Origin of the sequence: Peribacillus sp. FSL P2-0133 (assembly GCF_037975445.1) — a bacterium.
GTDB lineage: Bacteria > Bacillota > Bacilli > Bacillales > DSM-1321 > Peribacillus > Peribacillus simplex_E.
The window spans coordinates 571200-628870 of sequence record NZ_CP150254.1 but is presented as its reverse complement, the minus strand read 5'-3'; the positions used below and the strand labels follow the sequence as shown (position 1 = coordinate 628870).

General features: G+C 41.4%; 53 protein-coding genes, 1 pseudogene and 1 riboswitch (1 of these 55 only partly in view). Of the genes and pseudogenes, 23 read left to right on the top strand and 31 right to left on the bottom strand.

Going from position 1 to position 57671, the window contains the following annotated elements:
- Positions 1–751, bottom strand: partial view of a YihY/virulence factor BrkB family protein gene (locus MKY17_RS03055; protein ID WP_098370497.1) — the 5' portion only. It extends 89 nt beyond the left edge of the window; 751 of the gene's 840 nt are visible here — the first part of the coding sequence; the start codon lies at positions 749–751; its stop codon lies off the left edge, out of view.
- A gap of 16 nt (positions 752–767) precedes the next feature.
- On the bottom strand, positions 768–1160 hold the full coding sequence (locus MKY17_RS03050) for a YtxH domain-containing protein (protein ID WP_098370496.1): 393 nt from the start codon (positions 1158–1160) through the stop codon (positions 768–770).
- 231 nt (positions 1161–1391) lie between these two features.
- Here MKY17_RS03050 and MKY17_RS03045 point away from each other — a divergent pair, with 231 nt between their 5' ends.
- The 4 genes from MKY17_RS03045 to MKY17_RS03030 all read left to right on the top strand — a co-directional run bounded on the left by MKY17_RS03045 (position 1392) and on the right by MKY17_RS03030 (position 3736).
- Entirely contained in the window at positions 1392–1616 is a 225-nt protein-coding gene (locus MKY17_RS03045; RefSeq protein ID WP_098370495.1) for a DUF1128 domain-containing protein, read from the top strand.
- A gap of 97 nt (positions 1617–1713) precedes the next feature.
- The gene (gene glp, locus MKY17_RS03040; RefSeq protein ID WP_098370494.1) at positions 1714–2979 is read left to right on the top strand and encodes a gephyrin-like molybdotransferase Glp; all 1266 of its coding nucleotides are present in this window, start codon (positions 1714–1716) and stop codon (positions 2977–2979) included.
- Positions 2967–3482 (top strand): molybdopterin-guanine dinucleotide biosynthesis protein B, encoded by a 516-nt coding sequence (mobB, locus tag MKY17_RS03035; RefSeq protein ID WP_179891012.1) that lies wholly within the window; start codon positions 2967–2969, stop codon positions 3480–3482. The genes glp and mobB overlap by 13 nt, the downstream gene beginning before the upstream one ends.
- Positions 3483–3493: 11 nt before the next feature.
- Positions 3494–3736, top strand: coding sequence for a DUF2164 domain-containing protein (locus tag MKY17_RS03030; protein ID WP_179891011.1), 243 nt, complete (start codon positions 3494–3496; stop codon positions 3734–3736).
- Positions 3737–3777: 41 nt separating this feature from the next.
- Here MKY17_RS03030 and map read toward each other — a convergent pair whose 3' ends face one another.
- The 6 genes from map to MKY17_RS03000 all read right to left on the bottom strand — a co-directional run bounded on the left by map (position 3778) and on the right by MKY17_RS03000 (position 8674).
- Complete coding sequence (map, locus tag MKY17_RS03025; protein WP_098370491.1) at positions 3778–4524, bottom strand: type I methionyl aminopeptidase; 747 nt, start codon at positions 4522–4524, stop codon at positions 3778–3780.
- Between the two features lie 107 nt (positions 4525–4631).
- Positions 4632–5147, bottom strand: coding sequence for a type 1 glutamine amidotransferase domain-containing protein (locus tag MKY17_RS03020; RefSeq protein ID WP_098370490.1), 516 nt, complete (start codon positions 5145–5147; stop codon positions 4632–4634).
- A 200-nt stretch (positions 5148–5347) separates the two neighbouring features.
- A complete protein-coding gene (locus tag MKY17_RS03015) occupies positions 5348–5623 on the bottom strand; it encodes a late competence development ComFB family protein (protein ID WP_260398005.1) in 276 nt (91 codons plus the stop codon).
- Positions 5624–5668: 45 nt separating this feature from the next.
- Positions 5669–6424: a flagellar motor protein MotB gene (gene motB, locus MKY17_RS03010; RefSeq protein ID WP_098370489.1), complete on the bottom strand. Its 756-nt coding sequence runs from the start codon at positions 6422–6424 to the stop codon at positions 5669–5671.
- Positions 6417–7208, bottom strand: coding sequence for a flagellar motor stator protein MotA (gene motA, locus MKY17_RS03005; protein WP_098370488.1), 792 nt, complete (start codon positions 7206–7208; stop codon positions 6417–6419). The genes motB and motA overlap by 8 nt, the downstream gene beginning before the upstream one ends.
- Positions 7209–7576: 368 nt before the next feature.
- On the bottom strand, positions 7577–8674 hold the full coding sequence (locus tag MKY17_RS03000; RefSeq protein WP_179891010.1) for an AbrB family transcriptional regulator: 1098 nt from the start codon (positions 8672–8674) through the stop codon (positions 7577–7579).
- A 414-nt stretch (positions 8675–9088) separates the two neighbouring features.
- On the opposite strand from MKY17_RS03000, the gene mreBH reads away from it, so the two are divergent.
- Positions 9089–10096, top strand: a complete 1008-nt coding sequence (gene mreBH / locus MKY17_RS02995; RefSeq protein WP_098370486.1) for a rod-share determining protein MreBH — start codon at positions 9089–9091, stop codon at positions 10094–10096.
- Positions 10097–10598: 502 nt separating this feature from the next.
- Here mreBH and MKY17_RS02990 read toward each other — a convergent pair.
- Positions 10599–10973 (bottom strand): stage III sporulation protein AH, encoded by a 375-nt coding sequence (locus tag MKY17_RS02990; RefSeq protein ID WP_286176945.1) that lies wholly within the window; start codon positions 10971–10973, stop codon positions 10599–10601.
- A 638-nt stretch (positions 10974–11611) separates the two neighbouring features.
- On the opposite strand from MKY17_RS02990, the gene MKY17_RS02985 reads away from it, so the two are divergent.
- The 6 genes from MKY17_RS02985 to MKY17_RS02960 all read left to right on the top strand — a co-directional run bounded on the left by MKY17_RS02985 (position 11612) and on the right by MKY17_RS02960 (position 16898).
- Complete coding sequence (locus MKY17_RS02985) at positions 11612–12034, top strand: hypothetical protein (protein ID WP_098370484.1); 423 nt, start codon at positions 11612–11614, stop codon at positions 12032–12034.
- 79 nt (positions 12035–12113) lie between these two features.
- On the top strand, positions 12114–12686 hold the full coding sequence (locus MKY17_RS02980) for a VanZ family protein (RefSeq protein WP_098370483.1): 573 nt from the start codon (positions 12114–12116) through the stop codon (positions 12684–12686).
- A 557-nt stretch (positions 12687–13243) separates the two neighbouring features.
- Positions 13244–13807 (top strand): tyrosine-type recombinase/integrase, encoded by a 564-nt coding sequence (locus MKY17_RS02975; protein WP_098370482.1) that lies wholly within the window; start codon positions 13244–13246, stop codon positions 13805–13807.
- A 52-nt stretch (positions 13808–13859) separates the two neighbouring features.
- A complete protein-coding gene (locus tag MKY17_RS02970) occupies positions 13860–14357 on the top strand; it encodes a cation:proton antiporter regulatory subunit (protein ID WP_098370481.1) in 498 nt (165 codons plus the stop codon).
- Between the two features lie 6 nt (positions 14358–14363).
- The gene (locus MKY17_RS02965; RefSeq protein WP_098370480.1) at positions 14364–15590 is read left to right on the top strand and encodes a cation:proton antiporter; all 1227 of its coding nucleotides are present in this window, start codon (positions 14364–14366) and stop codon (positions 15588–15590) included.
- 441 nt (positions 15591–16031) lie between these two features.
- Entirely contained in the window at positions 16032–16898 is an 867-nt protein-coding gene (locus MKY17_RS02960; protein WP_098370479.1) for a YihY/virulence factor BrkB family protein, read from the top strand.
- A gap of 60 nt (positions 16899–16958) precedes the next feature.
- Here MKY17_RS02960 and MKY17_RS02955 read toward each other — a convergent pair whose 3' ends face one another.
- The 4 genes and pseudogenes from MKY17_RS02955 to ribE (MKY17_RS02940) all read right to left on the bottom strand — a co-directional run bounded on the left by MKY17_RS02955 (position 16959) and on the right by ribE (MKY17_RS02940) (position 20246).
- Positions 16959–18125, bottom strand: a complete 1167-nt coding sequence (locus tag MKY17_RS02955; protein WP_098370478.1) for an oligoribonuclease — start codon at positions 18123–18125, stop codon at positions 16959–16961.
- 275 nt (positions 18126–18400) lie between these two features.
- Positions 18401–18871: a 6,7-dimethyl-8-ribityllumazine synthase gene (gene ribE, locus MKY17_RS02950; protein WP_048685088.1), complete on the bottom strand. Its 471-nt coding sequence runs from the start codon at positions 18869–18871 to the stop codon at positions 18401–18403.
- A 79-nt stretch (positions 18872–18950) separates the two neighbouring features.
- Positions 18951–19589: pseudogene (gene ribB, locus MKY17_RS02945) on the bottom strand (3,4-dihydroxy-2-butanone-4-phosphate synthase); the annotation flags it as partial.
- A gap of 18 nt (positions 19590–19607) precedes the next feature.
- Positions 19608–20246 carry a riboflavin synthase gene (gene ribE / locus MKY17_RS02940; RefSeq protein WP_144527892.1) on the bottom strand — a complete coding sequence of 213 codons (639 nt, stop codon included), beginning with the start codon at positions 20244–20246 and terminating at the stop codon, positions 19608–19610.
- A 146-nt stretch (positions 20247–20392) separates the two neighbouring features.
- A riboswitch (FMN riboswitch) is annotated at positions 20393–20523 on the bottom strand.
- A 203-nt stretch (positions 20524–20726) separates the two neighbouring features.
- Here ribE (MKY17_RS02940) and MKY17_RS02935 point away from each other — a divergent pair.
- Complete coding sequence (locus MKY17_RS02935; protein ID WP_339201350.1) at positions 20727–21458, top strand: TspO/MBR family protein; 732 nt, start codon at positions 20727–20729, stop codon at positions 21456–21458.
- Between the two features lie 13 nt (positions 21459–21471).
- Here the strand turns inward: MKY17_RS02935 and megL are convergent, their stop codons facing one another.
- From megL to putP, 4 genes are all read right to left on the bottom strand, one after another.
- Positions 21472–22647 carry a methionine gamma-lyase gene (gene megL / locus MKY17_RS02930; RefSeq protein ID WP_098370474.1) on the bottom strand — a complete coding sequence of 392 codons (1176 nt, stop codon included), beginning with the start codon at positions 22645–22647 and terminating at the stop codon, positions 21472–21474.
- A 379-nt stretch (positions 22648–23026) separates the two neighbouring features.
- Positions 23027–24163 carry a DEAD/DEAH box helicase gene (locus MKY17_RS02925; protein ID WP_098370473.1) on the bottom strand — a complete coding sequence of 379 codons (1137 nt, stop codon included), beginning with the start codon at positions 24161–24163 and terminating at the stop codon, positions 23027–23029.
- A gap of 47 nt (positions 24164–24210) precedes the next feature.
- Positions 24211–25488 carry an ATP-binding protein gene (locus MKY17_RS02920; RefSeq protein ID WP_339201347.1) on the bottom strand — a complete coding sequence of 426 codons (1278 nt, stop codon included), beginning with the start codon at positions 25486–25488 and terminating at the stop codon, positions 24211–24213.
- Between the two features lie 164 nt (positions 25489–25652).
- Entirely contained in the window at positions 25653–27122 is a 1470-nt protein-coding gene (putP, locus tag MKY17_RS02915) for a sodium/proline symporter PutP (RefSeq protein WP_098370471.1), read from the bottom strand.
- Between the two features lie 156 nt (positions 27123–27278).
- On the opposite strand from putP, the gene MKY17_RS02910 reads away from it, so the two are divergent.
- Positions 27279–29327: a molybdopterin oxidoreductase family protein gene (locus MKY17_RS02910; RefSeq protein WP_339201345.1), complete on the top strand. Its 2049-nt coding sequence runs from the start codon at positions 27279–27281 to the stop codon at positions 29325–29327.
- A 226-nt stretch (positions 29328–29553) separates the two neighbouring features.
- Here the strand turns inward: MKY17_RS02910 and MKY17_RS02905 are convergent, their stop codons facing one another.
- The 3 genes from MKY17_RS02905 to MKY17_RS02895 form a co-directional block, all read right to left on the bottom strand.
- Positions 29554–31074 (bottom strand): aldehyde dehydrogenase family protein, encoded by a 1521-nt coding sequence (locus tag MKY17_RS02905; protein WP_098370469.1) that lies wholly within the window; start codon positions 31072–31074, stop codon positions 29554–29556.
- 249 nt (positions 31075–31323) lie between these two features.
- The gene (locus tag MKY17_RS02900; protein ID WP_260398003.1) at positions 31324–32763 is read right to left on the bottom strand and encodes an aldehyde dehydrogenase family protein; all 1440 of its coding nucleotides are present in this window, start codon (positions 32761–32763) and stop codon (positions 31324–31326) included.
- A 12-nt stretch (positions 32764–32775) separates the two neighbouring features.
- Entirely contained in the window at positions 32776–34101 is a 1326-nt protein-coding gene (locus tag MKY17_RS02895) for an aspartate aminotransferase family protein (protein WP_141992679.1), read from the bottom strand.
- Positions 34102–34467: 366 nt separating this feature from the next.
- On the opposite strand from MKY17_RS02895, the gene rpoN reads away from it, so the two are divergent.
- Positions 34468–35829, top strand: coding sequence for an RNA polymerase factor sigma-54 (gene rpoN / locus MKY17_RS02890; protein WP_339201341.1), 1362 nt, complete (start codon positions 34468–34470; stop codon positions 35827–35829).
- 182 nt (positions 35830–36011) lie between these two features.
- Here rpoN and bluB read toward each other — a convergent pair whose 3' ends face one another.
- Together bluB and MKY17_RS02880 are read right to left on the bottom strand one after the other, a co-directional pair.
- Positions 36012–36653, bottom strand: coding sequence for a 5,6-dimethylbenzimidazole synthase (bluB, locus tag MKY17_RS02885; protein ID WP_098370466.1), 642 nt, complete (start codon positions 36651–36653; stop codon positions 36012–36014).
- Positions 36654–36747: 94 nt separating this feature from the next.
- Positions 36748–37353 (bottom strand): NB-ARC domain-containing protein, encoded by a 606-nt coding sequence (locus MKY17_RS02880; RefSeq protein WP_098370465.1) that lies wholly within the window; start codon positions 37351–37353, stop codon positions 36748–36750.
- A 105-nt stretch (positions 37354–37458) separates the two neighbouring features.
- Here MKY17_RS02880 and MKY17_RS02875 point away from each other — a divergent pair, with 105 nt between their 5' ends.
- A complete protein-coding gene (locus tag MKY17_RS02875) occupies positions 37459–37599 on the top strand; it encodes a hypothetical protein (RefSeq protein ID WP_179891009.1) in 141 nt (46 codons plus the stop codon).
- Between the two features lie 41 nt (positions 37600–37640).
- Here the strand turns inward: MKY17_RS02875 and dacB are convergent, their stop codons facing one another.
- Positions 37641–39062 carry a D-alanyl-D-alanine carboxypeptidase/D-alanyl-D-alanine-endopeptidase gene (dacB, locus tag MKY17_RS02870; RefSeq protein WP_098370464.1) on the bottom strand — a complete coding sequence of 474 codons (1422 nt, stop codon included), beginning with the start codon at positions 39060–39062 and terminating at the stop codon, positions 37641–37643.
- Positions 39063–39375: 313 nt separating this feature from the next.
- On the opposite strand from dacB, the gene MKY17_RS02865 reads away from it, so the two are divergent.
- The 3 genes from MKY17_RS02865 (at position 39376) to MKY17_RS02855 (ending at position 41852) form a co-directional block, all read left to right on the top strand.
- Positions 39376–39870: a PH domain-containing protein gene (locus MKY17_RS02865; protein ID WP_098370463.1), complete on the top strand. Its 495-nt coding sequence runs from the start codon at positions 39376–39378 to the stop codon at positions 39868–39870.
- The gene (locus MKY17_RS02860) at positions 39870–41333 is read left to right on the top strand and encodes a PH domain-containing protein (protein WP_098370462.1); all 1464 of its coding nucleotides are present in this window, start codon (positions 39870–39872) and stop codon (positions 41331–41333) included. Before MKY17_RS02865 ends, MKY17_RS02860 begins: the two co-directional genes overlap by 1 nt.
- A 180-nt stretch (positions 41334–41513) precedes the next feature.
- The gene (locus MKY17_RS02855; protein WP_339201339.1) at positions 41514–41852 is read left to right on the top strand and encodes a methyl-accepting chemotaxis protein; all 339 of its coding nucleotides are present in this window, start codon (positions 41514–41516) and stop codon (positions 41850–41852) included.
- Positions 41853–41902: 50 nt separating this feature from the next.
- Here the strand turns inward: MKY17_RS02855 and MKY17_RS02850 are convergent, their stop codons facing one another.
- Positions 41903–42409, bottom strand: a complete 507-nt coding sequence (locus MKY17_RS02850; protein ID WP_098370460.1) for a general stress protein — start codon at positions 42407–42409, stop codon at positions 41903–41905.
- A gap of 163 nt (positions 42410–42572) precedes the next feature.
- Here MKY17_RS02850 and MKY17_RS02845 point away from each other — a divergent pair, with 163 nt between their 5' ends.
- From MKY17_RS02845 to MKY17_RS02825, 5 genes are all read left to right on the top strand, one after another.
- Entirely contained in the window at positions 42573–43637 is a 1065-nt protein-coding gene (locus MKY17_RS02845) for a M20/M25/M40 family metallo-hydrolase (RefSeq protein ID WP_098370459.1), read from the top strand.
- A 397-nt stretch (positions 43638–44034) separates the two neighbouring features.
- Complete coding sequence (locus MKY17_RS02840) at positions 44035–44595, top strand: 3D domain-containing protein (RefSeq protein ID WP_098370458.1); 561 nt, start codon at positions 44035–44037, stop codon at positions 44593–44595.
- 149 nt (positions 44596–44744) lie between these two features.
- On the top strand, positions 44745–45665 hold the full coding sequence (locus MKY17_RS02835; protein ID WP_339201337.1) for a 2-dehydropantoate 2-reductase: 921 nt from the start codon (positions 44745–44747) through the stop codon (positions 45663–45665).
- Between the two features lie 228 nt (positions 45666–45893).
- The gene (locus MKY17_RS02830) at positions 45894–47162 is read left to right on the top strand and encodes a dicarboxylate/amino acid:cation symporter (protein WP_144527881.1); all 1269 of its coding nucleotides are present in this window, start codon (positions 45894–45896) and stop codon (positions 47160–47162) included.
- Positions 47163–47372: 210 nt separating this feature from the next.
- Positions 47373–48791, top strand: a complete 1419-nt coding sequence (locus MKY17_RS02825; RefSeq protein WP_076370827.1) for an NAD-dependent succinate-semialdehyde dehydrogenase — start codon at positions 47373–47375, stop codon at positions 48789–48791.
- Between the two features lie 68 nt (positions 48792–48859).
- Here MKY17_RS02825 and MKY17_RS02820 read toward each other — a convergent pair whose 3' ends face one another.
- The 7 genes from MKY17_RS02820 to MKY17_RS02790 form a co-directional block, all read right to left on the bottom strand.
- Positions 48860–49966 carry an AI-2E family transporter gene (locus tag MKY17_RS02820; RefSeq protein ID WP_098370455.1) on the bottom strand — a complete coding sequence of 369 codons (1107 nt, stop codon included), beginning with the start codon at positions 49964–49966 and terminating at the stop codon, positions 48860–48862.
- Between the two features lie 317 nt (positions 49967–50283).
- Positions 50284–51810, bottom strand: a complete 1527-nt coding sequence (locus tag MKY17_RS02815) for an acetyl-CoA hydrolase/transferase family protein (RefSeq protein ID WP_098370454.1) — start codon at positions 51808–51810, stop codon at positions 50284–50286.
- Positions 51811–51941: 131 nt separating this feature from the next.
- Entirely contained in the window at positions 51942–52592 is a 651-nt protein-coding gene (locus MKY17_RS02810) for a LytTR family DNA-binding domain-containing protein (RefSeq protein ID WP_098370453.1), read from the bottom strand.
- Between the two features lie 581 nt (positions 52593–53173).
- Positions 53174–53536 carry a P-II family nitrogen regulator gene (locus MKY17_RS02805; protein WP_098370452.1) on the bottom strand — a complete coding sequence of 121 codons (363 nt, stop codon included), beginning with the start codon at positions 53534–53536 and terminating at the stop codon, positions 53174–53176.
- Between the two features lie 13 nt (positions 53537–53549).
- Entirely contained in the window at positions 53550–54764 is a 1215-nt protein-coding gene (locus tag MKY17_RS02800; protein ID WP_098370451.1) for an ammonium transporter, read from the bottom strand.
- A 306-nt stretch (positions 54765–55070) separates the two neighbouring features.
- Positions 55071–55274 carry a YbdD/YjiX family protein gene (locus MKY17_RS02795; RefSeq protein WP_098370450.1) on the bottom strand — a complete coding sequence of 68 codons (204 nt, stop codon included), beginning with the start codon at positions 55272–55274 and terminating at the stop codon, positions 55071–55073.
- 13 nt (positions 55275–55287) lie between these two features.
- Positions 55288–57342, bottom strand: coding sequence for a carbon starvation CstA family protein (locus MKY17_RS02790; protein ID WP_098370449.1), 2055 nt, complete (start codon positions 57340–57342; stop codon positions 55288–55290).
- Positions 57343–57671 lie beyond the last annotated feature (329 nt).

The following is a 57671-nucleotide window of genomic DNA, read 5'->3' as shown; positions in this document are numbered from 1 at the left end:
CCATTAATACGATTATCCCTCCAAGACTTCCATATGTTGCGGAATAATTTGCGAAGTTATCCACATAAAAAGAAAACAAAAAGGAAGCGAGACTCCATCCTGCCGTTGCAAAGATAGCACCAGGCATTACGGTTATGCATTTCAGCTTTATGTTGGGCGCAATCCAATAAAGGATGGTGAACACAATTAAAAATACAAGCGTACTGATCACCCAGCGAAGTTGGTTCCAAATCGTAAGAAACTCATCGGATTGTCCAATTTCGGCAAATAAAAACACTCCGATCTGTTTTCCGAATACCGGCAGCAATAAAACGACAATAAAAACAAAAATCATCGCTAAAGTAAGAAGAATCGACATTCCCCGGGAAATAAAGAAAGTTCGACTTTCTTTTACACCATATGCATGGTTAAATGCTTTAATGATTGCATTCATCCCATTCGAGGCCGACCATATCGTTCCAATGACACCAAACGACAATAAAGTCCCGTTCGCTTCCATCACTTCAGATAGGTTAGCCTCAATGATTTTCATCGAATCGTCAGGCGCATATGTACGGATGGTATTCAATATATCTTCTTGGGAAAATGGCAGATAGGCCAATAAAGTGAATAAAAAAATAAGTAACGGGAACAGGGAAAGTAAAAAGAAATAAGACAGCTGTGCGGCAAGCCCCGACACATCATCCACATGTAACCGTTTTATGAATGTCTTAAAGAATGAGCCTTTCAGCCATTCTTTTTTATTGGCCATACCTCCACCCCATTTTCTAATTTAAGGAAATCCGTTCATGGTGACTTGAAGTTGGCTCTTCTTCCTCTGCAGCAAAAACTTCCTTCGTCTCCATCACCACTTGGGCAACTTGCGAAGGAATGTCTTTCATTTCCTCCACCTTTTGGGAAATGAAGGATACATCATCGGAAATTTTTTCAACAGTGGAACGGACCTTAGATGATGTTTCACTTACTTGTTTAAGCACCCCATTGGGATTCTTCATGAATTCTTTCATATTACCCATGCAGCTTTTACTGTTTTCCAATACAGAATTACGCGTATCCTTATCAAAAAGGCTTATCGCTGCCCCAGCCAACGCCCCAATAAAGACCGATTGCATAAATTTGCTTTTCTTGGCACACTTATATTCTTCTCGAATGTTGCTCATATATTCTCCTCCTCTTCATATATTAGTGATGGATAATGGTAGCTACCTCCATTATACAATGTTTAAAAAAGTTTTTTCCTATCTTTTCCCAAACTCTCTCACTTTAAAACGCGGGAGATGACCAAGTGAATCGGGAATCAAGCTTCGTTTTCCACCCGAATATTCATTGACTTCTAGAGGTAATCATGCAAAGATGAAAATAATTTAGGAACGTATGAAAGGATGAGGGAAATGGATTTAACGCAAAACACAGCCGAAAGTGTCGAGTTTATGATCGAAGCAATCAAGGATAAATTAAAGGTGATGAACTTCGGTGCAATCAAATCGACCCATTTTGATATCGAGATGTACGAAGAACTGCACGATATTTATATAATGGTGATGAAGAAAACGAATTTCAGTGTCCGTGAAATGGAAGCTATCGCTGAAGAACTTGGAAGACTGCGTAATAAGTAACATTCAAATCCTCCCATACCGGTGAGGATTTTTTTCATTTTTTAAAAAATTCTGCTACATTGGATATAGAAATTGAAAACCGACAGGAGTTGTAAGCATGGTAGAAAGAAGAACGCCCATCAGTATTGCAGAAGCAGTGGAAAAAGTGATGAAGCATAAATTAACAGGACATATGGAACTGATCCCCCTCGAGGAAAGCCATGACCGTTTTTTGGCTCAAGATATTGTAGCTACAAATGATGTTCCGCATTTTGACCGCTCGCCATATGATGGATTCGCCCTTAGGTCCAAGGATACGGCCGAAGGTTCCATAAATAACCCTCTCGAGTTCGAAGTGATTGAAGAGTTGGCTGCGGGTATGGTATCAAATATTCCTGTTCAAAAAAATCAAGTGGCAAGGATCATGACTGGAGCTCAGATGCCAGCTGAGTGTGATGCCGTAATCATGCTCGAGCTTACGAAGGAATTCGAGAAGGACGGAAAGAAGTACATATCATTTAAACGCTCGCTTAAGGAAGGCGAAAACGTTTCTTTTCAAGGTGAGGATGCAAAGAAAGGCGATGTTCTTGTGAAAAAAGGAACAGCGATCAATCCAGGGATCATCGGCTTGCTCGCAACATTCGGTTATGCCGAAGTGCCAGTTGCCACTAAGCCTGTCGTCGGATTATTCGCTACCGGGTCTGAACTTCTTGATGTTAATGAACCGTTGCAGCCCGGCAAAATTCGCAACAGCAATTCACATGCCATCTCCGCCCAAATTCGGAGGGCCGGAGGAGAAGTCCGTTTCTACGGAAAGCTTAAGGACGAATTCGAATTAAGCTACGAGGCCATTTCAACTGCCTTGGAGGAAGTGGATCTGCTCATTACGACAGGAGGAGTTTCTGTCGGTGATTTTGATCTTCTCCCGGATATTTATCAAAAAATTGGCGCTGATGTCTTATTCAACAAAGTGGCCATGCGCCCCGGCAGCGTGACGACCGTAGCCGTATATAATAACAAATTTTTATTCGGTTTATCCGGCAATCCATCCGCCAGTTATGTCGGCTTTGAACTATTTGCAAGACCGATCATCCGCACCATGCTGTTTTCGGAACATCCGCATTTACGAAAAGAGACGGCACAATTGGCAGAAGACTTCTTAAAACCCAATCCATTCTCACGTCTGCTTCGGACCCGATTATTTTACGAATCCGGCCAGTTGAAGGTAATTCCTAGTGGTGTGGATAAATCCAATATTACAACAAGCTTGGCAGGTGCCAATTCACTGACCGTCTTACCTGGGGGGACCCGTGGTTTCCAAACTGGAGATTTTGTGGACATCCTGCTTCTCGATGACCAAGAAGGATGCAAATGGCCTTGGTGAAGCCCTTTATTTTCCAGGTTGTTGGCTACCAAAATAGAGGAAAAACGACCTTCATAACGAATATAATCAAACAGCTTCGCGAAGCAAAATTAGAGACAGCCGTTTTAAAACATCATGGACATGGCGGAAAACCAGATGTCACAGGCACGAAGGATTCCAATAAACACTTTCATGCCGGGGCGGCCGCCTCACTTGTTGAAGGAGATGGCACAATCGAGCTGCTCGGCAATTTCAAGGGGAAAGCCCCTATCACTGAACTAATTCAATTACTGTATCTATTTCTCCCTAATGTGATTTTAATTGAAGGTTATAAGCAAGAGGACTTTCCTAAGGTCATTTTAATCAAAGAAGAAAGTGACCTCCTGTTATTGGAACGGCTTACTAATGTCAAAGCAGCTGTGGCTTGGCCCGAATGTCTGGAACGAACAAGGAATCATGCTTCAGTACCCGTCTTCCCATTGGATTCGGATCAATTCATTACATGGTTTTTAGAACAAATATGAAGGAGGGCACAATGTTCATACAATTTCCCATTGAAAAGCGCCGCAAGATGATCGAAAGTATCCAAGAATATGTGTATCAGGAACAAGGCAAGGAAATCGGTGAAATCGCTGCTGAAAATCATTTGCAGTTCATTTTCGAAAATATTGCTCCCTTTATTTATAATGAAGGTATCAAAGATGCTAAAAAAGTCATTGAGGACAGATTAGGAAATATTGAAGAAGATTTGTATTCATTGGAACGTCCAATTGATTAAAATGAAAAAACAGCATCATAATCGATGCTGTTTTTTTATGTTCATTGTTCGGTCAGAATAAGCGGACCGTTTTTCGTAATGGCAATCGTATGCTCATATTGTGCCGAGTATTTCCCATCTGCAGTGGATGCCGTCCATCCATTCGGATCCCGGCTTGCTTTATATGTACCTACGTTTACCATTGGCTCGATGGTGAATACCATGCCTTCCTTAAGACGCGGACCTTTATTCGGCAGTCCATAATGCGGAACCTGCGGCTCTTCATGAATGACATTTCCTATCCCGTGTCCGATGAAATCACGAACGACAGAGAATCCTTCCGCTTCGACATATGTTTGTATGGCATGACCTATATCTCCAATCCGATTGCCTTCCACACATACTTCAATCGCCTTATATAAAGATTCCTTCGTCACATTCACTAAATGTTCGGTTTCCTTTGAAACCTTACCGACCGTATACGTCCAAGCAGAGTCAGCAAGGGCCCCGTTATAATTAACGACCATATCAATCGTTACGATATCTCCGTTTTTCAAAGGGGTCTTACGAGGGAAACCATGACAAATTTCTTCATTTATGCTGGCACATGTCGCATACTCATACCCTTTGTAACCCTTTTGTTCCGGCTTCGCACCATGTTTTTTTAAGAATCCTTCAACAAATTCTTCTATTTCCCATGTTGTCACCCCAGGAACAATCAATTTTGCAATCTCCCTATGACAAGCTGCCAAAATTTTACCCGATTCATGCATCGCTTGAATTTCACGCGCAGATTTTAATACGATCAATCGTGACACTTCCTTTTTAATTCGTCTCTCCTTTTATTTTACTGCAAAGATTGAAGTATATGAATCCTTTTAAAATGAAAAATCCCGGCAGCTGCCGGGATTTTTCATTATTTCAATAGATTGAGCGATTCCCGGTTAAATGCCGGAAGGTCTTCAGGTGTCCTGCTGGTTACAAGCTGGTTGCCGCAAACCACAACCTCTTTGTCCAAATAGGTGGCACCAGCATACTCCATATCGACTTTAATGGATGTATATCCTGTTGCGTGGCGTCCTTCAAGTGTTTTGGCCGTAATCAGCAACTGCGGTCCATGACAGATCGCAAATACTGGTTTTTTATCATCCATGAACGATTTGGCGAAAGATACGAAGCGTTCGTCAGCACGCAGTTGATCAGGGGAAAACCCACCGGGGATGAATAATGCATCGAAATTTTCTGGTTTCACTGAGTCGATGCTTTCATCAATCTCGACTTCTACCTCCCCTTGTTTCCCTTTAACAGTTTTCCCTTTTACCATTTCAATCCTCGTTACCGTATGGCCGGCTTCTTCGAATGCTTTTGCCGGTTCACTATACTCCGAGTCCTCAAACATATTCGTTACAACACATGCAATATTTTTACCCATAATCATTCATCTCCTCAATTTTTGATCGAATGAACCAACTTTGTACTTTATTTATGTTCCCTTTGCCACCATAAATAAACACATAATTAATGGTTGTCCCTTTTGTTTATGAGTAATGTACCGCTATATTTCCTAAATCCCTTCGGAGGTCGCTGTCCGCCTTTTTTAATATCGGAAAAAAGATAATGGCAGCCATTTGATCAATGTTTAGGATACTGGCCAACAACGTGTATCGCATTGATGATTCTTTTATTGATCCATTCCCTATTTTCTTCTGTATTCAAATTTCCAAATATCCTTTTCCGCCCTTCTTCCGTGGTTACATAGTAATTAGGCAGGTTATTCAATGATAATGTGATGATGTCATTCTTACATTTTCTGCACGAACAAAATGTTTGATATTCCATACCTGACATTAATACCTGCACCCATGTCACAACGATTTCTTCCATCACATTTGTATATTCTCTTTCCATATATTCTCCTTCAAAAAGAAAAACCCGTCCATTCCTGACAGGTTTTCACTCATTCATCGCTGTCCGTGGAACAATTAGGATTTCAACTCTCCGGTTTTTCGCTCTTCCTTTTTTCGTTTCATTAGAAGCAACCGGCTTGAATTCCCCATACCCTTTAGCACTGAACATTTCGGGATCCAACTCTTTATTTTCTAGGAGAAGTTTCATAAAATTCACGGATCGCATCACGCTCAGATCCCAGTTGGATTCATATTGGTAATTTTTAATGGGAATATTATCGGTATGTCCGCTTACGATAATGTTTCTGGGTAAGTCCATGACCAGTAAATCCGAGATTTCCTTAGCGATTTTTCGGTTTTCACGCCTCACCTCAGCCACCCCCGATTCGAACAGCACGTTTTCCCTAATTGAAATCAACATCCCTTCATCCGTAAGGTTCGTTCCCAATTTATCCGTTAAATCATTTTTTTGGATGTAGGCATTTACACGCTCCTGAACTTCCATAAGATCTTCTTGTTCGTTTTTCCCTAGCTTCTCAAGATCTTCTGCACCTGTTCTTTGTTCTGGTGACGTCGGCTCATTGCTGGGGGAATCACTTGGGAAATCCATAAAACCCGTTCCGCTTGTAAAAACCTGGTTAAATACATTGGACAATTGCTGGAACCTTACTGAATCAACCGAACTTGAAGCGAACAAGACGATAAAAAGCGCAAGAAGCAATGTTAAGATATCGGCGTAGGGAACCAGCCATGATTCATCGATATGCTCTTCATGCCTTTGTTTCTTTTTGCGCCTAGCCATCTTCTCTCACATCGCCTTCTAACCACTTCTTACGATCTCCAGCAGGCAAATAGGATGTTAATTTCTGTTCAATCGTTCTTGGAGCTTCCCCTTCGATGATCGATAAAATACCTTCTATCATCATTTCTTTGATTCGGACTTCCTGCTGCGATTTCCGTTTGAGCTTATTGGCGAATGGATGCCATAATACATACCCCGTGTAAATCCCCATCAAGGTTGCGACGAATGCGGCAGATATGGCATGTCCCAATGCCTCCGTGTCAGCCATATTCCCCAATGCAGCAATCAGCCCGATTACCGCACCCAATACGCCTAGCGTCGGTGCGTATGTACCGGCTTGACTGAAAATCGCTGCCGCGCTTAAATGACGTTCTTCCATCGCGTCTATTTCCTCCGCTAAAATATCACGAATATAATCGGCACTCTGGCCTTCTACTGCAAGATTCAAGCCATTTTTCAAAAAGGTATTATCCACTTGATCCGAAATGCTTTCCAATGCCAATAAGCCTTCTTTCCTGGCAATGACCGCCCATTCCGAAAAGGTTTTTATTAAATCTTCAGGCTTTGTCAATTTTTGTTCATAGAATAAAACCTTGAATATTTTTGGTAGTCTTTTTAATTCCGACAAAGGGAAAGCCGTTACGACAGCAGCTATCGTCCCTACAATAATGATCAAAATAGCCGCCGGGTTAATCAACGCCGTTACACTTACGCCTTTCAACACCATTCCGACCAAGATGGCCACAATACCGAGAACTACGCCCAAAACTGATGTTATATCCATAATACTCACCCATTCATTTAAAGTCTCGTCTCCTCCTTATATCGGATGAAGTTCAAAAAAAGTGAGGATTATTTTACTATTCGATTTCATTTTTCATTAAATTCTCACAAAACCTACCAACTTCGGCGCCTACATGAGCTTATTCAACAGCACATTTCAATGGTTCGGGTACAATATTCTTTCGAGAATTGAATTTCAAGCCTGTTCCGTTCGTACTTTTCTCATAACGTCTGGAATATGCGCTTTTACTCGTGAGTTTTGACGGTTTACTCGTAAGTTTTCTGCTTTTACTCGTGAGTTCCGCATAACGTCTGACATTTGTTCTTTTCACTCTTCAGTTTTTCCGAAAAGAAAAAGGACAAAGCCTGTCAGCTTTGTCCCTGTTCTTGTTTTCCCTTGCTTCTTCCAACCAGCCATTTTATGATGGGTGACAGGAAAAATAAAATGAATAGGATCCTGAATAAATGAAAACTTGTGACAACGGATAAATCCACATGCACAGACATGGCTGTTACGGCCATTTCGGCGACGCCGCCTGGCGCCATGCTCAAAAATAATTCGTTCGGCTGCAAAGATAGGATCGGGGCAAACTGAACGGAAAGATAATAGCAAAATCCAATCAATAGGACATTACTGACGAATACAGCCCCAAACATCTTTCTGAAAAGTCGGGGATTATCAACCTTCAGTGTGTAGCCTAAATGTGCGCCGATCAACAATTGCGACAAGTTCAACCAAAAATCAGGAATCTGCGGGGCACCTGGTCCTGCTAAATTGAATAGTGCTGCAGCCATGAGAGGTCCTAGCAAAAAAGGCAGCGGAAAATTCACTTTCCTTGTGATGAAGATGAATAATAGCAAGGTTAACAACATCATGATGGCTAATTTCCCATCATAATCAAATAAGAAAAACGGCCGCTCCGAAATGGCCATTACCGTACCTGATCCAACTGACATTACATGAGTCACGATCCAAGGAACAATGGAAATCACAAGGATGACCCGCAGTGTTTGCATGAAACCTACAACCGTTTCATCACTATCCTTCATTTCCTCACTTAAGACCACCATCTGGGAAAGCCCTCCCGGAAAACTGCCAAGCATGGATGTGCCCAAGGATAAGTTCATTCGTTTCCCGACAAACCAGCCAGTCAAAACTGTAAATAAAATGATTGCGATTGTCGTAAAAAGCATAACAGGCAAATATTCAATCATCTCATTTAACGATTGTTTCGTGAATGAACTGCCCAGTTGTAATCCTAGAATGACCAATCCAGTACTTCTAAAGGTTTTAGACCAAAACAAGTACTTCCTTAACTTCACTTTCGCGATCATCACGACGAATAATGGTCCAAGCATCCATGGCAAGTATATTCCAAGGCTATCAAACGCATAACCACCCAGGAAGGCTAGAAAAGCTGTAAAGATGACTCTAAAACTCTTACTCTCGATTAAATTTGCACTCACAAAATTACCTTCTTTATCTAAGCTGATTTTCTTCTATATCTTAACATAAAACAAGCTGATTCAAAGCTGCCATCCACGCTTGCTTTCGACTGAAGCGAGGGGCGCAGTGTGAAATATACTAAAAACGCACATATGAGGGGTCAATATTTTGCAGCATTCAGCTTACGTTTTACAATAGGCAGAATGTTATCGCCATTAGCCATTCCGATGTCAGTGGATTGGTTACAATTGGACATTTGCCGTTATCCGCGCGCTTGCCATCGCCAGTGCACTTTTATATTTCATCATGTTTTCTTTCTATGAAAAGAAACGGCATGGCAATTCCACAATTTACTAGATTTCCCACCCCCACAAACTCGCAATAAAAGGTAGAATGAGTATATAGGGGTCAAACTCTTATGGAGGGGTGACTAAATGTTATCAAATACAGAAATAGGCATTGACTTAGGGACTGCAAATACGCTAGTTTACAGTAAAAATAAAGGAATCGTATTTAATGAGCCATCTGTGGTGGCCATTGATATAGAGACTAATAAAGTATTGGCAGTCGGTGTGGATGCAAAAAACATGATCGGGAAAACACCCGGAAATATCGTGGCAATCCGTCCGCTTAAGGATGGTGTCATTGCGGATTTTAATGTAACCGCGCAAATGCTTCGGGAAATCATGAAAAAAGCAAGTAAGGCCCTAGGTTTATCGATTCGCAAACCTAGCGTAGTGGTCTGTACACCATCAGGTTCCACATCAGTTGAGAGAAGGGCCATTCAGGATGCAGTCAAAAGCTGCGGAGCGAAACAGGTCCACCTTATCGAGGAACCAGTAGCAGCAGCAATAGGTGCGGGCCTGCCTGTCGAAGAGCCCGTTGCCAATGTCATCGTTGATATCGGCGGCGGAACGACTGAGGTCGCAATCATCTCTTATGGCGGCGTCGTTTCTTGCAATTCAATCAGAATTGGCGGAGATCAATTGGATGAAGATATCAGCCAATATGTTAGAAAAAAACATAATGTGCTGATTGGGGAAAGAACAGCCGAGGAAATAAAAAAAGAAATCGGCTACGCACTCGTTAAACATTCCGTGATCAGCATGGAAGTCAGGGGTCGCGATCTTGTAACGGGTCTTCCAAAGCCGATTACAATATCGTCCACTGACGTCCAGGAAGCCATTCAGGAATCGCTTCTTCATATACTGGAAGCAATCAGGGCCACTTTGGAAGATTGTCCTCCTGAATTGAGCGGGGATATCGTCGATCAAGGTGTCATCTTATCCGGCGGGGGTGCACTTCTCAACGGGATACAAGAATGGCTGACGAATGAAATTGTCGTCCCAGTCCAACTTGCAGATAACCCGCTTGAATCAGTTGCCATCGGAACCGGGCTTTCACTTGAGGTCATTCACAAACTACAAAAAGCCGTGTACTAAAAATAAGGGGCTGTCTTTGAACTGCACCCCAATTGTTAGACAACATCTAACAATTGGAGGTGCAGTTTTTTTACTAAATATACGATAGACGAAAAATCAAATGCAGTTTTAGAGTAATTGTGAAGGAAAAAAATATAAATTCATTGCTCAAGAAAGACATGTAGGTTTATCCCCTCTGAAAAGATGGTTGCTATCTGAAACATGGAATGGAAGGACTTGTTTCATCCTATACAAAATTACACTTGATGCGAGCACCTTGGTTACATGATACGCCTATCCCCATAGCGCCGTCCTCCAGCAACCTTTTTTGCGTATCTAATACAAAGAAAAAAGACCTCAACATTTAAGTTGAGACCCTTTCATGCTTTGTAAAGGTATATAGGATTCACCCTTATTTTATTATCAAGGAAACCTCCCATTTGTTAATCTTCCAATTCTTGAATTCTTAAGCCTTCAATATCCTTAATCCTAGAAGCTTCGGTATCATTATCAGGATAAATAATCATTGTTTTTCATGCGAAGAAGTAGCCAACCAAACCTTTCCTTGTTTAAAAAATGACAAATCTTCAGGTAAACTTGGCATTCCCCACTGATAAATCGATTTTGTAATCAATTTTATAATTTTCTTTGCATTCTCGTCAGCGTGAAAATAATAAACATTTGCTGTCTGATTATCACCAAGAGTGGTACTAGCCCATGTTGACTCGCATCTCATTTCTATTAATGATACTTTTAACTTATTTATAATTTCTTCTAACCCTCGTATCGAACCCATATTGTTTCTAACAACTAGATGAAATTCATCACACACATCAAAGCATAAAACAAGCAGTTCTAAATATACTCGATTTTTTGGATTTCTTTCAATGCTTAACATCTTATCCCTCCCTTCGTTATCAATTACTTTTACATCGTATACTTCTACTAAAGGATTAATTCCTTGCACCGTTCTTCATTTTCCTTTGCGGCAATGATGCTTGCAATTGAAGTTCCATGACCATATAAATCTTTTGTATAATTTTTTTATTAATTACGTCATATTTAGCAACAATTTGTCCATTTAATGCAGGTTGCTGATCATTAATAACGCTGTCTAAAATTGCGACTTTTTTTAGGCTTATCATAAATACTGATATTAGACACATAGTTTTTTTAACTCATCTTCATTAAATTTCACCTTAATTTCTTTACTACTAGAATCGCATGCTGATAAAAAAACATTGTGATTATGTAAAAGATTGTTTTTTCATGGTTATACCTCAACTCGATAAACTTGATTTATCTGCGTTACAACCACTTCCTTTAATACGTCTGTTGTTCATTAACTTACAATCTTTATTCACCATGAATTTTAAAATAAAATTAATTATTCAAACATCAGTTTACTATTGTTCTTTTCTGAAACAGAACATTTCAAAATTGAGACGTAAATTGTGGATATTTACGATACTATATTCCTTGTTAACAAATAGGTAATATGTGGTCACATATAAAAACACGGAAAGGGTGTAATTATTGAAAACTAAATTATTTTCAGTTTCAGTGATATGTATATTATCAATTATAATAGCAATGCCCTCTTTTGCTTTTGCAGCAACTAACGCTTATAGCTTTACAATGAATCTTCGAATAGTTGATGGAAGTAAAAACGGTCAATATTTTAATTTAAATAAAGGAACTGCAAAATTAAGTGGTACACATTATCAATATAGCTCTGACCCTAGCCCTGTAGGTCCTAACCCCATAACTTATCAATTATGGAATAAGACCTCAGGTAACAGTTTTGGTACAATAAAAGCTACACCTAATAAAAATGGTACTTCTTCTAGTCTGTCAGGTAGCTATTCTGGTCTAGGTGGGGGTACTAAGTATTATTTGCAAATTTTTAGAGTTGATGACGGTAGAAATATAAAAGGTTCAGGAAAAATATCAAATTAAAACAACTGGAAAGAGCTTATAATTCTTTATAAGTTCTTTCTTTATTAATATAATATTTTTACGATAGGGGGTCTCTAAAATGGTTTATCATTTCAGCGATTGGATTCTTTACAGTTTTATAATTTTATATATCATTTTGGCACTAATACTAAAATTAAGTTTCAAAAAAAGTTATACCTATCTTTTATTCTATACAATTATGTATGTTTATTTATGTAATGTTATAAACCTCACTCAATTTCCCATTTATGTAGATGATGATCAAAGAGAAGCATTTGGGGGACAAAACGTTTGGAAAGAAATGAATTTAATCCCATTTAAATATGAATTTACTAAATTGAGCTTTTTTAATATTTTAATGACTGTCCCACTAGGTTTTGGATTACCCTTCTTATTTAGAGCCTCATTTAAGAAAATTTTAATAGCTGGTGTATTAACTGGAATAATTCTCGAATCTGGTCAACTACTAACAGCTTTATATGCAGGATATACTTTTAGATTTGTTGATATTGATGATGTAATCTTCAATATATCAGGGACATTATTAGGATATTTCATTCTATTTAAATTATTTAAATTAACGTTTAATATCCTTGTGAGAAAGTGGAATATAAAGTTTAATTCCATAGTTAAACATATCAATAATACATAACGATTTATCCTGTGAATAAACGCCATTTCAAATCGTTATCCGACTACACAGACACGGGTATGATGAAGCATCATCAGCGGGTCTATTTGGCATGCAAGGAGCAACAGCCACTTTCGCAGTCAACCTCAAACGAATTCTCACGAAAATAAAAGCAGAAAAGTAATTAAATATGAAAGAAATAGATCACTTCCTGTTCATTATCGTACAGGAAGTGATCTATTTTTGTTGAAAAAACAATAACTAATTCAAAAACGTTAGTTTTTCAACAGCCTCGCTGAAAGCCGAGGGGGATCCCGGACCGCCTCTGGAAAGCTTAGTGCCTCTCGTTACAACCCACGCCCACATTGTACAAGCCATAAAAAAATGTAGACAAACCCCTTTTTGCTTTAAAAGAAACTGATATATTTTCACTTGATTGTGTAGAGAATAAGAAAAAGCTTTTTTTGGTTCAACAGTACTTTGCTTTTTGGAGAAGCCTTAATAGGACTTAACTCATGCAATGTTACATAACTTGTGTTATAATGTAATTATGTTACATTGGCAAGAGGAGAAGATCTATGGAATATGTAGAAGCCTTTAAGGATATCAATCAAATCAGCAAAATAAAAACATACTTACGCGCTCACTCCAGTCGGGATTATTTATTGTTTGTACTCGGCATCAATACAGGTATGAAGATAAATGAAATGCTTGAAATCACCGTGGCCAGCGTTCTGGATGAAACGGGCAAAATCAAGGAGTTCTATGAACAACGGACGGAAAATGACGAAGTCAATCAAATTTATTTGAACCTGAAAGTCCGTACCGCGTTACAAGAATACCTTAAAGGCTCTAAGGTTATCGAAGGTCAATTTTTATTTCTTTCCCCTAAGACAAAAAAGCCGATAACACGTCAACAGGCGCACCGAATCATCCATGATGCTGTCGAAGGTGCAGGGCTGACAGGCAAATTCGGAGCAAGTTCGATGCGTAAAACTTTTGGCTACCATGCCTATAAACAAGGAGTTTCACTGGCCTTGATACAGAAGCATTACCATCATTCCAGTCCATCGGAGACATTAAAATACATCGGCATATCCAAGGAGAAGAAATTCAATACGAATATTGACGTTAACTTATAAACATCCTGCTATCTTCTATTAACTCTAACCAACATTTTAAGGAGGAATTCCAGTGAGAATTAGAGAAAGTGAACTTCCTGGTATTGGCCAAAAATTCGAAATCATAACGAGAAATGATGAAAAGTTAGTAATCGTCATTCACGATGACGGCCGTCGGGAATTATACCATTTTGATAATGAACATGAGGACGTCATATCGAGCATCACCCTTAACGATCAGGAATCCCGGCAAATGGCTTCCATCATAGGCGGCATGGTTTATAAACCACAAGCACTTGAAACAATTGAAATGTCATTGGGTGACTTGGTGATTGAATGGTTCAAAGTCGAACCAGGTTCAAAGGCCATCAATCAAACGATCGGTTCGATTGATATCAGGAGCAATTATAACGTGACCGTTATCGCCCATTCTAAAAAAGGAAAAAAACAATTGAGTAATCCTGGTCCTGACTCCATCATCGAAACAGGCGACACTCTTGTGATATCCGGTGAAAGAAAAGATATCCGTAACCTGACAAGAGAATTATTGACTGACGAAAGGAGTGACTAAGCTCATATGGACCATTTAGTCTTTGAAGTGGGTACTGCCCTACTTCTAGTGGCATTAGCCGCTCTCGTTGCAGGTAAATTCAAAATATCAAATGTTCCACTATTAATTATCATCGGGATGCTCGTTGGCCCCCATGCCCCGCACTTCGGATTAATTGACCTGCGTTTCATTGAAAGTGATGAAATAATAGCATTCCTCGGTCGTGTCGGTATTTTATTCCTTCTGTTTTACCTTGGGCTTGAATTTTCCGTGAAAAAGCTCATGAAGTCCGGGAAAAATATCGTGACAGGCGGAACCTATTACATTTTAATCAACGTGGGAATGGCCTTGCTGTACGGTTTCCTGCTCGGTCTTCCCTTAAAAGAGGTTCTGATTTTAACCGGGATCATAAGTTTTTCTTCAAGTGCCATTGTGGCAAAGGTACTTGTGGATCTTAAAAGGACCGGTAACAATGAAACGGAGCTAATCCTTGGCATCATCATGTTTGAAGATATCTTCCTCGCCGTTTATTTATCAGTCGTATCCGGATTGGTATTAAGCTCTTCTGGTTCCGTTTGGGGAACATTACTTTCTACATTTATCGCGATAGGGTATATGCTGATATTTTTCGTTATCGCCCGGAAAGCATCTGGGGTCCTTAACAAATTATTCAATATAACCTCCGATGAGATTTTTATCATCGTCGTTTTCGCATTACTATTCTTCATTGCCGGTTTCTCGGAAACGATTCATGTTGCGGAAGCCATCGGTGCATTACTGCTCGGCCTAGTCTTTTCTGAAACGGAACATAGCGACAGGATCGAAAAACTTGTCATTCCCTTTAGAGACTTCTTCGGGGCCATATTCTTCTTCAGCTTTGGCTTGAGTATCGATCCGACGACCCTTGGGGGAGCTGTCTGGATGGTTCTTGGAGCAGTCATCATCACCATAATCGGTAACTTTGCAGCTGGTATGATTGCCGGACGCAAATCCGGTTTATCTCACAGAGCTTCCGCAAACATCGGTTTAACGATCGTTTCACGCGGCGAATTCTCCATCATTTTAGCCAACTTAGGCATTGCAGGCGGTTTAATGCCTATACTAACCCCGTTTGCGGCACTTTATGTTTTAACCTTAGCGATTCTTGGGCCGATCCTTACAAAAGAATCCAAACACATCTATAATATCCTAAATAAAGTATTCAAATGGACCCCTCCAAAGGTTCAAAAGGAACAGGGAAAAGAAGTGCAATAGAGAAAAAAGGCCAGACATTGCTGTCTGGCCTTTTTTCTGTTTACCTTCCATAACTTGCTACCATAATTATTATTATACTTGTTATAAAGAAGGCATAAAATCATACCTAGTAGTAGTGTTTGGCCGTATTATTCATAGGCTTGAAGCATCAACAGCACCTATTTACAGTTAATCGCAGAACCTTCCAAAAGGTATCGGAATAAATAGGCTAAGGTTGATCATCCTTGGCTTGCCATTTCTTCACCTTTCCATCATTCCGATTTTGCACTTTGCTGGAGCATTTAAAATTGATTTGCCTCTCCTCAAATTTGTTTTGGTTATTATCACAAGCTTCTACATGCGCGCGGATTACTTTCAATTTCTTTTCTTTTGAGGATTAACTTACGTGAACAGAGGGAAAAGAAGAGATAACCTAAGTAACTATTCAGGAGTGATGCCCAGATGAATAAGTCGATAAAATTTTCAAAGAAACTGATTAAAGAAATAAAGGAAGATCGTGTAACCGGACTGGCAGCAGAACAAGCTTATTACTATTTACTGGCACTATTCCCTTTGCTCATTTTACTTCTGTCCATATTACCTTATCTGAACATCGATATTCAGACAGCCCTTAACACGATAAAAACCTTCATGCCTGCGGAAACGATGGAAGTCGTCGAGAAAAATATCATCAACATATTATCTGAACGGAACGGCGGCTTACTGACTTTTGGTTTCCTTGGAACCATTTGGTCGGCTTCCAACGGAATGAATGCGTTCATCCATTCCATGAATATTGCCTATGATGTAGAAGAAACAAGGAATTTCATCAAAGCCCGCATCATTTCCATTGTATTGACATTAAGCCTTGTTGTTGCATTCATCGTCATGTTGGGTCTCCCCGTCTTCGGAAAGGTCATCATCGATTTATTACAGCAAGTCATTCCGATCCCTGAAGAAATGCAAATATTATTCAGCTTATTACGGTGGGTTATCGCGGTTGTGGTCATCTCACTTGTCCTGGCCTTTTTATATCGCTTTGCACCGAATAAAAGTTTTCCCATTAAACATGTCATCCCTGGGGCAGTGACCTCAACTGTACTTTGGCTGGGAATATCACTTGGATTTTCATTCTATGTCAGTAACTTTGCCAACTACTCTTCCACTTACGGCAGTTTAGGAGGCGTGATCATCTTGATGCTTTGGTTGTATTTGAGTGGTCTGATTTTTGTGATCGGCGGAGAAATCAATGCAATTCTACATCGCCAAAATATCATTCCGAAAAAACAGTCCCGCACGATCGTTCATCCTGTCCCGCTTAAAAGGTAAATCATGAATGACAATGGAAGATTGAAAAGCGGCTGTCCCATTTGGACAGCCGCTTTTAATTCATCCCTTATTGATAAACTCTTCATATCTTTCATCATGGGCCAGCCATGCAGCGTATTTCCGCTTCATGTATTTTTCCGCTTCCGCAAATGTATCGAATGTTTTTTTCTGTTGTTTTCCGTTGATTTCAACAATCCATTCCTCTTCTTCATCTTCATAGATGAATATGTCCTGTTTGTCTCTCGTTGAATATAAGCAACCCTCTGGGGAATCCTTTACATTCAATTGATTCTTATGTGCGTCTCGTTTAAGGGGCTCGGCATGGAAGGTCTTTTCGACATATTGGCTATATGCCTTTTCGGACATGGTGCAACCGGCGGCTTTTTGGTGACCGCCCCCATCGTACTTGCCGGCAACCTCAGAAACATCTATATCATCGTGGATTGTCCGGAAGCTGATTCTTTTACTTCCTACCATCAGGATGGCTATATAATCCAGATGCGAGAACTCTTTCGACAGTTCATTACCCAATTCCGAGTGGTATGACTCTGCATGGACCACACCAGCTGTATGGGGACCGACAGTAGCCTGATAGACTTCTCTTTTTTTCCTGTTTATGTACCGATCTACTCGACTCTCTTCAACATTCAGAAGGGTTTGCTCCACTTCGTCAAAAGTAAAACTTTCAGCCGTGGACAGCTTATTTGCGATCTTCATTTCGAATTCCTCTATCGGAATCATGAAAAACAGGTCATTCAATCGTTTTGCCGTTGTATTTTTATTGACTTCCCATTCCCAAGTATCGTATTGACGAACCAATTCAACGAATTCAGCAACAATGCTTGAAGGTTCCAGCAATTTATTTTCAACTGCATACTGATAGAATAATGATGTCGCTGCCGTCTGTTTACCATCTTCCTGTTCGACAGTTACAGATGCCCAATCATGTTCGTTTAAATGCAGTGCTGACTTATGATGATCAATCAGCAGTGCCTTGCCTCCATCTTCCACAAACTGAGTAATCATTTTTTCGTTATCTTCATCAACCGATAGATCAGTAACGATCAATGTATCTTCAATCTTAGCTTGCTCAAGAAATGCTCCTACATTCTGATTAAGGCGGCCAATTGAATTATAACTAACCACTACTTCTTCTCCGAATGCCAGCTTAGCTACAATGCCGCAGCCGACTCCATCTAAATCATTATGTGTAAAGAGATGGTACACACAAACCCCTCCTAATAACTAATAAAATTACTTTTCCCTAAAGTCATGAATTTCAATTGCAATCTTTACAATTGTAGCATAATCATATCCGCATATTTTATCATGCTTCCATTACGTGATGCTTTTGTTCGTTTTTTTTTTTTGAAATTCCCTAATTATTCTTTATTTCTCAAGATTTATACCTTAAAACACATTACTTCGAAATCGAGGTATTTCCAATCTGACAATTAAAAAAGCCGCAGGAATGTTATTCCCTGCGGCTTCCTTATGTGAAATCACTGTTCTATTAATTTTCCAAGGTTGGCCATTTCAATGGCACTAACCGCAGCTTCATAGCCTTTGTTACCCGATTTTGTTCCTGCACGTTCAATGGCTTGTTCAATATTCTCAGTTGTCAGCAAACCGAAGATAACCGGTACACCTGTTTCCAATGAAACGGAAGCCATGCCTTTAGCTGCTTCATTGCAGACATAATCATAATGTGAAGTGGCACCCCTGATTACCGTTCCAAGACCGATTACAGCATCATATTTACCTGTATTCACAAGTTTCTTAGCAATTAACGGAAGTTCAAAAGCACCCGGGACCCACGCGATGTCAACATCATTCTCATCAACGCCATGACGCTTAAGGCCATCCAATGCCCCTCCTAAAAGCTTGCTTGTGATAAACTCATTAAATCTTCCTACCACGATTCCGACTTTCAATCCTGATCCGATCAATTGTGCTTCAATAGTTTTCCCCATGTCCAATTCCTCCTAATTTTAAAAAACAATATCATTTTTTTCACGTTAAGATTTAATTCCTAATAATCCTTCAAGCTTTCGGGATGTTCAGTTCAAGTTCCTGTTTCCCAATTGAATCATTTTGTTCAAGATACCGAATCAAATCGGCTATCGTAATGAATTTCAGGTTAAATTTATCAGCGATGACTTCTAAATCGGATACGCGGGCCATCGATCCATCTTCATTCATGATCTCACAAATGACACCCGCTGGAGCGGCACCGCATAACTTCGCCAAATCCACCGATGCCTCCGTATGTCCTGCCCTCCTTAATACGCCGCCTTCTTTAGCGACTATCGGAAAAGTGTGACCAGGCCTTTGGAAATCTTCAGCGACAGAATCATCATTAAGAAGTTCAAGGATGGTCAAGGACCGTTCAAAAGCACTGATTCCTGTAGAGGTGCTTTTATGATCGACACTTACCGTAAAAGCAGTGCCATGATGATCGGTATTTTCACCTACCATAGGATGCAGTTTCAATTTCGCTGCCAGTTCTTCAGTGATGGTTGTACAAATCAAACCACGTCCATGAGTCGCCATGAAATTAATCGCTTCCGGTGTCGCCTTTTCGGCCAACACTACAAAATCCCCTTCATTTTCACGGTCTTCATCATCGGATACGATTACTACCTTGCCAGCCTTCAAATCTTCTATTGCTTCTTCTATTGTATGGAACATCATTACACCGCCCTTTTATTAGAATCCATGCTCTGCCAAAAACTCTAAATTCAGTCCTGGTTTTGGATTGCCATTTTTCATTTGATGTATTATATATTTCCCTATCATGTCGTTTTCGATGTTAACGATATCGCCAGCCGCTTTTTGTCCCAATATGGTGTCCTGATGAGTCAATGGAATCAATGATACAGTCAAAAGGTTCCTTTCGATCCCAAATATCGTCAAGCTCGTTCCATCAATGGCCACGGAACCTTTTGGAATACAGAAGGTACTAAGCCCTTCTTCCAATTGGATTACATAATATACGGCATTTTCTTTCCGTTCTTTTTTTATGATCGTTCCGGTTCCGTCGATATGACCTGAAACAAAATGACCGCCAAACCTTCCCTGTGCACTCATTGCTCGTTCGAGATTAACAGGTGATCCCAATTTTAACGTCCGGATCGTGGAAGCTTTGACCGTTTCCGGCATCACGTCGACCGTAAACAAACTTTTCGTGAAGGATGTTACCGTTAAGCAGACCCCGTTGACTGAAATACTATCCCCCAGATGCACATCTTCAAGGATTTTTTCAGAACGAATCGATAACTCCATACTGCTTTTTCCTTTTTTCAAGGAATGTACGGTACCGATATCCTCAATGATTCCCGTAAACATGTTTTTCCCCCTTTTATAAAATATAAAAAACCCCTTAGGATGACCTAAGGAGTTAGCAGGAGAAATGAGTGAAAAAAATTGTATACCTAAAAAGCCTAATAATTTCATTTTCGAAAAATTAGGCATACGTATACACTTGGGTTCCACACGTCCTTCTCCCATCCAGACTGTACTGTCGGCTTTGGAATCTCACCAAATCCTGCCTTTATCAGGCTCGCGGGCTTAGAATTTCTTCATCACCGCCGGTTGGGATTTTCACCCGACCCCGAAGGACTAAAATAATATGAATCTTTGAATATTTTATCACCATAAAGTGAAGATGTAAAATTTCTAACCTTAAATGGTTCAATTGTTACAGGAACTTCCTCTCTTTATGGAAAAATCCCCCCCAAGTACCCCCGATGTGCTTCGAAAAGGTTAGCCAGGCTAAATATGTGGAATAAGGTTAGAAGGATCACAAATCATACAAGGAGGAAGCCCATGATTATTTCCATCATTAACTTGATTTTCTACCTGTTCGTCGTCACGATGAATTTTTTAGCCAATTTCCTGCCATTGAACGGCCAAACATCGGGAGAGATTTCCGATAAACTGGATGTCCTTTTCACTCCTGCCGGTTATGTATTTTCCATATGGGGCTTGATCTATTTCTTGCTTGCCATCTCGGTATTCAGGCAGTTTTTAAGTAAACATCAAAACAGCCCTGCTTATAAGGCATCCTTCCCTTGGTTCGCTTTAAGCTGTGTCCTGAATGGCGCTTGGCTTTTGGCTTGGCACTATGAACGCTTTTTGTTATCCGTATTCATTATCATTGCTCTTTTGGCTACTTTAATGGTCATTTATACCAGAATGAAAAAAGTGGAGCATGCTGCTTTCGACCTATTTCCGTTTTCCGTTTATACAGGCTGGGTAAGTGTTGCAGCCATAGCTGACATTTCTTATTACCTCACCTATATCAAATGGGACGGTTTTGGGGTTTCCCGTATAACCTGGACGATCGTCCTGCTGATTGCAGCAACAGCCTTGGCCTTTGTCTTTGCAGGTAAAAACCGGGATTGGTGCTATCCTCTCGTATTCGTTTGGGCATTCATAGGCATCGGGATACGAAATAGCGACGCCTATCCGATAATCACAGACATTTCTTATATCCTGGCTGCCATCACTTTTATCGTATCCATCACCATCTTCATTAATAATAGGAGGAACAAATGAGGGATATGTTACCCTAAAATGCTTGCTTAAGATCTTGCCAGATATCCCCCCAAGCCTCAAGGCCAACTGAGAGACGGACCAGCTGGTCACTGATGCCCATTTGTTCCCGTGAATCTTCAGGAACGGCAGAGTGCGTCATGGTAGCGGGATGCTGGATCAATGTTTCGGCATCACCTAGACTTACGGCAATTTTGATAAGTTTCAATTTATTGAGGAATTCCTGTGCATCCTGTTTTGTGCCATGCAGTTCGAAAGAGATAAGGCCGCCGCCATGTTTCATTTGTTTTTGCATTATATAATGATCCGGTGAAGCTTCATCACCTGGATAATATACTTTTTTCACCTTTGGATGTTTCTTAAGTTCTTGAAAGATTGCCATTGCATTGGCCGAATGACGGTCCATCCTGACAGGCAAGGTCTTTAGCCCCCGTAATAGTAACCAGGCATCGAATGGTGAAATGATTCCACCGATATCCTTCTGTGTAGTCCCGGCTACCTGATTCATGAATTCCTTCTTACCGACGACAAGGCCTGCAACGACATCACCATGCCCGCAAAGATATTTCGTAGCGCTATGAAGGACGATATCACAGCCATATTCAAGCGGTCTCTGTAGGTAGGGAGTCGAAAACGTATTATCGACTACGACCGTCACATTATATTCCTTCGCAACTCTCACCACCATCTGTAAGTCAATCATTTTCATCGTCGGATTGATCGGGGTTTCTACATATATACAGGTCGTTTCCGGCCGGATCATTTTCCTTACTTGTTCTTCTGAATCCATTTCACAAAAATCATGTGTGATGCGGTATTTATTTTTCATTAGCTGCAGAAGGCCAAATGTACAACCATATAGCCCCTGTGAGCACAGGATGTGGTCATCTGTTTTTGTTAACGCAAAAAGCACTGCTGAAACGGCAGCCATGCCTGAACCGAAAGCAAGGCCAGCTTCCCCGCCTTCCAAAGCGGCAATCTTTTCTTCAAGCACTTGTACCGTTGGATTTCCTAGGCGAGAATAAATGTATCCTTCTTCCATACCGGCAAAACGCCTTTCCCCTTGCTCGGCATTTTCGAAAGTGAATGTTGAGGTTTGGAATAAGGGTGTTGCCAAGCTTCCTAAATGCTTCTTCGAGTCATATCCTTCATGGATGACTGCCGTTTCAAACTGTTTATACTTTCCTGTCATACCGTCTCCTCCTAACCTATGTCTATTGCTATCATATGTCAAAAAACCACATAAAGGAAGCGTTTTCATTCATGATTATCCCCCATTAATGAACTCCTGAATTTAGTATAATTTCACAATCGAATATTTATAGTATCAAATGCTATGAGGGGATATTATCCTGAGCTTTATTGGATCATTTCAGCCCTTTTGCCGAGGCACCCATCGTTAAATTTGATTCAGCAAAAACAATCACTTTTCTACTGGGAATCCCACCATATTCAGAAAGTGGAAAAGCATGTATTGGGAATTCTGTACAATGAGCAACTTTTTAATTTTTAATCTTAACGGGCATTGGCAAAAAAAAAAGACAGCCGCCATGGCCGTCCCTTTTTTCGTATCATTCATCGACTACGATGTTTCCACCATAGAAGGTTACTCTCGTTAATGGAATCTCCAGTTCACGACCCATTTTTTTCAACTCTCGCTCTTCTCTTTCCGTTACGATCGAAATGACAGTGCCATCTGCACCTGCTCGCCCAGTTCTCCCAGATCTATGGATATATTGTTCGATGTTGTCAGCCATATCAATATGAACGACCGCAGTAAGACCTTTAATATCAAGCCCCCTTGCCGCTACATCCGTTGCTATCAGCATTGGGGATTTTCCGGAACGAAGCTTACGCAACGCTTTCTCCCTGTCGACTTTATTGGATTCACCGTGAAGCACGCCCATTTCAATACCCTTATAACTCAGCTTTTCATGCAAGACGCTCAGCTCTGCTATATCATTCAGAAAGGCAAGGGCCTTCACATCTTTAATTCTTGTTATTTTCTCGAGGATCTTGGACTTTTCCCGTCTCTCAACAACAAAGTAAAGATGGTCCACCTTTGATTCCATTTTTTCATGCTTATCGACCTTGATCATTTCGGGTTCATTCATGAATCCCCGGGCGGCTTTTTCCGTTTCCTCCGGCAAGGTCGCTGAAAACACCATGATTTGCCGGTCTTTTAGCGTTGTTTTGATAATATTATTGATCGTTCCCATATGCTCTGGAGTGATCAATTGGTCACCTTCATCAAGTACTATCGTCTTAACTTCATGCATCTTTAATTTCTTTTGGGCAATCAATTCGTAAATACGCCCCGGTGTTCCAGCAATCACCTGGGGACGCTTCTTCAGTTTGTCCAACTGCCTTTTCACATTAGCACCGCCGATGAATGCTGCACCCGTAATGCCGCTTCCCTCTGACCAAATGCGAATCTCTTCATTGATTTGCATGACCAGTTCTCGTGATGATGCCAAAATCAAAGCTTGGGGCGATTTCTTTTCAGGATCTATCTTTTCTAGTAATGGCAATAAATATGCTAATGTTTTTCCCGTACCAGTCGGTGATTCAGCCATGATGTCTTTTCCCTCGACAATCACCGGAATCGCTTTCGTTTGAATCGGGGTAAGTTGTCCGAATCCGGACTTCTTCCAGACCTCTTGTATATATGGTTTTCTATCGTTCACTAATTCAGGTAATTCGCTCATATCGTTCTCCTTTAAAATATAACTTTTCCTATCTTTCATAGTACCATTTATTCTTGTCCAGTAGCCAACGGAATACGAATTGTAACCGTCGTCCCTTTGTTTAACTCACTTTCAAAATGCATTTCCCCGTGAAGTCGATGAACGATTTTCCGGCAAATTGCTAGCCCGATCCCTGTACCCTTTTCCTTCGTCGAATAAAAAGGCTCACCAATCCGTTCAAGGCGCTCGGGCACCATACCCATGCCATTATCACTCACGCTGACTACAGCTTGTCCATCGCTGGTTTGCAGCGATATATCAATTTTCCCATTATCCTCAATCGCTTCAATGCTGTTCTTGACGATATTGATTATCAACTGTTTAATTTCAATTGGATCAGCCATAATATAAATCGGTTCGGCGGTTTTAACCCTGAACCCCATTTCGATATTATTCAAATTCGTTTCTGCTTTCATCAACGTGAATACCTGTTGTAAACTGTCGGCAAGATCGATCCTGCGGAATGCTACATCCTGTTTCTTCCCAAGAATCAAAAGTTCACTTGAGATAATATTAATCCGGTCAATTTCCTTCAACATAATATCAGAATGCAGTGGGTTTACCTCCTGCGTCATATCCATTAACTGTACGAATCCTTTTAACGATGTCAGCGGATTCCTTATCTCATGTGCTACCGCTGCAGCCAGATGTCCGATTACAGATAGCTTTTCAGACATGATCATCAATTCCTCTTCGCGCCGCAATTCAGTAATATCCCTAACGATTGCATATACTCCCAGCATTTCCGCGTGAACGATGATCGGTAAAAAGGTTACACGGATTATCCGTTCTTCATCACTGCCATTCTGAATGGTCGTTTCGAATTTTACAGCCTCCCCTTGAAGGGACTGTTTAAAGAATACAGATACTTTATCACTTTCATTCCAGTTAAGGAGATGATTCGCATTCTTGCCTTTCAAATTGTCACTGTTATGACCTAATAGTTTTTCAGCTTCAGGGTTTATCGAAACGACATTTCCTTCGAGATCCAGCTCAAGCACACAATCTGGGTTATGCTTGAACAGTGACCGATACTGTTCATCCTTCAGAATGAATTCCTGTTGGGACCTCAACATTTTCCCCGTCCAATACCTGATTATGAAGTATAGGAAAAGCCCGGTTATGAAAATGAACATCCACCCTTTGGAATGTTGGAACATTGCATATATCTGAACATCTGCCCTTGCCTGTGTCATAGAGATGTAATCCGTAACGAAAATCCATAAGACCCCAATGATTATATATATAAAAGCCACTTTACATGCAATTTTATGAGATTGGTTCATATTTTTTCCTTTGTATTGTTTTTTGGTTTATTATTCCCAAATCACTCAAAAAAAGCCCTCATGTTTTCAACATAAGGACTCTATCGGTATTGTACCATATATATTGCATTCATTGTTTTATATCGCTAAAAAAACCAGCAGCATTTTAACTGGACTTTCAATGATCAAGAGAGGTTTTTAATGGCTTGATTGAATTCTTCTTCTATATCTTTTGTAGGCTTGGCCGATAATAAGCTGAAAACGACTACCGCTATTGAACCAGCGATGAAACCAGGTATGATTTCGTATACTTCAGCGAACTTATCGATCATATCCCAGACGATCACGGTTGCCGTTCCGACAATCATTCCCGCCAGTGCTCCCCATTTCGTCATCCGTTTCCAGTACAGGCTTAACAGAATGACAGGACCGAAGGCCGCTCCAAAGCCAGCCCATGCATAACCCACCAATTTAAGGATCGTACCGCTTGGATTAAAAGCCAACAATAGGGCAATGGCAGATATCGCCAATACACCAAACCGGCCTACCAGAACTAATTCCTTATCAGATGCATTCGGCCGAATGAACTGCTTATAGAAATCATCGGTCAAAGCACTTGCCGAAACTAAAAGCTGTGATGCAATCGTACTCATTACCGCTGCTAAAATAGCAGCCAACAAGAAGCCTGTAATTAAAGAAGGAAACAGTTCTTTAGATAAAATGATGAAGACGGACTCAGCATTTTTTTCCCCTAAAGGACTGTTTGTCAGGTTAAAATAAGCTATCCCCACCAATCCAGTGAACATCGCTCCAACGATAGCAAAAATCATCCAGCCCATACCGATCCGGCGTGCACTTTTCAATTCTTTAACAGATGAAACCGCCATGAATCGAACGATAATATGAGGCTGCCCGAAATAACCAAGCCCCCATGCCAGAAGAGATATGATTCCAATGGTTGATGTTCCTTCAAAGACATGCAATAAATTCGGGTTGATCGATCTTATTTCATTGAAGGTAGGATCCCAGCCACCAATATTTACAATCGTGACAACTGGCACTAGAATTAAGGCAATGAACATGATTGTACCTTGTACGAAGTCGGTCCAGCTAACAGCTAGGAATCCGCCAAATAATGTATAAAGAATAACAACACTCGCCGTCAGCCAGATGCCCCACCGATAATCCAAATTGAAAGCGGAGCGGAAAAGCTCACCGCCTGCTACCATGCCTGAAGATGTGTAAAAGGTGAAGAAAATTAAAATGACCGATGCTGATACCACTTTTAAGACCCTGGAGCCATCTTTAAACCGATTCCCCAAAAAATCGGGAATAGTAATCGAATTGCCGGCCACTTCCGTGTAAGTCCGAAGTCTTGGTGCCACGAATAACCAGTTTAAATAAGACCCTGCACAAAGGCCGACGACAATCCAGCCAGCACTTAACCCGCTTATGTACATAGCACCGGGAAGACCCATCAACAGCCAGCCGCTCATATCGGAAGCTCCTGCACTCAATGCAGTCACAGCCGGGCCCAAGTTCCGGCCGCCAAGCATGTAATCGGTTAAGTTGGCCGTTTTCCGATAGGCAAAATAACCAATTAACAGCATGCCTGCCATGTATATTCCAATTGATATTATAATTCCATAATCCAAAAATGAATCCTCCTATTTATAGGTTAATTTTCATCTTGTAAGCTTATCAGAAAAAAAAACATATGTTAAGAAGTTCTTGCACCTTTCAACGATTTCACTTTCAATATAATTAAGAAAATTCTTTTTATTAGATTAAATTATTAGGAGGAATACGCCATGCAATCCTATATCAATCAGCCAGATGGAGTCTTTCCCTCTGTTTGCTCTCTTGACTGTCCTGATCAATGCGGTTTACTGCTGCACAAAAAAGACGGGAAAATCATTAAAGTTCAAGGAGACCCTGATCATCCAGTAACAAAAGGGAATATTTGCAACAAAGTCCGAAACATGACCGCTCGCCTATATGACCCCAATCGCTTAAAACAGCCATTAAAGCGCATCGGTCCGAAAGGAGAAGGGAATTTTGCTCCAATCAGCTGGGAAGAGGCCATTGATACAATCACTTCCAAATGGAAAGACCTGATTGAAATGCACGGATCGGAAAGCATACTCCCCTACAGCTTTTACGGAAACATGGGCAACCTCAGCGCTGAAGGGATGGATCGCCGTTTTTTCCATAAACTCGGTGCAAGCATGCTCGAGCGTTCCATTTGTAATGCGGCAGGCTCAGTCGGATACAGCTATACAATGGGTGGTTCATTCGGCATCGATCCAGAAGAAACGATTCATACAAAGCTTTTCATCATGTGGGGCATTAACGCTGTGAGCACAAATATGCACCAAGTAACTCTTGCCCAGCAAGCCCGAAAAAACGGGGCCAAAGTAGTTGTCATTGACGTACATAAAAACCAAACCGGCAAGTGGGCAGATTGGTTCATTCCGATTCTGCCTGGCACCGATAGTGCGCTTGCCCTCGGATTAATGCATATACTATATGCCGAGAATCTAGTCGACCAGCCCTTTTTGGATGAATACACAGTTGGTGCTGCCGAATTGCGCGAACACGTCCGCCAATATGACCCTGCGACCGTCTCCGTGATCACTGGCGTTCCAATTGATGACTTATATGAATTAGCCAGGATGTACGGCACCACAAGTCCATCATTCGTTCGGATAGGCAATGGCCTGCAGCACCATGACAATGGAGGCATGGCGGTACGTACCATCGCCTGCCTGCCTGCACTTACCGGCCAATGGATGACCGAGGGGGGCGGAGCCATCAAAGGGAATTCTGGATATCTGACTTTTAATACAAATGCCTTAAGACGTCCTGATTTATTGCATAATAAAGCTACCCGGACCATTAATATGAACCAAATCGGTCAAGCTCTCCTGGAAAAGGAAAACCCGATTCGCTCCATGTTTGTATACGGCTCCAACCCAGCACTTGTCGCTCCGAATGCAAATAAGGTGCAGGAAGGCCTAATGCGGGAAGATCTATTCACAGTTGTACATGATCTATTCTTAACCGAAACGGCCATGTTTGCCGACCTCGTCCTTCCTGCCACATCATCTTATGAAACGGAGGATTTTTATAATTCATACTGGCATAATTACGTGCAAATACAAAAACCTGTAGTCGAAAAATATGGCGAGTCGAAATCGAATGTTGAATTGTTCAAACTGTTAGCTGCTGGAATGGGATTTGAGGAACAAGCATTTAGAGATTCTGAGGAAGATATGATACGTCAGGCGCTGGATTTTCCCGATAACCCGCATTTAGAAGGCATCACCTATGACTCCCTTTCAAGGAATCAATTTGTCAAAGCCAAGATGCAGCCGATGTTCCCAGGAAAACTCCCGACACCAAGTGGTAAAATCGAACTTTATTCCGAACGGATGAAGCAGGATGGATACGAGCCTTTGCCAACATATAAGCCAATCATAAAAGATAGCGACCTGCCATTTTTATTCATTCCGGCACCTAATCACAATTTCTTGAATTCAACCTTTTCAAATAATGCCAAACATATCTCCATGGAAAAGGAACCGAAACTGCACATGAATGCCGCTGATGCCAAAACAATGGGGATATCCTCCGGAGATATGGTTAAAATCTGGAACGATCGCGGTGAATGTTTGCTTACCGCTGCTCCCGGTGAAAATGTGTTACCCGGCGTTCTTGTCAGCCAAGGCTTGTGGCAGAATACACCTGAAACAAAACAACACATCAATTCCCTTACCCCAGATCGCCTCGCAGATATGGGTAATGGCGCCGTTTTCTTTTCAGGACGGGTTGATCTTGAAAGAGTCCAGCAAAAGTAAATCAATGTTTAGCAATCTTTGAATATATCTCCGGTTTCGGCATTTTATCTGCACTTTCCGGAGTTATATCTGCGATTCCGGCATTTTATCTGCGATTTTTGAAATATATCTACGATTCCGGCATTTTATCTGCGATTTTTGAAATATATCTACGATTTCCGGCATTTTATCTGCGATTTCACAAATAAAGGCTGTTCCACAAGGAACAGCCTTTTCGTCAAGCTATTTACTCTTCATCAAACCAGCCTGTTGGCTGGATATCCAAGTTGTTATTGATTTGCTTCACTTCAGTGTAAGCTTCGTAACCGAAAGTTCCCAGTTCGCGTCCATTTCCACTTTGCTTGAACCCTCCCCAAGGAGCTTCGTTATAAGTCGGATGATATGAGTTTATCCACGTGATGCCTGCACGCACTTTTTTTATGACACGGTACGCTTTTGCGATATCATTCGTGAACACCGCTCCCGCTAAACCATATTTCGTATCATTGGCCAGTCGAAGTGCTTCCGCTTCATCCTTGAACTTTTGAACGACAAGCACCGGTCCAAAAATTTCTTCCTGCACAATCCGCATGTCCGGTGTCGTATCAACAAAAATAGTAGGTTCGACAAAGTAACCTTTATCCAAGCCTTCTTCTTTTATTCGATTTCCACCGACGATTATTTTGGCACCTTCTTCTTTTCCGATTTGGATATACGATAATATTTTGTTCATATGGGCTTCTGAAACAATAGGACCCATCTGGCTGCTTTCATCAGAACCTGAACCTACTTTGATCTTTTTCGCCTTCGCAGTAAGACTTGCAATGAACTGATCGTAAATGGACTCTTCCAACAGTAAACGAGAACCTGCTGAACACACTTGTCCTTGATTACAGAAAATCCCGTATAGAGCATAATCAACGGCAGTCTCAAAGTCAGAGTCGGCAAATACGATATTAGGCGATTTCCCGCCGAGCTCCAATGTCACCTTCTTTAGGTTACCGAGTGAAGCCTCCATGATTTTACGCCCTGTTTCCGTCCCTCCTGTAAAGGCCACTTTATCGATTTCCTCATGTTCGGCAATGGCTTGTCCAACAACCGGCCCCGCTCCTAACACAAGGTTTGCGACACCTTTTGGCAATCCGACTTCATCCATGATTTCGAATAGTTTGACCGCTGTCACAGGGGTGATCTCAGATGGTTTGAACACAACGGAATTTCCTGCTGCAAGCGCCGGGGCGAGTTTCCATGCTGACATCATTAGCGGAAAATTCCATGGAACGATCTGCCCGCATACACCGATTGGTTCCCTTACGACCATCGCTTGCTGACCGTCAGGAACTTCAAAAGTTTGACCTGTCGGTTTTGTAGCCAATCCTGCATAATATCTAAAACAGGCTGCTGAATCCGCTATATCATAACGAGCCTCACGTAATGGTTTCCCATTATCCAATGTTTCCAACGTAGCTAATTCTTCAGCTTTTTCTTCTATTTTGTCGGCTATTTTGAATAAAATGCGAGCTCTTTCCACTGCAGGAGTTCCCCACCAACCACCTTCATAGAAAGCATATTTTGCTGCCTCGACCGCTGCATCCACATCTTCCTGTGTTCCTTCCGCAGCTTTGGCAATAACTTCCCCGGTGGCCGGATTCAATACATCCCTCTTCTCTCCTGAAGTCGAATTCACCCATTCCCCATTGATGAACATCTTTAAGTCCAGTGCTCCCGTTCCCTCTTTTTTCGTGTTATTTTGCAAAGTTTCCTGCATGTAAATTCCTCCTCGGTTTTAAGTTATCTACCTATATATAAGATATGAGCAAGATTCATGCCAGTTTGAAATAATAGGTAAAACACGTTTTTTTACCCTTTCCTGTCTCATTTAAATTCAACCGTGAATTACCTATTCATTTTTGCATAACATTTGGCCAATCCTTCATCTCAACCTCTTTCAAGATTCACAGAAAAATAAACCTGCAGCTCAAAAAAAGAGATGAGCAGCTGCTCATCTCTTTTTTGATTAATTTCGGTTAATAATGACCAGTTTCATTTCCGTCATTTCTTCAATGGCATATTTTAACCCTTCGCGGCCAGTCCCGCTTTTTTTGACTCCGCCATACGGCATGTTGTCGACACGATAAGTTGGGATATCATTAATGATAACACCGCCGACTTCTAATTTTTCTGCGGCAGAAAGAGCCAGATTGATATTTTCTGTGTAAATCCCGGCCTGCAATCCGAATTCGGAATCGTTGACCAAGTCAATCGCTTCCTCAACAGAAGAAACCTTATTGATCAAAACAATGGGAGCGAAGACTTCCTGACAAGATACCTTAAGCATTGCATCCACTTCCAGCAACACAGTCGGATGCAGGATATTCCCTTCAGATTTACCTCCTGCTGCAACGATCGCACCGTGTTGTTTAGCTTCCCCGATCCAATCCAGGCTTCGTTGTACATCACCAGCACTGATTAATGCCGAAAGGTCCACAGACGGGTCCAAAGAATCTCCTAGTTTCAAGCCATTCGTTGCTTCTATGAATTTTTTGACGAACTCATCATATACCTCTTCATGAACATATGCGCGCTGTAAGGAAATACAGACCTGCCCTTGAAAAGCGAATGCTGCCGATACACAGCGTTGGATGATTTTATCGATATTGATCCCTTTATCAACGATGACAGCCGCATTCGAACCTAGTTCAAGACTCACTTTCTTTAATCCTGCCTTATTACGGATCCCGATTCCGACAGCCGGACTTCCAGTAAATGAAATGCTCTTCACCCGTGAATCGGTGACTAATTTATCACCAATAACCGAACCGCTTCCGGTAACTAAATTAAACGCACCTGCCGGCAATTCAGTTTCGGCTAATAGTTCAGCAAGAAATAGTGAAGATAGCGGTGTTTGGCTCGCAGGTTTCAGGACAAGTGTATTTCCGGCAGCAATGGCCGGGCCTACTTTATGAGCAACCAGGTTCATCGGAAAATTAAAAGGGGTAATTGCACCCACAACGCCTAGAGGTTCACGGACTGTGTATCCTATCCTTCCTTCTCCGTCAGCTGTAGCATCCATCGTCAATGTTTCCCCATGAATCCTTTTTGCTTCCTCTGCTGCAAATTTATATGTGGCAATCGTCCGGGATACTTCAACCATTGCCGTTTTGATTGGTTTCGCTGCCTCTTTAGCAATAATTTCAGCTGCCTCATCTTTGCGGCTCTCCAAAAGGCTCGCAAGCTTTTCAAGTATTGCAGCGCGTTTATGACTAGGTAAAGCTGCCATTGTTTTTCTAGCTTGATAGGCTGATTCTATTGCCAACTCTACATCTTCAAGGCTTGCCGAAGGAATCTCCGCTAGAACTTCCCCGCTATAAGGAGACTTTAGTGTCGTGAACTTTTCAGCTTCTTGCCATTTACCATTAATGAATAATTTCTTTTTCAGCGTTTCCGTCATGACCATCACTTTCACCTCTTATAAAATTTCTTTTTCGACAGCAGTAAATGTCTCATCAAGGATTTCAATTATTCTTTCGACTTCCGATTTAGTAATGATTAGAGGCGGTGCGAATACGAGTGTATCTTGGTCAAACGTAACAGACCGGCAAATCAAACCATTCTTCGCCGCTTCAGCAACCAGTCTTGGAGCAAGCTGTGTCTCAAAGCCTTCGCCTGTTTGTTTGTCCTTTACGATGGAGATGCCTCCAATTAATCCAAGTGCCCTGACATCACCAACAATCGGGTGTTTGCTTTGAAGCTTCTTAAAGCCGGCAAGCAACTCTTCACCACGCTTTTTCGAGTTTTCTATCAAGTTTTCGCGTTCAATTATTTCAATATTTTTCAAAGCAACCGCACATGCCATAGGATGGCCACTGTATGTGTAGCCGTGTAAAAGCGTGCCTTTTGAAAGGGCAATGAAATCCTGATGCATCTTATCATTCAGGACGACCCCGCCTAACTGTGCATATCCGCTCGTCACACCTTTTGCGAAGCACATCATATCAGGTACAACACCAAAGTGTTCAATCCCAAAATAAGTCCCTGTTCTTCCGAAACCTGTAATGACTTCATCCGTCACCATTAAAATGCCGTATTCATTACAAATCTCCCTTACTTCCTTAAAATAGCCTTCAGGAGGAAGGTTCACGCCACCAGCCCCTTGAATCGGTTCAGCAATAAATGCCGCAATCGTTTCCGGTCCTTCCTGTTCTATAACCTTACGCAACTCCTCAATGGAGGAACCGTCCACATGGTAAAAATCCGGTGCAATTGAATTCGTGAAGTCTCGGAACGGCTTCAGGCCAGTCGCACTTGTAGCTCCCATTGCCACTCCATGATAGGATTTCGAGCGGGAAATGATTTTTTGACGATTAGGCTGACCTTTCAATAGCCAGTAATGACGAGCAAGTTTGATGGCCGTATCATTCGACTCCGATCCACCTGAAGTGAAGAAAACTGCATTCAGATCCCCAGGAGCGATGGAAGCGATTTTGGCCGCCAACCGGATTGCCGGCTCATTGCTGAAAGTGGCGAAACTTGAGGTGAAAGCTAGCTTCGTCATTTGTTCCTTCGCGACTTCAGCCATCTCTTCTTGTCCATGTCCAATATTCACATTCCAAAGTGAAGCCATGCCATCAATGACAGTCCTGCCCGTGACATCCGTAAGATATATTCCCTTCCCTTCCTTAAAGATGAAACTTGGACCATCTGCCTGCTGTTGCTCGATTGCCGTAGTCGGATGAATAAAATGCTTTTTATCCAAATCGATTAATTCCTGAATACCCGTCGTTTCTTTGATCATGTAAAAAACACCCTTCTCTTGTAGTGGATTTTTTCAAGCTAGTTTATTTTTTTATTTATATATTTAGATATAGCAAGATGCATGCCAAATTATATGAGCCTTATATTAAAGGCATTCAGGTTAAAATGATTCATATATAAATCATTAGGAGTTTGTGTTGATTCGAATATAAATCGTTCGATTCATATTCGAATCACCCAACACCCATTCATTAGAATAACTTCGTCCCCCTCTTTATTTACTAATTGATGTTACAAAACCTGACACACTATGTTGAATTTTCGGAAGATTTGTATTATTATCATGTTAATATTTTTTAGCCCTCTTGAGCCGCCATGTTAATCTAAACGAAAGAAGTTGATATATATGCAGGTAGGATTTGAACTATACCAAAAACAAACTATGAAATTGTCATTAACCCCTGAATTACAGCAATCGATCAAGATCCTTCAATATTCGACCCATGAACTAATAGGTTTCCTAAACCGACAGGCTTACGAAAATCCCGTTCTCGAAATAAGCTTTAAAGACCCCCTCGCATCACTTTCTGAATCTAGCATTCGTACACCTAAAATAAATTCTCTGAAACGGTCCTCTAAAAGTAAAAGTTTCAACGGAGACAATGATTACAATCCAATCAACAATTATTCAATCAACACAGAAACATTGGAAATCCATTTACTGGAACAAGTGAGTTTACTAAGTTCATTGAAAGCAATTGAAAGGAGGATTCTCCAATTTTTAATTGGGAACTTAAATGAATATGGATTTCTTGAATTGGATACCAATTGGACTGCCTCGCATTTTTCCATGTCCGTCGAAGAAATAGAAAAAATGATTCAAGTTTTGCAATCCCTTGACCCGATTGGAGTCGGGGCTAAAGATCTGGCCGATTGCTTACTCATTCAGCTGCGTGAGCATGAGGATCGCAATGAATTGGCGGTTAAGATCGTTAAAAAGCACTTAACGGACTTAGCAGAAAAACGCTACAGGAAAATTGCCGCCCTATACAAAGCGACCATTCAGGAAGTACAAGAAGCGTCGGATTTCGTCCGTACGTTAAACCCGCGTCCCGTCAGTCACTTTTCCAATGATTTGACTCATTACATCATTCCGGACGTTTACGTGGAAAAAGAAAAAGAAGATTTTCTGATAACGGTCAATGATAGCTGCACACCTAAACTTTCCATCAGTCCTTTCTACAAGGACCACATCGCTCTGAATCCTGTCAATCCAGCTAAAGATTATATAAAAGGGCACATAAATGATGCCCAATTACTTTTAAAAGGAATCGAACAAAGGCAAATGACACTTTACAAAGTGGCAGCGACAATCGTGGACGAGCAGCAAGAGTTTTTCATGAAGGGAATCACGGGGTTAAAACCTATGACACTGAAAGACATTTCGGAAAAACTTCAGGTTCATGAATCAACAATCAGCAGGGCGACGAGCAATAAATATATCCAGACACCGCATGGCCTCTTTAAACTTAGGAACTTCTTTACTAGAGGGGTAAACCGCGCGAATAGCCAAGCAACCGAATCAACGACCACCATCAAAGAAAAAATAAAGGTCTTGATTGCCGATGAAGATAAGATAAAGCCTTTTTCAGATCAGAAACTTTGTCAAATATTCGAAAATGAAGGGATGAAGATCTCCCGCCGTACTATTGCAAAATACCGTGAAGATCTCGGTATACCGGGATCTTCAAAACGGCGTAGATTTTAAATTCAAACCAAATTTTGTGTCCATATTACGGAATGTTGTATTTTGAAAGACTCTTACAAAGGATGCATCTATCGTAAGGGTCTTCTATTTTTTCACTGCTTCATTTCATTTTTTATGTAAAAAAATCAATTCCTTTCAACAAAAAACCCCTGAAACAGGGGCTAGAATCATAATATATAGTTTTATTTATTACCCCATTTATCTTTGAAAATAAGTTCATCCATCGGCCTTCTTTTTTCCCAATTAGCAAGTTCAAGAATGGGTTTATCCGGATATTGATCCGTATAGCCAATCGACAGGAGTGCGACGGGTTCTATATGCGGCGGAATCTCCAAAATATCACGAATATCATTTTTCTTATAAAAGCTTACCCATCCCATTGCCAATCCTTCCGCACAGGCAGCCAGCCACATATTTTGAATCGCGCAGGCTGTGGATAGGATATCCGTTTCCGGAATGGAGTTCCTCCCTAAAACATGGGAGCCGCCCCGTGTCGGATCGCATGTAACACAAATGGTGTAAGGTGCTTCTTTTAACCCTTCCACTTTCAAGCTAAGAAACTTATTTTCTTTATCTCCTTCATAATGAATAGCGAGTGCCCTTCTTTCTTTATCCGCTGCCCATGCCAAACTGTTCTTGGTTTCCTGAGATGAAATCACGATGAAACTCCAAGGTTGCATGAACCCTACAGACGGCGCATGATGTGCAGCATCCAAAATTCTGCGGAGTATATCCTTTGAAATGGGCTTAGGCAAAAAACTCCTGATATCCCTTCGGTTATAAATGGCTTTATATACGGCAGCTTGTTCTTCATTAGTAAACATAGTTTCCCCCCAAGTTTCCGGCTTTATCTAAACATACATACAATTTTATAGGTAAACCCTTACAATTAAAAGCGAGTTCCAGAAATCCAAGGATTCAGCTCGTTCCGTCCACAACAAGATTCGCTCTTTCTTTAGGCCTTTGCGCACCCACATAGAGATCTTCATGCACCATCCAATTATCCTCCCACATTTGCCGCGCTTCTTCACCATCCCGCTCAAGCCCCCGTTTCAAACGCTGATCGCGGGTACATTCCACCCAAATCGTAAAATCATGGTACCCTGCCAATTCTTTACGGATGGAATATGTTCCTTCTATAATAACAAGGCCTCCAGCAGGAACATCATGCCATTCGGCCATAGTGTCCGTTTCCCAATCATACCTTTGATACCTTGCATCTCGCCTATTCGTAAGCGGTTTAAGAATTTGATTTAACACCCGTTCCCAATCATAATCCGCACCAACCTGCTTTTGGGATGGAGGCAGTTGGCCCCTATCCGATGATGGCAAATAAAAATCATCCATATGAACAACCGCGCTACCCGGACACTCAGCTTGGATACGGGAAGCGAGTGTACTTTTTCCAGATCCGCCCCGGCCGTCTATGGCCAATATATATGGAGATCGTTTTTTGGAAATTTCGTGAATTTCAGCTATAAGACTGCTAATCGTATACTGTCCATCAAGTGTTGGAAAATTCATGAGCATTCCTCCTATACTACTTATTTCTATTCATCCTCCCTGAAATTCCTTCCTTGAGAGGATAAAATGAAAAAAACTAGAAGAAGGTGCTGGCAATGTTATTGAATGACCATCGAATTGAGTACGCCATTCCGATTTGCGATCGAAATCGACATCGAGTCAGCAAATAAAATGGCTCATCGGCTGCATTCTGCCAATTCGGATTTGCCGAAGAAAATGAATTGGCAGATGCCGATCTGTTTCTAGCAGATTTCCCTGAACTTCAAACTTTGTTTTCCAAATGAATACTAAAGGTCACCCCCCAACCGGTTTTCCTTTTCTGCGAGCATCACGGCTATCTTATCCTGGATTGCCGTAATTCCTTTATCTTCTACAAAATTATTCAAGATGATCGAAAATATGACTTTTTCCCCTCTTTTGGTCGTAACATAACCTGATAAGGAGCTCGTTCCTGAAATCGTCCCTGTTTTAGCGCGAACATTCCCGGCTGCATATGTCCCTTTCATCCTCTTTCTTAGCGTACCTCCCACCATCCGATTTTCGTTGCCTGCAATCGGCAAAGCATTCAAGTAAGCAGGAAACCACGTTTTTTCCTGTACGGCATACAGCAGCTTCGTTATTTCATTCGCTGGAATCATATTGACTTGGGAAATTCCAGATCCATCACGCATCATGATCGTTTGCATATCGAGACCCATACTCTTCAGCTGATTTCGAGCAACCTTCAAACCATCCTTCCAGCTTCCCTCCCCTTCTGCCTCTTTGCCCATTTCCTTCACCAAAACCTCGGCATGGCTGTTATTGCTCAGTTTCATGAAAGGAATAAGCAGTTGTGAAAGCGGCATGGACTTATGAGTGGCAATCATGTCCGCTCCTACTGGCGTTTTCCCTTTTTTCCTTTTTCCCAACACTTTAATTCCATGTTTATTCATTGAGTTTTCAAATAGGCTCAGGGCATATTCTGTGGGATCTTTCACCGAGATCCACTCTTTGGTCACCCCGGCATGCTCCGGAATGGTTCCCGTCACCGTAATGACTTGTGTGCCATGAGACCGTTCGACTTCAATTTTCTTATTGCCGTCTTCCGATTCAGTTTTCGTTTTGTTGATGACCTTCACATAATCCGTTTCCGGCTTCAGCTTCACCGTTGCCTTTTTACCAGCCTTTTTCCCAGGGGATATCTCCACAATGATGGTACCGGTATCGTAGTCTTCATTCGGGGAAGCCGTTAAAGCTGAAACGGCCGCCCCGTAATATTCCTGTTCATCGCTCCAAACTAAATCTTGGGAATAGCGAACATCGTCATACCAAGAATCATCGCCTATAAGATCCCCATGAACCACCTTAACTTGTTTGTGCTTCAGTGAGGCTGCCAGCTCATCGAAATCCTTTTCCAATAATGTTGGATCTCCTTTTCCTTTCAGGTACACATTGCCCTGCAGAACATGGCCAACTTGTACTCCTTTTATGTATAGTTCCGTTTGAAAAGCATGATCTTCCCCTAAAGTTTCCAGCGCAGCTGCTGCAGTCAATAGCTTAAGGTTCGAAGCAGGACGCAATCTCGTTTGCGACCCCCGTTCATAAATCATTTCCCCCGTTTCAGCTGAACGGATGGAAATTCCCGTTAATGCGCCAGACAATCCCGGCGATTCATCCAATATTTGTTGAATTTCCTGCCCTAGGTTTCCATCATCATTCGCAGCTTGCATCGATTCTCCATTAAAAAAACAAATCAAAAACAGGAAGAATATAAAACTCAACTTCCTTTTGTATGTCAAACCTATCACTCCCACTCTAAAAGCTCACCACTTCTATCTTGTCCAATTTACAGTCATATAAAAAGAAAAGATCCACTAGAAGTCCTTATATATACATACTCAGGAAACTGGAGGATTATTCGGCCGCCACTCCACGGAATCGATAGGAACCCCGACTTCATGATTTCTTGGCACAAAAGGATAATAGGAAACTTTCTTGTCGGTTAATCCGTATAAGTATAAAGACATAGTAAGGAGTGAATATATGTATTCAAAGATACAGCCACCAACCAAGAAAATTTCCAAAGAATCAGTGAAGGTTTGGCGGATTACTGAAGCCATTACCAATCTCATTATCCTCGCCGTCCTTGGCATCCTATTATTTGTTGATGATTATTTCACTTGGAAAGAATGGATTGGATGGATTTTAAACGGACTTATCGTATTATCTTTTTTTCATGCAATCTGGTCCATCTTCATTGAACCGATCTTATTGCAAAAGTATTGGCGTTACGACGTGAACGAAGAATTCATTCAAACAAAACATGGAGCCTGGAGTGAAACGCATGAACTCATTCCGATGACGAAGGTCCAATCCGTCGAATTGAACCAAGGACCGTTTTTGCGAAAATATAACCTTTATTCCCTTAGCATCGGAACAATGGGGGACTCTCATGACATACCTGCCATCCCCGAGAAAGAAGCATATGAATTACGAGATAAAATTGCCCATTTCGCAAAAATTAAGGAAGTGGATTAATGATGGAAGAACATGCAAAACGATTACACCCTTTCAAAATCCCTTTCGAGTTTTGGAAATTGCTGAAAGGAAATGCGTTTTTCATCATCATGCTTTATGTCCTGAATTTCGGTTCTGAAAAGACGTATATGAAGGTACTCCAAATCGGTTTTCTAGTTTATCTGATTTGGAAAGTCATTTCCATCATCCTAAAATGGTATACGTATAAATACCAAATCAAAGAAGGAACCATATATATTACTTCAGGGCTTATCTCGAAATCGTATCGAACGGTCCCGCTTCATAAGGTACAGAATGTTCAGCAACGCACGACGTTATTTCATAAAATTTTCAGTTTAACCTCTTTAACATTCGAAACGGGGATGACTGGTGATCAGGGTACCGTACCTTTTGAGGTGATTTCCCGAAGAGAGGCCGAACGGCTTGAGGGGGAATATGCTTCAAAACAGGAAATTCCGGTTATCGAAGTGGATATTCCCGAAGAACGAATAGCAGAACCAACCCATGGAAAAACGATCCATTTCACACCAACCAAACAAGATGTGCTGAAAGCTTCCTTTACATCACTCAGCTTCCTGGCTCTTATCCCAATATTGGCTACGTTATATAATACACTCGATGATTTTATCAATTTGGAGAATGCCGAAGGGTTTCTTGCCAAGTTATTGGATACGTGGTGGATCATAACCATCGTTCTTGCAGGCCTCATATGTGTCGCCGTTGCCTTCGGAATCGTTTCCACATTCGTCAAATATGGAAAATATGAAATTTCATCCGATCACGAGCGTATATATATAAAGAAAGGTGTACTGGATGAATCCGCTTTTTCCATTCAGAAAGAAAAAGTACAAGCTGTAGAAATCACCCAATCAATCATTAAAAGATTGCTAGGCTTGGCAGAAGTGCAACTGGTAAGTGCAGGAAATACGGGCGATGAAGAGCTGGAAACGAATACACTCTATCCTTTTTTATCGATTGAACGGGCATATGGGATGGTAGAAGAGATTTTACCCGCTTACAAAGTGGAACGGTCAATGAAGCCGCTATCGAAACAGGCCTTCAAAATCCGAATGCTGCGGCCCAGCTTTTTCTGGATTCTCACAACATTGGCGATCTATTATTTCAAACCCTCCCTATGGTATATCTCGCTGATTTTACTCGTCCTCATTTATTCATTGAGAATAATGGATTACAAAAATAGCCGTTACTTGTTAAATGATGAGTTCATTCAGTTCAAATCCGGAAGTTTGGAAACATCACTATTCATTACCAAAAGAAGCAAGGTCATTCAAATTGAGGTGGAACGTTCGAAGTTGCAAAAGCTTTTCGGTCTTGCCACAATTGAAACGATCAACCGTTCCAAGCCTGTACACCATACAAAGCTCCAAGATGTAACCGTTGAATATGCAGACGAGTTTTACACATGGTATATGGGCAGGACAAAAAATATCCAAGTCGAATAGCAATCAATGAATGAAAGAGTTGACCATGGCAGTCAGCTCTTTTTTTATCCTCTATATCCCCCACTCATGTCAAAATTAATATTGGGAATTTTCTAACTTGAAACTTTTAAAAAGACAAAGCAGACCGAAATATCTTAGAGAACCTAAATTATTTTGAGGAATATAAGGATAATTGTCTAAATGAAAAGACTGATAGACTGGTATTTTAATTCGCTAAAAAAACAAATTTTGATTCCTTTTTTAGCTTTGATCATGATTGCATCCATTATCGCGAACACATTCAGCAATTTCGACGAAATAAAAAAGATGATGAACGATATGGTAAACGAGGTCACACTAATGGAGAGCAATGCAGAAAGATTAAATTCGATCAGTCAGGAAACTGCGGCAGGAACTGAAGAAGTATCAGCCTCCGTAGAACAAACGAGTGCTTCCATGGAACAATTAAATGCCCTGGCTAGCGAATTGGATGCCCTATCTCAGGAAATGCACAAAGAAATAAAGAAATTCACATTCTAATCAAAAAAAGGGACGGGTCCTAAGGGATCCGTCCTTTTTTACCTTACGATTTATAGAGTTCTTCTACTGTTCGTTAGCGTTTCATCGGTTTCAGTTATTCCTGAGTAAGAAGAACTGGTTTTTCTCGCATCCGAATCGACTAGCACAAGCAGCTTGCCACTCTTTACATCCGCTTCATAACGATTAGCTTCGTCTTCAGGTATGCCCATACCGATTAATGTACCGGCCAATCCTCCTGTACCAGCACCTACTGCCGCTCCGGCTAATGTTGCAGCAAGCGGTCCAGCTGCCAGTACCGGTCCGATTCCCGGAATAGCCAGCGCACCCACACCAGCTAATAATCCGGCAGCACCGCCCAAAATACCTCCGGTCGCCGCACCAGCTGCGAGCCCCTCTTCAACTTTTGTACCCGTTTCTTCATTAACTGTATTTAATTCTTCTTTATCTTTAGCTACCACCGAAATATCTTCACGATCATACCCTTGGGCCTGTAATGATTCAACAGCCTTTATGGCTTCTTCTCCAGTTTCATATACACCAATTATACGTTTATCCATATCTATCATCCTCCTTAAAGAATGTAAATTGTCGCTCCCCCTTTACATACCCCAGGGGATGAAAAGGCTAAACGTTATTTAACAGGAAAATATTTTTGAGTTAACCCTTACTTAGAAAGGGTATATATAATAATAGTATGCACATTTTTAGGGGGTTTTCTTTTTGCTCATCGATTTACTTAAAGATTTAGTATCTATTGACAGTTCAGCGAAAGAAGGAGCTAACCAAGCAGTTGATTACTGTGCGGACTGGCTTAAAAAACAAGGGCTTACCGTGAATGTGATCGTAAATAACGGTTATAAAATGCTTGTTAGCGAGATTGGCAGCGGAGATAAAACCGTAATTTGGAATGGCCATGTCGATGTTGTCAGCGGAACGCCGGATCAATTTTTCCCTGAGGTTCATGAGGGAAACTTATATGGACGCGGGACAGCCGATATGAAAGCGGGAGTTGCAGGGATGATGTGTGCATTTACCGAACTGAAAGATAAGGACTTAGGTTTAAAAATCCAGCTACAGATCGTATCGGATGAAGAGATTGGCGGGTTGAACTGTTCCGGATATTTAGCGAAACATGGTTATAGAGGGGACTTTGTAATCTGTGCTGAACCTACGCAATTGGGAATCGGACTCCAGGCAAAGGGTGCCCTTCGTCTCGATATTGAAGTATCCGGCAAATCCGCCCATGGAAGCCGTCCATGGGAAGGCGTGAATGCAATTGAAAAGGCCTATGATCTCTATCAAAAAATAAAGGAACTTCCTTTCACCCGGGATCATACTCCCCTTTACTCTTCCCCATCACTTAACCTAGCAAAAATAAAAGGCGGGGATGTTTATAATAAGGTACCGGATGCCTGTTTGCTAAGTCTTGATATACGCTATCTTCCTACGCAAACAATGGAAGATATCATTGCTCAGATCGAAAGTGTGACAGGAAATAATGTCCACCTTAATATGTATAGTAAACCTGTAAAAACCGAAGAGTCAGACCCATTCATCACTCTGCTCCGCCCGATTATCGAAAGGAACACAAAGCAGGGCGCTGTCATTTTTGGGCAGCACGGCTCCGCAGATACCGTGTTTTTTGCGGCATATGATATCCCAGCCATTGAATTCGGTCCAAAAGGTGAGAACTGGCATGGAGATAGGGAATGCGTCAACCTTGAATCAGTAGCAGTCTATCAAAAAATGCTAGTCGATTTCGCTTCTGAATTTGTTTTAAATTAATCCAAATCATGAAAAAAGCCGGCATCACATAGATGCGGGCTTTTTTCATGCTCCGAATATCCTTTCCTACTAAAATAAAAGGCACTCAATTGTTCATTATTGCGTTGTTTTTTTACAAAATATACAGGACTTTTAATTCAGGGAATGCATATCCATATTTTACCTCATTAAACAAGATACGCCATAACACCAACACTATTTACCAAAAATACGCTTATACTGACATAAAAAATAATATATTTACAATTAATAGATAAGTCCTTTTGTCCTAGTTTATATTACATTTATTTATCAAGGGAAACCTTTTTGTAACACAATTACTATTCCAGCGAAACATTGTTGTCATAAATACCTGTTATTCTAAGTCTACGATTTAAAACAAAGGAGACTATTCATTTTGAAAAAAATACTACTTCCACTATTCACTGCTTTCTTTTTGGTATTTAGTTTTTCCGGAGTTTCATCGGCTGCTACTACTACATACAAAGTTAAAAGCGGCGACACACTATGGGGTATCGCCAATAAACATAATATAACAGTCAATCAACTCAAAAGTTGGAACAACCTGAAAAAAGATAACATCCATCCAAAACAAGTTTTAAAGGTCAAGAAAACATCGACTTCTGCTAAACCTAAAGCTACAGCTAAAACATCATCATCCAAGAAATATAAAACGATCACCGTGAAGGCAACAGCTTACACTGCGAACTGCAAAGGTTGCAGCGGTATTACAGCATCAGGTCTTAACTTAAAGAAAAACCCTAACGCAAAAGCCATCTCAGTCGACCCTAAGGTCATTCCACTAGGAACAAAAGTTCATGTAGAAGGATACGGGGATGCCATTGCTGCAGATAAAGGCGGCGCAATCAAAGGGAATAAAATTGACGTCTTCTACTCTTCTCACTCCAAAGCTATCAATTGGGGCAGAAAAACCGTTAAAGTAAAAATTTATAAATAATGATAAGCGCCAGTCTGAAACCTAATTCAGGCTGGTCTTTTGTTTTTCCCATTCTTACAAACACCTAAACAACCAGATTACCTTCAAACGGAATTATTTACTGAAATTTCAGTCAATGTTATGATTAGTACATCTTAATCAAAAGAGAGGTGTGCACATTGAATATTGTCATTATAGGGGCCGGGGCACTCGGCTCCTACTTTGGAGGCAGGTTGCAGCAGGCGGGGCAGCATGTTCAATACCTTGTCCGAAAAAACCGCGCCAAACAATTGAAAGAAAATGGCATCAGCATAACCAGCCCACATGGAAACTACCAATTTAACGACCTTCATATCACACAGAACGTAAATGATATTGAAAAGGTCGACCTTGTGATTCTCGCCGTAAAAGGTCAGCATCTGCAGGGCACCCTTACAGATTTAAAGGTCCTTGTTGAAAAGGGTGCAAAGGTCCTCCCGCTCTTGAATGGGTTGGAACATGTATCCATTTTACAGGAAGAACTGGGCGATGAAGCCGTCTTGGGAGGAAGTGCCTTCATCATCGCCACTCTCGATGAAAAAGGTCATGTCATTCACTCCAATGATAATCACGATTTAATCTATGGCCCGCTCCATCCATCACAAAAAGAGATTTGTGATAAATTCGAACAGGCGGCCGGATCAGCTATCATGAAGGCTGGCAGAACGGAAAACATATTGATCAGGATGTGGATCAAATACATGTTCATCACCGCTTTCTCCGGTGTGACAACTGCCTCCAACCTCCCTATCGGCACGATACGGAGATTCCCTGAAACCAATGGATTGCTGGAAAAGGTCCTTGTTGAAATGAAGGAGCTCGCAAATGCTTATGGCGTCGGAATTACTGTGGAGAATATTGCACAGGCGTTGGAAAACATGGCAGGTTTACCTGATGAATCCACCTCTTCCATGCACCAGGACCGCCGGAAGGGCCTTACCCTAGAAGTGGAACATTTACAGGGCGGTGCACTGCGCCTTGCCGACAAGGCCGGTTTGAGACTTCCTGTGATCGGAACCCTTTATGCACTCATAAAACCATTCGAAAATTGATTTTTCTCAATACCGGCGCCTCACCGGTATTTTTTTATTGCAGTTTATTAATCTATCATGGCCCTAATGGACACTTTAATTCCTCTTCCACCCTTCAGTTATTAAAAAAACCAAGACCAAAAAGAACAAAAAGAAAACAATATCACCAAAAGAATATTCTGATACTTCATTCTGTTACACTATAACCAAGTTAAGAAAGCGCTATCATATAACAAAGGAGAATGCACCTTGAAAATATTAAAAAATCTAACAGTTCAGGTCATCATCGGTATCATTCTGGGTATAACAGTCGGTTTCTTCTTTCCTGCTTTCGGTGAACAGCTGAAGATATTAGCTGATTTATTTATTAAAATGATTAAAATGGTCATTGCACCAATCATCTTCTTAACCGTCGTAATCGGAATTGGCGGTATGGGTGATATGAAAAAGGTTGGCCGCATCGGCGGAAAGGCCCTGCTCTATTTTGAAATCGTTACCACTTTCGCACTTGCCATCGGAATTATCGTAGTCAATCTGCTGGGACCTGGTAAAGGCTTTAACATCGATTCAGTCGAGGGCGGAGATGTATCACAATATACAACAGCCGCTTCCGAAACGGAACATGGCGCCGTTGCTTTCATTTCTAATATCATTCCTGATAATGCCGTTGCCGCACTGGCTGGCGGAGACTTACTCCCTATTCTATTCTTTGCCGTATTATTCGGATTATCAATGGCGGCAATGGGACCGAGAGTGCAGCCAGTCGTATCTTTCTTTCAGCATATTGCCGATATTTTCTTCGGCATCGTCGGTATGATCATGAAAGTATCTCCATTGGCGGCTTTTGGAGCAATGGCTTATACAATCGGTAAGTTCGGCCTTGGTTCTCTAAGCTCTTTAGGACAATTAATGGGTAGCGTATATATCACAATGGCACTATTCATCATTCTTATCCTTGGCTCGATCGCCAAAATCTACGGCTTTAATATTTTCAAGTTCATAGCCTATTTAAAAGAAGAAATCCTCTTAGTTTTAGGAACATCTTCGTCGGAATCAGCTCTACCAAGCGTAATGAAAAAACTCGAAAAATACGGTTGTTCAAAATCGGTAGTCGGTTTAGTTGTCCCAACTGGTTATTCTTTCAACCTTGATGGCACATCCATCTACTTATCCATGGCAGCGATTTTCATCGCCCAAGCTTATGGTGTCGACTTAAGCATCTGGCAGGAATTGACCCTTCTAGGAATCCTGATGTTAACATCCAAAGGAGCTGCCGGTGTAACGGGATCCGGTTTCATTACACTTGCTGCAACATTAGCTGCCTTCCCAATGATTCCAGTTGAAGGAATGGCATTACTGCTGGGAGTCGACCGCTTCATGTCTGAAGCACGTGCCATCACTAATCTAATCGGTAACAGTGTTGCTACAGTGGTCATTTCTAAATCGGAAGGTGAATTCAATCCAAATCAAGCCATCTCAGGCGATATGGGTGAAGTGGCCGTCTCATCGGAAAAATAAGCGAATCTTGAATGAAGAGGTGTGTAACTTGCACCTCTTTTTTTATGTCTTGCTCCCTTTCTATCAATGAATAGCCGATTTTCTATAAATAGCCAATCAAATAAATTTCAGAATCACTGAAAAGTGTTTATACTTTTATGTAACAGGTAAAAGTATATAGTTAAAAGTTTTAGTAGTTTGATGGATTTAACCAAATTAGGAGGTTTTATCATGAAGGATTACGGATTATTTATTAACGGTGAGTGGTCGGATTTTGGATTGGATAAAATTGAAGTGAGAAACCCGGCAACGGATGAAGTAGTTGCAACCGTTCCTAAAGGCGGTGCAACTGAAGCGGCGAAGGCTGCAGATGCCGCATATGAAGCCTTTACGGGCTGGGCTGCACTATCAGTCTACGAACGTGCTGAACTAATTTGGAAATGGCATCGGTTGATTGATGATAATAAAGAAGAACTAGCCAAAATCATGACTGAAGAGCAAGGTAAGCCCCTTAAAGAGGCTCTTGGTGAAATGACATATGCAAATGGCTTTTTATCTTGGTTTGCCGAAGAAGGAAAACGGGTGTACGGCGAAACGATTCCTGCTTCCGTATCCAATAAGCGGCTTTTCGTGACAAAACAGCCTGTCGGAGTTGTAGCTGTCATTACGCCTTGGAACTTTCCTGCAGCCATGATTACAAGAAAAGTTGCACCAGCGCTTGCAGTCGGCTGCACAGTCGTCATTAAACCGGCAAACCTGACTCCCATAACAGCTCTAAAAATGGCTGAATTAGCTGAAGAAGCTGGCATTCCAAAAGGAGTCATCAATGTCGTGACAGGAAAATCATCAGAAATCGGCGAAACTTGGCTTCAAGATACAAGGGTTCGTAAATTGACGTTCACCGGTTCTACAGAAGTCGGTAAAACCCTTATGAGGGGCTCAGCTGACACGGTAAAGAAAATCTCGCTTGAACTCGGGGGGCACGCACCTGCCATCGTTCTTGAGGATGCCGATCTTAATAAAGCGGTTGATGGCATCATCAGTTCAAAATTCCGTAACGCAGGACAAACATGCGTCTGTTCAAATCGCATTTATGTCCACGAAGCGATTCAAGAAGCCTTCATCAAAAAGCTCGTTGCCAAGGTCAAAGAACTAAAGGTAGGAAATGGACTGGAGGATGGCGTCGATATCGGTCCGCTTATCGATCAAAATGCAGTTGATAAGGTTCAAAAACAAATTGATGAAGCAATCAGCAGCGGTGCTAAGCTCGAAGCTGGCGGTAAATCAATAAGCGGCCTTTTTCTTGAACCAACCGTACTATCCAACATTGATGACAGCATGCTCTGCATGAAGGAAGAAACATTTGGTCCTCTAGCTCCTATCGCCTCCTTTAAGACTGATGAAGAGGCAATCAAGAGGGCAAATGACTCCATCTTCGGTTTGGCAGCTTACGTCTTCACTGAAAATATCACCAAGGGCATCAAATTCACCGAGGCACTTGAATTCGGTATTGTTGGCTTGAACGATGGACTTCCTTCCGTTCCGCAAGCTCCATTTGGCGGATTCAAGCAAAGCGGGCTCGGCCGTGAAGGTGGACATCAAGGCATCGAAGAATTCCTGGAAGTAAAATATATTTCCTTAGGTTTGTAACCTATTTAGGCGCTTTTGCTCCTTCACTAAGAAAACGGGCCCGACATAATTGAGTCGGGCCCGTTTTTTCATTCCAATATATCTTCTTCAAGCTTTTCCTCTTTTCGGATCCTGATGAATTTTACGATATTCAATACAATCGTTTTAACAACGGAGTAAGTAGGAACCGCCAAAATCATGCCGATGATACCGGCAATGTTTCCGGCGACGAGCAAAAGGATGATGATGGTAAGCGGATGTGTGTTCAATTTTTTCCCGATGACTAACGGTGATATGAAATTACCATCCAGTTGCTGAATGACCGTTACAACCAGAATGACCAATAACGCCTCGGTCGGTGAATGAATCAACGCCACAATGACCGCAGGAGCCGCTCCAATAAACGGACCTACATATGGGATGATATTGGTTACAGCACCAATCAGCGCGAATAAGAACGCGTAAGGCAAACCAATGATCAAATACCCGATGAACGTTCCGATCCCGACAAACATGCAAACAAGCATCTGCCCTTGTATGTATGTGGTAAGCGTTCCGCCAGTTTCCTGAAGTACTGTTAAAGCCGGTTTTCTATAGCTAACCGGTACGAATTTCATAATGGCGGCCGGAAGCTTATCCCCATCCTTCAGCATATAAAATAGGATGAAAGGAACCGTCACGACCACTAAAGTAATATTCGTCACTACGCTGAAAACAGAGGTTAAACTGTTCGTTATATTACTAGGTAAATCAGTCAAATATTTCTGAAGCGAGTCACCCACTTCTTTCAGGGGAACATAGTCTTGTTCCATCGTCCACAAAAACCATTTTGACTCCGCTGAATCTTCAATGAACTTCCTTGTTTGATTGAAATATTCCGGGAGGTTATTGATTAGATCCGTAACCTGTTTGGACAGTGACGGGCCAACCAGACCGACAAGCAAACTAATCAATCCCAGGAAAAATACATATAGCAATAATATCGACAATCCCCTAGGCACCCTTATTTTAACCAGGAAATCAACTGTGGGATTGAACAAAAAGTAGAGAAAACCCGCAATCAAGATTGGAAAGAACAATGTAGATGTAAAGATGACTATCGGCTCAAAAAGAAAAGAAATCTTTGTACCAACATAAAAAAGTAAAGACAATAGTAATAACTCTAACGTCCAAAAATGTAATTTTGTCTTGAACAAATTATCTCCTCCACTATAACCATTCTATTTAACTCCCTATTTCTAAGGAAACAACTTCATAAATACGAAAAATCCTATGTATGATAATCTCTCATTGTTAGCAGTTTACCATATTTCCATAACTTGAATGAATAATTATATACAAAAATAAAAGAAAAAGCCAAAAGATACAGTTCCCTATCTTTTTAATGGTTAAGCTTCATTTTAAAATATTCTATTTCCAGTGGTGCCGAAAGGTTCATTGGTTTGTTTTCACCAATAAGGGACACGGACCCAAATAAAAAAACCCCGCTGTATTGGCGGGGTGGTTTTGTGTCTTATTTTTGATCTTGTAGTACTGCTTCAAGCATCGTACCATTTTTAGCTAGGTTTGTATGCCATGAAAATGCTTTTTCAAGAATGTGTGGAGTTTGATGCCCACCAGTTTGCGCAACAGCTTCAGTGAAGTATGCACGAAGTTGTGGACGGTAGTCAGGATGCGCACAGTTTTCTATGATTAACTCTACGCGCTCTTTTGGTGCCAAACCACGTAAATCAGCGATCCCTTGCTCTGTCACTAATACATCCACATCATGTTCAGTATGATCCACATGTGAAACGAAAGGAACGATACTAGAAATTTTGCCGCCTTTTGCATATGATTTCGTTACGAAAATGCCTAGGCGTGAGTTACGGGCAAAATCTCCTGATCCACCGATTCCATTCATCATTCTTGTCCCAGAAACATGTGTCGAGTTCACATTACCATAGATATCACACTCTAACGCTGTATTGATTGAAATCAAGCCAAGGCGACGGATGATTTCAGGATGGTTAGATATTTCTTGTGGACGAAGAACTAGTTTATCACGGTATTTTTCAAGCTCACCGTAAACTTGTTTACCTTTTTCTTCAGCTAATGTAATCGAACACCCTGAAGCGAATTTAACTTTTCCAGCATCGATCAAATCAAATACCGCATCTTGCAGCACTTCTGAATAAACTTCCAAATCTTTAAATTCAGAATCAAGGAAGCCAGCGAATACTGCATTTGCAACTGAACCTACACCCGACTGAAGCGGAGCAAGGCTTTCAGTTAAACGGCCAGCCTTGATTTCTTCACGAAGGAAGTTAATAAGGTGGTTGGCGATTGTTGCAGTTTCTTCATCCGGCGGCACGATTGTAGAAGGTGCATCAAGATCTGTGGAAACTACGATTCCCATTACTTTTTCAGGATCAACCGCAATACCGATCGAACCAAGGCGATCACTTGCTTTAGTCATAGGAATCGGTTCGCGTTCCCCTTGTTTAGCTGGTGTATATATATCATGCATCCCTTCCAATCCTTCTGGATGGGACACGTTCAATTCAATGATTACATGTTTAGCTTCTTGAACGAATATGGCTGAGTTTCCTACAGAAGTTGTCGGAATGATTAATCCATCTTCCGTAATCGCCAATGCTTCGATGATTGCAAAATCTATAGGTCCGACAATGCCTTGACGAACTTGTTCAGCTGTATGAGATAAATGCTGATCCACATAAGTGACTTCATCAGCATTAATTTTATTGCGAATACCTTTATCCGCTTGGAACGGCAAACGTTTGTTTATGATACCTGCTTCCGCCATATGTTGGTCGACTTCCGGTCCTAATGAGGCACCTGTATATACGTCAACTTTGAATTTTTCTGATTTAGCTCTTTCAACTAGAGCCATCGGAATAACTTTAGCGTCTCCAGCACGGGTAAATCCACTCATACCGAGTTTCATCCCATCTTTAATCCATGAAGCTGCTTCTTCCGCTGTAACTACTTTCCCCTTAAATTGTTCGTTGCGAATTTTTTTGAAAACGCTTTCGTTCATACAAAAGACCCCCATTTTTCGCTTTTCTTACACTTAATTTTACCAATCCTGTGTAATCATCACATTCGATTTCGAATGAAAAGCCTTAAATAGAGCATAAACCAGCATTTTTTTTACACAAAGGAGAATCACTAAAACCCCAAAGCCCTTCTAAATTGACTTGCATATGTTTGACTGACCTGGATTTTGGAGTTGTCTTTCATTATCAATAAAAATGTAGAATGAAAATCGGGAAGGATTTCTTGTATATAATTGATATTGACGATGTACGAACGATGCACACGAATGAATAAATCACTAGGTAAAATGAATTCCAATTCACTTAAATTCATTTTATGAAATCCACTCACACGTTCGGACTGAATCTTAGTTTTCCTATTTTGAGCTTCCAAATACATAATTTCATCATATGGAAGCGGTATCCAGCGGTCATCTGTTTTAATGGTCAAGAATGATGTCGGTAAAATTAATGGCTTTGACGGCAAGATGGCCGTTACCGCCCCTAAAGGATTGCCCTCGTCCATGATAGGAACACTCAGCCCATAGTAAGGTACGCCAAATACATTACTTTCAACTTGCACCCCTATTTTTTTACGAACACTCAGCGCTTTATATGTCGCCGTTTTTTCACTGAATAAATCACCCGGTTTTATTCTTAAGTCAACTTGTTTGCTCGGTTGATAATAAATGTATTTTTCTGAATCAGCCACAGAAATTGAAGCATCCTTCGGTACAAACTCCCTGATGATATTCAAAACGGATTCGACCGTAAATTGATCCATTTCCTTTCACCTCTTAAAAGAACATATTAATAATTTCCCTATTATTAAACAGGGCATTCATGAAATAATTCATCGTTTTCTGGAAAACTTACATTTTTTTGAATTCACGTTTCGTAAAATAAAGAAAAATGGAAGTAACTAAGCGAAAAACGTCAAAAAAAGCAAAAAAATCGTATTTAAATTTATATCCTTATTCATTATAGTTGGAAAGCTCCCCGATTTCCATGGGGGATTCTAGAAAAAGGTTTCCTTATGACTAACATTTAAACTCCACAGCCGAGGTTGGGCATCAAACGCATAAAGAAGCCGCTCTCCCTATATTGGATAGCGGCCGAAAGGTTATTTTTTAAAACGGGGATTTTGAAACGAGGATTTTATTCGAAGGGATAATATCTCTTCTAAGTTTTTCAGTGGCAATTCCAATAAAAAGGGTCGGTCATCAGGTTGATATACATCCTCTGAAATGAGCGTATTAACGATCTTCTGTTTTTTCGCATTAACAATTCGGACCAGTCTCCCCATTTTCAGCTCCCTTTCCTTAATCTACTGTATCCAGCACATTCGCCGAATTAATCACAGCATCAGATGTCATTCTTTAACGCATCATGACCTTCTTTTCCGGTCCGGATATTCACAACATTCGCCAATTCATACGTGAAGATTTTACCGTCACCAGGCTTACCGGTACTCAAGAATTTCCTTGCTACATCCACAACGTCCTGAACTGGCACCTCACACACAACGATTTCGATTTTCATTCGGTCATGCAATGACATTTCACGATTTCTGCCTCTATATGTTTCCACATAACTTTTCTGAAGACCCGTTCCTTTTACTTCCGATACTGTCATTCCGCTTACCCCAATTTTTGCAAGTTCCGCTTTAAATTGTTCAAACTTGATAGGACGTGTAATGATTTCTATTTTCGTTAAAACTTCGGACATATGAGCCCCCCCTTTAAATTGATTCGTGATAAGCTTTTTCTCCATGAAGTGTAAGATCGAGCCCCATTGACTCATCTTCTTCACTGACACGCAAAGGCACGAGAAGGTTAATGACTTTCGCAACGATATAAGTGACCACGGCAACGAAAATATATGTCGCGACGATCGCTACAAGCTGCTTCCACAACAAGTTGAAATCGCCATAGAATAAACCATTTGCACCGCTGTCGTTTACAGAAGTGGTCGCGAACAAACCTGTAGCGATGCCACCCCATGTCCCACCGATCCCATGTAATCCGAAAGCATCAAGTGCATCGTCGTAACCCAGTTTATTCTTCAGGAAGAAAACGCCCCAGAAACAAACGGCACCGCCGACGACCCCGATAATCATTGATGATGCAGGCGTTACGAATCCGCAAGCAGGTGTAATGGCTACCAAGCCAGAAATAGCTCCTGATACTGCACCCAGCAATGTTGCCTTTTTATTAGCCATATACTCAACGATCAGCCAGCCAATGATACCAGCAGCTGCTGCAACAGCTGTATTAACAAATACATTCATCGCCACTTCATTGATTGTCAGTGCACTCCCGACGTTGAAGCCATACCAACCGAACCAAATTAATGAACCGCCGAGGAATGTTAAAGGAAGATTATGCGGTGCACTGTCACCCGACTCTTTCCTTTTACCTAACATGATCGCTAAAACCAGACCCGCAACCCCTGAAGAAATGTGAACGACGTTGCCACCTGCAAAGTCAAGTGCACCCAGTTCCGCTAACCAACCGCCTCCCCATACCCAGTGTGCAACGGGAGCGTATACGAATAAGGACCAAAGGATCGTGAAAATCAGGAATGCTGAAAACTTCATCCGCTCGGCAATGCCACCTGCAATGATCGAGACTGTTAACACGGCAAAAGTCATTTGAAATAACATGAACAAACTATGAGGAATTGTTTCGCTATATGGTCCTGGTGCAAAACCTACATCCTTTAAACCAACCCAGTCAAGACCGCCCAGAAATGGATTACCAGGTGAAAATGATAATGAATATCCAATCAGCACCCAAAGAATCGAAATGACAGCCAGTGGCATATAACTATGCATTGCCGTATTCAGGACATTTTTACTTTTTACCATCCCTCCATAAAATAGGGCAATCCCTGGTGTCATTAGCCAAACCATCATCGTCGCCAAAAACATGAATACCGAATCCGCCATTTGCATACTGTTTTTTCCCCCTTATTTTTGTATATGTTATGTTTATTAACACTTAAATGTTATGTTTTTTATCATATACTTAATTTTCTAAAAATTCAACTTAATTTTCATTTTCTATAAAAATATGTAAGGTTATATAACATCAATATGAATAAAGAATCAGAAAATATGGTTTTTTTCGTTTTGAAAATACTTTTCACCACTTTCACGACTCCATTCCCTTTACATTCCCCCTCTACTTATGTCCCGTTCTAAAAAAATCCCATTAAAAAAAGGGCCTCCTATTGAGGACCCTTTTTAAAAAAAATATCATTAACAGCAACGAGACACTTTCCCACCCTTTGCGTTATACCGCTCATCCTGGGCTTCACAGAAAAATTCTTTCCTGGTTTTCACAGGATCTTCAGGATGATGCATTCTCATATGTGCCACATAAGTATCATAACTCGGCACGCCGACTAGCAAACTGACGAATTGCTTTCTGTAGCTGAGAATTTTAATTAACCTTTTCAACATTGCCTTCCCTCCCTTATGACGACCTTGATACATAAGGTGTTTCATGTAAATCTATTTTCTGGTTCTTCAAGACTTTTATCCATAACCGAATTGCAGAAATCAGAACCGTGATCACAACGATCATGAAGATGGCACATAGGGCAGCATCGACATAATCATTGACGATAACCCGTTTCATCTCGGCAAGGTTAGCTGCCGGAGCAAGAATTTCCCCATTATCATAGGCCTCTTTAAACTTATCTTTATGTGCTAAAAAGCCAATAGCCGGGTTTTCGTGGAACAGCTTTTGCCACCCAGCCGTCATGGTCACTATCAACAAGAATGTAGTAGGTACAAGAGTGACCCATGTGTACGCTTTTTTGCCCATTTTGAAAAGGACCGTAGTCCCAAGCAGCAACGCAATTGCGGAAAGCATTTGATTCGCAATTCCAAACAATGGCCAAAGGGTGTTGATTCCGCCAAGAGGATCAATGACCCCTTGATAAAGGAAGTACCCCCAACCGATTACACAAATGGCAGTCGCAATAATATTGGGCAGCCATTTATTCGTTTCGGCAAAAGGTTTGTAAAAGGTCCCGATGATATCCTGTATCATAAAACGCCCTACCCTGGTTCCAGCATCAATGGTGGTCAATATGAACAATGCCTCGAACAGGATCGCGAAATGATACCAGAACGCCATCAGGGACGCTCCGCCAATCACTTGCGAGAAGATATGGGCCATGCCGATAGCAAAGGTTGGAGCTCCTCCAGTACGGGATATAATGGTCTCTTCCCCAACATCGTCGGCAAGGCCGGTAATCATCTCAGGTGTCAAAATGAAACCCCAATCGGATATCGTAGCGGCCACTTGAGCAGGCTCCGTTCCCACAACGGCACCCGGGCTATTAATGGCAAAATAGATACCAGGAGTCAGTACACAGGCTGCTATCATCGCCATGATGGCTACAAAGGATTCAGTCAACATCGCCCCGTATCCGATTGGACGTGAATGGGATTCGCGTTCGATCATTTTAGGAGTTGTACCTGAAGAAACGAGTGCATGGAAACCTGATACCGCCCCACAAGCGATCGTAATGAATAGGAACGGGAATAAGTTTCCGGAAAATACGGGTCCTGTTCCATCAATGAATTGAGTAACAGCAGGCATTTCAAGGCTCGGCATGACAATAAAGATACCAAGTGCAAGTCCGATGATCGTACCGATTTTCAAGAATGTACTTAAGTAATCACGCGGTGCCAATAACATCCATACAGGCAAAACAGAGGCAACGAATCCGTATACAATCAACATGATGGCAATCGTTTCCCCACTGAATGTGAACATTGGCGCCAATGTAGCGCTCTCTGATACAAAGCGACCGAAATATAACGCGAGCATCAATAGTATGATTCCGATAATCGATCCTTCGCCAACCCGTCCCGGCCTTATATAGCGCATGTAAATGCCCATAAGCACAGCGATCGGTATGGTCGAGGCAATCGTGAACATCCCCCACGGACTTCCGACGAGCGCCTTTACGACAACCAGGGCAAGTACCGCTAATAAAATGATCATGATACCCAGGATACCGATCATCGCTATCAAGCCTGTAATCGGTCCAATTTCCTCCTTGATCATCTCTCCCAATGATTTGCCGTTACGGCGCATCGAACCGAAGAGAATGATGAAATCCTGTACGGCACCAGCCAATACAACCCCGACTACAAGCCATAGTGTCCCTGGCAAATATCCCATCTGCGCTGCAAGGATGGGACCAACAAGAGGGCCAGCTCCGGCAATCGCTGCAAAATGGTGGCCAAACAACACCCATTTGTTTGTAGGAACATAATCTTTCCCATCATTATTCGCTTCCGATGGAGTCTGGCGATTGTCATCTAGCTCAAACACTTTCCGTGCAATGAATTTACTATAAAAGCGGTATGCAATTGAATAAACACAGAGTGCCGCAGTGACAATCCACATGGCATTGATGCTTTCCCCCCGGTTTAGCGCGACGAAACCAAAACTCACCGCACCCAACGCAGATATGATCCCCCAAAGAATGACTGACTTAAGCGCTTTCATTTTTTTCCATCTCCTCTCTATTGAACTGGTGTGCAACTATAAAAAACCTCATTTATAAGGGGCCAGGGCTATATTCCTCCCCTAACCCATTAAATTTAAAGAATTTTATATATATTCTGAATTATATGTTACTATAAGGTTTTTTAGCAATAGCAAATTGGTCAATTTGTAAAGTATTTTCCATTATTTTGTCGATAATTCCCTCTATTCCCACCAAGATGGAATTGGTGATTTTCACGCTTTAAAAAAACGCATTTGGTGAAAAATCCACATTTTTGAAGGTGCATCTTTAAATGAATGGAAGGCAATCCCCAAGTTTAAAGTCGTTA

Bases quoted from the DNA above. Each gene is read 5' to 3' on its own strand.
- MKY17_RS03050 (WP_098370496.1), bottom strand. From the start codon at position 1,160: ATGAGCAACATTCGAGAAGAATATAAGTGTGCCAAGAAAAGCAAATTT.
- MKY17_RS03045 (WP_098370495.1), top strand. From the start codon at position 1,392: ATGGATTTAACGCAAAACACAGCCGAAAGTGTCGAGTTTATGATCGAA.
- glp (WP_098370494.1), top strand. From the start codon at position 1,714: ATGGTAGAAAGAAGAACGCCCATCAGTATTGCAGAAGCAGTGGAAAAA.
- mobB (WP_179891012.1), top strand. From the start codon at position 2,967: ATGGCCTTGGTGAAGCCCTTTATTTTCCAGGTTGTTGGCTACCAAAAT.
- MKY17_RS03030 (WP_179891011.1), top strand. From the start codon at position 3,494: ATGTTCATACAATTTCCCATTGAAAAGCGCCGCAAGATGATCGAAAGT.
- MKY17_RS03020 (WP_098370490.1), bottom strand. From the start codon at position 5,147: ATGGGTAAAAATATTGCATGTGTTGTAACGAATATGTTTGAGGACTCG.
- MKY17_RS03015 (WP_260398005.1), bottom strand. From the start codon at position 5,623: ATGGAAAGAGAATATACAAATGTGATGGAAGAAATCGTTGTGACATGG.
- motB (WP_098370489.1), bottom strand. From the start codon at position 6,424: ATGGCTAGGCGCAAAAAGAAACAAAGGCATGAAGAGCATATCGATGAA.
- motA (WP_098370488.1), bottom strand. From the start codon at position 7,208: ATGGATATAACATCAGTTTTGGGCGTAGTTCTCGGTATTGTGGCCATC.
- mreBH (WP_098370486.1), top strand. From the start codon at position 9,089: ATGTTATCAAATACAGAAATAGGCATTGACTTAGGGACTGCAAATACG.
- MKY17_RS02990 (WP_286176945.1), bottom strand. From the start codon at position 10,973: ATGTTAAGCATTGAAAGAAATCCAAAAAATCGAGTATATTTAGAACTG.
- MKY17_RS02980 (WP_098370483.1), top strand. From the start codon at position 12,114: ATGGTTTATCATTTCAGCGATTGGATTCTTTACAGTTTTATAATTTTA.
- MKY17_RS02975 (WP_098370482.1), top strand. From the start codon at position 13,244: ATGGAATATGTAGAAGCCTTTAAGGATATCAATCAAATCAGCAAAATA.
- MKY17_RS02965 (WP_098370480.1), top strand. From the start codon at position 14,364: ATGGACCATTTAGTCTTTGAAGTGGGTACTGCCCTACTTCTAGTGGCA.
- MKY17_RS02960 (WP_098370479.1), top strand. From the start codon at position 16,032: ATGAATAAGTCGATAAAATTTTCAAAGAAACTGATTAAAGAAATAAAG.
- ribE (WP_048685088.1), bottom strand. From the start codon at position 18,871: ATGGGGAAAACTATTGAAGCACAATTGATCGGATCAGGATTGAAAGTC.
- ribE (WP_144527892.1), bottom strand. From the start codon at position 20,246: ATGTTTACGGGAATCATTGAGGATATCGGTACCGTACATTCCTTGAAA.
- MKY17_RS02935 (WP_339201350.1), top strand. From the start codon at position 20,727: ATGATTATTTCCATCATTAACTTGATTTTCTACCTGTTCGTCGTCACG.
- megL (WP_098370474.1), bottom strand. From the start codon at position 22,647: ATGACAGGAAAGTATAAACAGTTTGAAACGGCAGTCATCCATGAAGGA.
- MKY17_RS02925 (WP_098370473.1), bottom strand. From the start codon at position 24,163: ATGAGCGAATTACCTGAATTAGTGAACGATAGAAAACCATATATACAA.
- MKY17_RS02920 (WP_339201347.1), bottom strand. From the start codon at position 25,488: ATGAACCAATCTCATAAAATTGCATGTAAAGTGGCTTTTATATATATA.
- MKY17_RS02910 (WP_339201345.1), top strand. From the start codon at position 27,279: ATGCAATCCTATATCAATCAGCCAGATGGAGTCTTTCCCTCTGTTTGC.
- MKY17_RS02905 (WP_098370469.1), bottom strand. From the start codon at position 31,074: ATGCAGGAAACTTTGCAAAATAACACGAAAAAAGAGGGAACGGGAGCA.
- MKY17_RS02900 (WP_260398003.1), bottom strand. From the start codon at position 32,763: ATGGTCATGACGGAAACGCTGAAAAAGAAATTATTCATTAATGGTAAA.
- MKY17_RS02895 (WP_141992679.1), bottom strand. From the start codon at position 34,101: ATGATCAAAGAAACGACGGGTATTCAGGAATTAATCGATTTGGATAAA.
- rpoN (WP_339201341.1), top strand. From the start codon at position 34,468: ATGCAGGTAGGATTTGAACTATACCAAAAACAAACTATGAAATTGTCA.
- bluB (WP_098370466.1), bottom strand. From the start codon at position 36,653: ATGTTTACTAATGAAGAACAAGCTGCCGTATATAAAGCCATTTATAAC.
- MKY17_RS02880 (WP_098370465.1), bottom strand. From the start codon at position 37,353: ATGAATTTTCCAACACTTGATGGACAGTATACGATTAGCAGTCTTATA.
- MKY17_RS02875 (WP_179891009.1), top strand. From the start codon at position 37,459: ATGACCATCGAATTGAGTACGCCATTCCGATTTGCGATCGAAATCGAC.
- dacB (WP_098370464.1), bottom strand. From the start codon at position 39,062: ATGCAAGCTGCGAATGATGATGGAAACCTAGGGCAGGAAATTCAACAA.
- MKY17_RS02865 (WP_098370463.1), top strand. From the start codon at position 39,376: ATGTATTCAAAGATACAGCCACCAACCAAGAAAATTTCCAAAGAATCA.
- MKY17_RS02860 (WP_098370462.1), top strand. From the start codon at position 39,870: ATGATGGAAGAACATGCAAAACGATTACACCCTTTCAAAATCCCTTTC.
- MKY17_RS02855 (WP_339201339.1), top strand. From the start codon at position 41,514: ATGAAAAGACTGATAGACTGGTATTTTAATTCGCTAAAAAAACAAATT.
- MKY17_RS02850 (WP_098370460.1), bottom strand. From the start codon at position 42,409: ATGGATAAACGTATAATTGGTGTATATGAAACTGGAGAAGAAGCCATA.
- MKY17_RS02825 (WP_076370827.1), top strand. From the start codon at position 47,373: ATGAAGGATTACGGATTATTTATTAACGGTGAGTGGTCGGATTTTGGA.
- MKY17_RS02815 (WP_098370454.1), bottom strand. From the start codon at position 51,810: ATGAACGAAAGCGTTTTCAAAAAAATTCGCAACGAACAATTTAAGGGG.
- MKY17_RS02810 (WP_098370453.1), bottom strand. From the start codon at position 52,592: ATGGATCAATTTACGGTCGAATCCGTTTTGAATATCATCAGGGAGTTT.
- MKY17_RS02805 (WP_098370452.1), bottom strand. From the start codon at position 53,536: ATGTCCGAAGTTTTAACGAAAATAGAAATCATTACACGTCCTATCAAG.
- MKY17_RS02800 (WP_098370451.1), bottom strand. From the start codon at position 54,764: ATGCAAATGGCGGATTCGGTATTCATGTTTTTGGCGACGATGATGGTT.
- MKY17_RS02795 (WP_098370450.1), bottom strand. From the start codon at position 55,274: ATGTTGAAAAGGTTAATTAAAATTCTCAGCTACAGAAAGCAATTCGTC.
- MKY17_RS02790 (WP_098370449.1), bottom strand. From the start codon at position 57,342: ATGAAAGCGCTTAAGTCAGTCATTCTTTGGGGGATCATATCTGCGTTG.